The 55,226-nt window shown below is 73.3% G+C and carries 55 protein-coding genes, 1 tRNA gene, 1 other RNA gene and 1 pseudogene (1 of these 58 running past the window's edge); 41 read left to right on the top strand and 17 right to left on the bottom strand.

The window, feature by feature from the left end:
* The 5 genes in view from E6J59_10540 to E6J59_10520 are tightly spaced (each overlapping or abutting the next) and all read left to right on the top strand, a layout consistent with a single transcriptional unit that may run on beyond the window.
* On the top strand, positions 1 to 296 hold the end of the coding sequence (locus E6J59_10540) for a formyltransferase (GenBank protein ID TMB19909.1). The gene continues 661 nt to the left of window position 1, outside the view; 296 of the gene's 957 nt are visible here — the last part of the coding sequence; its start codon lies beyond the left edge, outside the window; its stop codon occupies positions 294 to 296.
* Entirely contained in the window at positions 293 to 1,267 is a 975-nt protein-coding gene (locus E6J59_10535) for an NAD-dependent epimerase/dehydratase family protein (GenBank protein ID TMB19908.1), read from the top strand. Before E6J59_10540 ends, E6J59_10535 begins: the two co-directional genes overlap by 4 nt.
* The gene (locus E6J59_10530; GenBank protein TMB19907.1) at positions 1,267 to 2,190 is read left to right on the top strand and encodes a DUF2334 domain-containing protein; all 924 of its coding nucleotides are present in this window, start codon (positions 1,267 to 1,269) and stop codon (positions 2,188 to 2,190) included. The genes E6J59_10535 and E6J59_10530 overlap by 1 nt, the downstream gene beginning before the upstream one ends.
* A complete protein-coding gene (locus E6J59_10525) occupies positions 2,187 to 3,899 on the top strand; it encodes a hypothetical protein (protein TMB19906.1) in 1,713 nt (570 codons plus the stop codon). The genes E6J59_10530 and E6J59_10525 overlap by 4 nt, the downstream gene beginning before the upstream one ends.
* Entirely contained in the window at positions 3,868 to 4,467 is a 600-nt protein-coding gene (locus tag E6J59_10520) for a hypothetical protein (protein TMB19905.1), read from the top strand. The genes E6J59_10525 and E6J59_10520 overlap by 32 nt, the downstream gene beginning before the upstream one ends.
* 154 nt (positions 4,468 to 4,621) lie before the next feature.
* On the opposite strand, the gene E6J59_10515 is transcribed toward E6J59_10520, so the two are convergent.
* From E6J59_10515 to E6J59_10490, 6 genes are all read right to left on the bottom strand, one after another.
* Positions 4,622 to 5,071, bottom strand: a complete 450-nt coding sequence (locus E6J59_10515; GenBank protein TMB19904.1) for a carboxypeptidase regulatory-like domain-containing protein — start codon at positions 5,069 to 5,071, stop codon at positions 4,622 to 4,624.
* 131 nt (positions 5,072 to 5,202) lie between these two features.
* On the bottom strand, positions 5,203 to 6,075 hold the full coding sequence (locus tag E6J59_10510; GenBank protein ID TMB19903.1) for a M23 family metallopeptidase: 873 nt from the start codon (positions 6,073 to 6,075) through the stop codon (positions 5,203 to 5,205).
* On the bottom strand, positions 6,072 to 6,485 hold the full coding sequence (locus E6J59_10505) for a polymer-forming cytoskeletal protein (protein ID TMB19902.1): 414 nt from the start codon (positions 6,483 to 6,485) through the stop codon (positions 6,072 to 6,074). Before E6J59_10505 ends, E6J59_10510 begins: the two co-directional genes overlap by 4 nt.
* A gap of 309 nt (positions 6,486 to 6,794) precedes the next feature.
* Positions 6,795 to 7,079, bottom strand: a complete 285-nt coding sequence (locus tag E6J59_10500) for a hypothetical protein (protein ID TMB19923.1) — start codon at positions 7,077 to 7,079, stop codon at positions 6,795 to 6,797.
* Between the two features lie 104 nt (positions 7,080 to 7,183).
* Positions 7,184 to 8,356: a hypothetical protein gene (locus E6J59_10495; protein ID TMB19901.1), complete on the bottom strand. Its 1,173-nt coding sequence runs from the start codon at positions 8,354 to 8,356 to the stop codon at positions 7,184 to 7,186.
* A gap of 103 nt (positions 8,357 to 8,459) precedes the next feature.
* Positions 8,460 to 9,953, bottom strand: coding sequence for a beta-lactamase family protein (locus tag E6J59_10490; GenBank protein TMB19900.1), 1,494 nt, complete (start codon positions 9,951 to 9,953; stop codon positions 8,460 to 8,462).
* Here E6J59_10490 and E6J59_10485 point away from each other — a divergent pair.
* The 3 genes and pseudogenes from E6J59_10485 to E6J59_10475 all read left to right on the top strand — a co-directional run bounded on the left by E6J59_10485 (position 9,882) and on the right by E6J59_10475 (position 13,813).
* Positions 9,882 to 11,084: an alpha/beta hydrolase gene (locus E6J59_10485; GenBank protein TMB19899.1), complete on the top strand. Its 1,203-nt coding sequence runs from the start codon at positions 9,882 to 9,884 to the stop codon at positions 11,082 to 11,084. The genes E6J59_10490 and E6J59_10485 overlap by 72 nt on opposite strands.
* 318 nt (positions 11,085 to 11,402) lie before the next feature.
* Positions 11,403 to 13,408: pseudogene (locus E6J59_10480) on the top strand (copper-translocating P-type ATPase).
* 60 nt (positions 13,409 to 13,468) lie between these two features.
* Positions 13,469 to 13,813: a hypothetical protein gene (locus E6J59_10475; GenBank protein TMB19898.1), complete on the top strand. Its 345-nt coding sequence runs from the start codon at positions 13,469 to 13,471 to the stop codon at positions 13,811 to 13,813.
* 285 nt (positions 13,814 to 14,098) lie between these two features.
* Here the strand turns inward: E6J59_10475 and gshB are convergent, their stop codons facing one another.
* The 3 genes from gshB to E6J59_10460 are packed head-to-tail and all read right to left on the bottom strand — an operon-like array spanning position 14,099 to position 16,757.
* On the bottom strand, positions 14,099 to 15,082 hold the full coding sequence (gene gshB, locus E6J59_10470) for a glutathione synthase (protein TMB19897.1): 984 nt from the start codon (positions 15,080 to 15,082) through the stop codon (positions 14,099 to 14,101).
* A gap of 12 nt (positions 15,083 to 15,094) precedes the next feature.
* A complete protein-coding gene (locus E6J59_10465) occupies positions 15,095 to 16,147 on the bottom strand; it encodes a 16S rRNA (uracil(1498)-N(3))-methyltransferase (GenBank protein ID TMB19896.1) in 1,053 nt (350 codons plus the stop codon).
* The gene (locus E6J59_10460) at positions 15,822 to 16,757 is read right to left on the bottom strand and encodes a 50S ribosomal protein L11 methyltransferase (protein TMB19895.1); all 936 of its coding nucleotides are present in this window, start codon (positions 16,755 to 16,757) and stop codon (positions 15,822 to 15,824) included. The genes E6J59_10465 and E6J59_10460 overlap by 326 nt, the downstream gene beginning before the upstream one ends.
* On the opposite strand from E6J59_10460, the gene E6J59_10455 reads away from it, so the two are divergent.
* From E6J59_10455 to E6J59_10340, 24 genes are all read left to right on the top strand, one after another.
* A complete protein-coding gene (locus tag E6J59_10455) occupies positions 16,721 to 17,497 on the top strand; it encodes a glycerophosphodiester phosphodiesterase (GenBank protein TMB19894.1) in 777 nt (258 codons plus the stop codon). The two genes, E6J59_10460 and E6J59_10455, sit on opposite strands and share 37 nt — an antisense overlap.
* A gap of 150 nt (positions 17,498 to 17,647) precedes the next feature.
* Complete coding sequence (locus E6J59_10450) at positions 17,648 to 17,845, top strand: 30S ribosomal protein S21 (GenBank protein ID TMB19893.1); 198 nt, start codon at positions 17,648 to 17,650, stop codon at positions 17,843 to 17,845.
* A 39-nt stretch (positions 17,846 to 17,884) separates the two neighbouring features.
* Positions 17,885 to 18,388 carry a CvpA family protein gene (locus tag E6J59_10445; GenBank protein ID TMB19892.1) on the top strand — a complete coding sequence of 168 codons (504 nt, stop codon included), beginning with the start codon at positions 17,885 to 17,887 and terminating at the stop codon, positions 18,386 to 18,388.
* A complete protein-coding gene (locus E6J59_10440) occupies positions 18,385 to 20,145 on the top strand; it encodes a DNA primase (GenBank protein ID TMB19891.1) in 1,761 nt (586 codons plus the stop codon). The genes E6J59_10445 and E6J59_10440 overlap by 4 nt, the downstream gene beginning before the upstream one ends.
* Positions 20,146 to 20,154: 9 nt before the next feature.
* The gene (rpoD, locus tag E6J59_10435) at positions 20,155 to 21,864 is read left to right on the top strand and encodes an RNA polymerase sigma factor RpoD (protein TMB19890.1); all 1,710 of its coding nucleotides are present in this window, start codon (positions 20,155 to 20,157) and stop codon (positions 21,862 to 21,864) included.
* 47 nt (positions 21,865 to 21,911) lie between these two features.
* Positions 21,912 to 21,988, top strand: a tRNA-Met gene (locus E6J59_10430).
* A gap of 46 nt (positions 21,989 to 22,034) precedes the next feature.
* On the top strand, positions 22,035 to 22,760 hold the full coding sequence (locus E6J59_10425; GenBank protein TMB19889.1) for a hypothetical protein: 726 nt from the start codon (positions 22,035 to 22,037) through the stop codon (positions 22,758 to 22,760).
* Between the two features lie 122 nt (positions 22,761 to 22,882).
* An RNA gene (rnpB, locus tag E6J59_10420) (RNase P RNA component class A) lies at positions 22,883 to 23,272 on the top strand.
* 334 nt (positions 23,273 to 23,606) lie between these two features.
* Positions 23,607 to 24,062 carry a division/cell wall cluster transcriptional repressor MraZ gene (mraZ, locus tag E6J59_10415; GenBank protein ID TMB19888.1) on the top strand — a complete coding sequence of 152 codons (456 nt, stop codon included), beginning with the start codon at positions 23,607 to 23,609 and terminating at the stop codon, positions 24,060 to 24,062.
* 125 nt (positions 24,063 to 24,187) lie between these two features.
* Entirely contained in the window at positions 24,188 to 25,111 is a 924-nt protein-coding gene (gene rsmH, locus E6J59_10410) for a 16S rRNA (cytosine(1402)-N(4))-methyltransferase RsmH (GenBank protein TMB19922.1), read from the top strand.
* Positions 25,108 to 25,470 (top strand): hypothetical protein, encoded by a 363-nt coding sequence (locus E6J59_10405; GenBank protein TMB19887.1) that lies wholly within the window; start codon positions 25,108 to 25,110, stop codon positions 25,468 to 25,470. Before rsmH ends, E6J59_10405 begins: the two co-directional genes overlap by 4 nt.
* The gene (locus E6J59_10400) at positions 25,467 to 27,455 is read left to right on the top strand and encodes a PASTA domain-containing protein (GenBank protein ID TMB19886.1); all 1,989 of its coding nucleotides are present in this window, start codon (positions 25,467 to 25,469) and stop codon (positions 27,453 to 27,455) included. Before E6J59_10405 ends, E6J59_10400 begins: the two co-directional genes overlap by 4 nt.
* 10 nt (positions 27,456 to 27,465) lie before the next feature.
* Positions 27,466 to 28,926, top strand: coding sequence for a UDP-N-acetylmuramoyl-L-alanyl-D-glutamate--2,6-diaminopimelate ligase (locus E6J59_10395; GenBank protein TMB19885.1), 1,461 nt, complete (start codon positions 27,466 to 27,468; stop codon positions 28,924 to 28,926).
* On the top strand, positions 28,923 to 30,362 hold the full coding sequence (locus tag E6J59_10390) for a UDP-N-acetylmuramoyl-tripeptide--D-alanyl-D-alanine ligase (protein TMB19884.1): 1,440 nt from the start codon (positions 28,923 to 28,925) through the stop codon (positions 30,360 to 30,362). The genes E6J59_10395 and E6J59_10390 overlap by 4 nt, the downstream gene beginning before the upstream one ends.
* Complete coding sequence (locus E6J59_10385; protein TMB19883.1) at positions 30,362 to 31,438, top strand: phospho-N-acetylmuramoyl-pentapeptide-transferase; 1,077 nt, start codon at positions 30,362 to 30,364, stop codon at positions 31,436 to 31,438. The genes E6J59_10390 and E6J59_10385 overlap by 1 nt, the downstream gene beginning before the upstream one ends.
* Positions 31,439 to 31,456: 18 nt before the next feature.
* Positions 31,457 to 32,875 carry a UDP-N-acetylmuramoyl-L-alanine--D-glutamate ligase gene (murD, locus tag E6J59_10380; GenBank protein TMB19882.1) on the top strand — a complete coding sequence of 473 codons (1,419 nt, stop codon included), beginning with the start codon at positions 31,457 to 31,459 and terminating at the stop codon, positions 32,873 to 32,875.
* Positions 32,500 to 34,047: a putative lipid II flippase FtsW gene (gene ftsW / locus E6J59_10375; protein TMB19881.1), complete on the top strand. Its 1,548-nt coding sequence runs from the start codon at positions 32,500 to 32,502 to the stop codon at positions 34,045 to 34,047. The genes murD and ftsW overlap by 376 nt, the downstream gene beginning before the upstream one ends.
* A 262-nt stretch (positions 34,048 to 34,309) precedes the next feature.
* A complete protein-coding gene (murG, locus tag E6J59_10370; protein TMB19880.1) occupies positions 34,310 to 35,371 on the top strand; it encodes an undecaprenyldiphospho-muramoylpentapeptide beta-N-acetylglucosaminyltransferase in 1,062 nt (353 codons plus the stop codon).
* A gap of 148 nt (positions 35,372 to 35,519) precedes the next feature.
* Positions 35,520 to 36,920: a UDP-N-acetylmuramate--L-alanine ligase gene (locus E6J59_10365; GenBank protein TMB19921.1), complete on the top strand. Its 1,401-nt coding sequence runs from the start codon at positions 35,520 to 35,522 to the stop codon at positions 36,918 to 36,920.
* Positions 36,921 to 36,938: 18 nt separating this feature from the next.
* The gene (gene murB, locus E6J59_10360; protein TMB19879.1) at positions 36,939 to 38,066 is read left to right on the top strand and encodes a UDP-N-acetylmuramate dehydrogenase; all 1,128 of its coding nucleotides are present in this window, start codon (positions 36,939 to 36,941) and stop codon (positions 38,064 to 38,066) included.
* Complete coding sequence (locus tag E6J59_10355; protein TMB19878.1) at positions 38,027 to 38,887, top strand: FtsQ-type POTRA domain-containing protein; 861 nt, start codon at positions 38,027 to 38,029, stop codon at positions 38,885 to 38,887. The genes murB and E6J59_10355 overlap by 40 nt, the downstream gene beginning before the upstream one ends.
* A 7-nt stretch (positions 38,888 to 38,894) precedes the next feature.
* Positions 38,895 to 40,121, top strand: a complete 1,227-nt coding sequence (gene ftsA, locus E6J59_10350; GenBank protein TMB19877.1) for a cell division protein FtsA — start codon at positions 38,895 to 38,897, stop codon at positions 40,119 to 40,121.
* A 32-nt stretch (positions 40,122 to 40,153) separates the two neighbouring features.
* Entirely contained in the window at positions 40,154 to 41,350 is a 1,197-nt protein-coding gene (gene ftsZ / locus E6J59_10345; GenBank protein ID TMB19876.1) for a cell division protein FtsZ, read from the top strand.
* Between the two features lie 115 nt (positions 41,351 to 41,465).
* The gene (locus tag E6J59_10340; protein ID TMB19875.1) at positions 41,466 to 41,987 is read left to right on the top strand and encodes a GNAT family N-acetyltransferase; all 522 of its coding nucleotides are present in this window, start codon (positions 41,466 to 41,468) and stop codon (positions 41,985 to 41,987) included.
* Between the two features lie 54 nt (positions 41,988 to 42,041).
* Here the strand turns inward: E6J59_10340 and E6J59_10335 are convergent, their stop codons facing one another.
* Together E6J59_10335 and E6J59_10330 are read right to left on the bottom strand one after the other, a co-directional pair.
* Complete coding sequence (locus tag E6J59_10335) at positions 42,042 to 42,500, bottom strand: hypothetical protein (GenBank protein TMB19874.1); 459 nt, start codon at positions 42,498 to 42,500, stop codon at positions 42,042 to 42,044.
* Positions 42,501 to 42,576: 76 nt separating this feature from the next.
* Positions 42,577 to 43,671: a BON domain-containing protein gene (locus tag E6J59_10330; protein ID TMB19873.1), complete on the bottom strand. Its 1,095-nt coding sequence runs from the start codon at positions 43,669 to 43,671 to the stop codon at positions 42,577 to 42,579.
* A gap of 279 nt (positions 43,672 to 43,950) precedes the next feature.
* Between E6J59_10330 and E6J59_10325 the strand changes: the two genes are divergently transcribed.
* Together E6J59_10325 and acpS are read left to right on the top strand one after the other, a co-directional pair.
* Complete coding sequence (locus tag E6J59_10325; GenBank protein TMB19872.1) at positions 43,951 to 45,588, top strand: radical SAM protein; 1,638 nt, start codon at positions 43,951 to 43,953, stop codon at positions 45,586 to 45,588.
* A 7-nt stretch (positions 45,589 to 45,595) separates the two neighbouring features.
* On the top strand, positions 45,596 to 46,066 hold the full coding sequence (acpS, locus tag E6J59_10320) for a holo-[acyl-carrier-protein] synthase (GenBank protein TMB19871.1): 471 nt from the start codon (positions 45,596 to 45,598) through the stop codon (positions 46,064 to 46,066).
* Here the strand turns inward: acpS and E6J59_10315 are convergent.
* Positions 45,981 to 46,241, bottom strand: a complete 261-nt coding sequence (locus E6J59_10315) for a hypothetical protein (GenBank protein ID TMB19870.1) — start codon at positions 46,239 to 46,241, stop codon at positions 45,981 to 45,983. The two genes, acpS and E6J59_10315, sit on opposite strands and share 86 nt — an antisense overlap.
* Before the next feature lie 45 nt (positions 46,242 to 46,286).
* Here E6J59_10315 and E6J59_10310 point away from each other — a divergent pair, with 45 nt between their 5' ends.
* Complete coding sequence (locus E6J59_10310) at positions 46,287 to 46,643, top strand: hypothetical protein (GenBank protein ID TMB19869.1); 357 nt, start codon at positions 46,287 to 46,289, stop codon at positions 46,641 to 46,643.
* Positions 46,644 to 46,649: 6 nt separating this feature from the next.
* Here the strand turns inward: E6J59_10310 and E6J59_10305 are convergent, their stop codons facing one another.
* Together E6J59_10305 and E6J59_10300 are read right to left on the bottom strand one after the other, a co-directional pair.
* Entirely contained in the window at positions 46,650 to 47,780 is a 1,131-nt protein-coding gene (locus E6J59_10305) for an ArsA family ATPase (GenBank protein ID TMB19868.1), read from the bottom strand.
* Positions 47,777 to 48,724, bottom strand: coding sequence for a hypothetical protein (locus E6J59_10300; protein ID TMB19867.1), 948 nt, complete (start codon positions 48,722 to 48,724; stop codon positions 47,777 to 47,779). Before E6J59_10300 ends, E6J59_10305 begins: the two co-directional genes overlap by 4 nt.
* Positions 48,725 to 48,825: 101 nt before the next feature.
* Between E6J59_10300 and E6J59_10295 the strand changes: the two genes are divergently transcribed.
* On the top strand, positions 48,826 to 49,830 hold the full coding sequence (locus E6J59_10295; protein ID TMB19866.1) for a glycerol acyltransferase: 1,005 nt from the start codon (positions 48,826 to 48,828) through the stop codon (positions 49,828 to 49,830).
* A gap of 18 nt (positions 49,831 to 49,848) precedes the next feature.
* A complete protein-coding gene (glpK, locus tag E6J59_10290; GenBank protein TMB19865.1) occupies positions 49,849 to 51,342 on the top strand; it encodes a glycerol kinase GlpK in 1,494 nt (497 codons plus the stop codon).
* Between the two features lie 7 nt (positions 51,343 to 51,349).
* Here glpK and E6J59_10285 read toward each other — a convergent pair whose 3' ends face one another.
* Together E6J59_10285 and E6J59_10280 are read right to left on the bottom strand one after the other, a co-directional pair.
* Positions 51,350 to 51,703: a PIN domain-containing protein gene (locus tag E6J59_10285; protein ID TMB19864.1), complete on the bottom strand. Its 354-nt coding sequence runs from the start codon at positions 51,701 to 51,703 to the stop codon at positions 51,350 to 51,352.
* Positions 51,700 to 51,900, bottom strand: a complete 201-nt coding sequence (locus E6J59_10280) for a type II toxin-antitoxin system VapB family antitoxin (protein ID TMB19863.1) — start codon at positions 51,898 to 51,900, stop codon at positions 51,700 to 51,702. The genes E6J59_10285 and E6J59_10280 overlap by 4 nt, the downstream gene beginning before the upstream one ends.
* A gap of 66 nt (positions 51,901 to 51,966) precedes the next feature.
* Here E6J59_10280 and E6J59_10275 point away from each other — a divergent pair, with 66 nt between their 5' ends.
* Together E6J59_10275 and E6J59_10270 are read left to right on the top strand one after the other, a co-directional pair.
* Complete coding sequence (locus E6J59_10275; GenBank protein TMB19862.1) at positions 51,967 to 52,812, top strand: lysophospholipase; 846 nt, start codon at positions 51,967 to 51,969, stop codon at positions 52,810 to 52,812.
* 271 nt (positions 52,813 to 53,083) lie between these two features.
* Positions 53,084 to 53,635 (top strand): hypothetical protein, encoded by a 552-nt coding sequence (locus tag E6J59_10270; GenBank protein TMB19861.1) that lies wholly within the window; start codon positions 53,084 to 53,086, stop codon positions 53,633 to 53,635.
* Between the two features lie 167 nt (positions 53,636 to 53,802).
* Here the strand turns inward: E6J59_10270 and E6J59_10265 are convergent, their stop codons facing one another.
* Positions 53,803 to 54,381: an Hsp20/alpha crystallin family protein gene (locus tag E6J59_10265; GenBank protein ID TMB19860.1), complete on the bottom strand. Its 579-nt coding sequence runs from the start codon at positions 54,379 to 54,381 to the stop codon at positions 53,803 to 53,805.
* 255 nt (positions 54,382 to 54,636) lie between these two features.
* Here E6J59_10265 and rpmE point away from each other — a divergent pair, with 255 nt between their 5' ends.
* The gene (gene rpmE, locus E6J59_10260) at positions 54,637 to 54,864 is read left to right on the top strand and encodes a 50S ribosomal protein L31 (GenBank protein TMB19859.1); all 228 of its coding nucleotides are present in this window, start codon (positions 54,637 to 54,639) and stop codon (positions 54,862 to 54,864) included.
* 74 nt (positions 54,865 to 54,938) lie between these two features.
* Positions 54,939 to 55,226, top strand: a 288-nt coding sequence (locus tag E6J59_10255) for a PCRF domain-containing protein (protein ID TMB19858.1), incomplete at its 3' end; no start/stop codon positions are given.

Raw genomic sequence — 55,226 nt, 5'->3', positions numbered from 1 at the left:
TCCGGGCGGTCACGGCTCCCTATCCGGGGGCGTTCACGATCTACCGGGGCGCGCGGCTCTTCGTGTGGTGGGCGCGTCCGCTGGACCTCGGTCCTCGCCTCGGTGCCCCAGGGGAAGTGGTGGAGATCCGGCCGGGCGCGGGCGTGGTCGTGGCGACCGGGAGCGGGGCCCTGCTGCTGGGCCGCGTGCAGGTCGCCGGCCGCGACGAGGAGCGCGCGGACGAGCTCGCGGTGCGAACGGGCCTCGTCAGGGGCGAGCGACTCGGCGGCGACGATGCGGCGCGGGAGCGGGCATGAGAGTCCTCATTACGGGTGGCGCAGGCTTCGTGGGCTCACACCTCGCCGATGCCTTCATCGCCCGGGGCGACGAGGTGATCGTCCTCGACTCGGGCTCGCAGGCGAAGATCCGCCCCCTGCTGGGGCACCCGCGCTTTCACCTCGTCGTCGACTCGGTCATGAACCCGGAGATCGTCGATGGGGTGGCGGCGCAGGCCGACGTGATCTACCACCTCGCCGGGGTGGTCGGCGTCGAGCACTACGTCGCGGACCCGTACCACGTGCTCAACGTGAATGTGAACGGCACCCAGAACGTCCTGCGCGCCGCGTACAAGCACGGTCGGCGCATGGTCTTCAGCTCGACCTCCGAGGTCTACGGCCGCAACCCCGCGGTGCCCTGGGCGGAGGACGCCGACCGGGTGCTCGGCCCGACGAGCATCGACCGCTGGTGCTACGCGACGTCCAAGGCGGCCGCCGAGCACTTCTGCCTGGCGTACCGCCGGCTCGGCCTGCCCATCACGATCCTCCGCTATTTCAACGTCTATGGGCCGCGGCTCGATCGCCTGGACGTCGGACGCGTGATCACGATCTTCCTGGGGCAGCTCCTGCGCGGGGAGCCGCTCACCGTGATCGGTGACGGGAGCCAGACCCGCTGCTTCACGTTCATCGACGACGCCGTGCGTGCGACGGTGGCGGCCGGACTGTTGAGCGGCGCAGAGGGACAGCTCATCAACATCGGCACGCAGGAGGAGACGTCGATGGTCCGCCTCGCCGAGATCATGATCGCGCTCGGCGGCGGGACGTCGACGCTCCGGTTCGTGCCCCAGGAGACCGTCTACGGCGAGAGCTACGAGGACGTGCCGCGTCGGGTGCCGGATGTGAGCCGCATGGAGCGCATCCTCGGCGTGCGCGCCACCACGCCCCTCACGGAGGGACTCGTCCGGACGATCGCCTGGTTTCGCGGCGGCAGGGCACGAGCCGCGCAGCCCTAATGAGCGACCGGGGCAACGTCCGCATCGCGCTCAAGGTCGACGTCGACACGCATGACGGCCTTGCCCGAGGGGTGCCCGCGATCGCCGAGCTGCTGGCCAGGTGCGGGGTGCCGGCCTCGTTCTTCGTCGCCTGCGGTCCCGATCGGATGGGTCGGCGTATCGCCCGACTCCTCGACCCGCGCTTCGGCGCCAAGCTCCTGCGCACCCGCGCGCTCGCCGTCTACGGATGGCGGACCCTGCTGTCGGGCACCCTCTTGCCGTCGCGCCCCGTCGCGACGGCATTCCCCGACGCCCTTCGCCGGCTCGCCGCCGCGGGACACGAGGTCGCCGTGCACGGCTTCGATCACGCACGCTGGCAGGATCGGCTCCCTCGGCTGAGCGAAGCGCAGGTGCGCGCCGAGGTCACGCGCGCCGCCACCGTGTTCCGCGGTATCCTCGGCACGGACCCGCGGGGCTTCGCCGCGCCGGGCTGGCGCTGCACCTCGGCCAGCCTGGCCGCGGTCGACGCCGCGGGGTTCGCCTACCGCAGTGACACGCGCGGGTCGTATCCGTACCTGCCCGCCGCAGCGGGACAGGTGTTCCGGACACCCGAGATCCCCACCACGTTGCCGACGCTCGATGAAGTGTACGGCCGCGCGGCGCGGCGCTCTGCCGACCTCGCCGACTACTACGTCGGACTGTTGCGACCGGACGCGTTGAACGTGCACACCATTCACGCCGAGCTCGAGGGAGGTCCATACGTCGGCGTGCTCGACACGCTGCTGGCACGCCTGCGGCACCGGGCCTGCTTCGTTCGCCTGTGTGACGAGGCCGCCTCGCTGGCCACCACGAGACTCCCGATCTGCGCGGTCCGCGAGGGGCGCGTGCCCGGGCGGGCGATGCCGGTCGCGCTGCAGGGCCAGGAATCGCAAGCGCGCGAATGAGTCGCTCGGACCGGCGACTCCTCGCGGTGGCAGCCGCGCTCGCCACGGCTGCCCTTGCGGTCGGGATCGGGCGCACCGACCTCTGGCCGCCCGACGAGACCCGGGTGGCGGAGATCTCGCGCGAGATGCGCGCGGAGCGGACCTGGCTCTTGCCGCGATTGAACGGCACGCCGTTCCTGGAGGAACCTCCGCTGTTCTACTGGCTCCAGGCGGGCGCCTATCGGCTGGCGGGCGGACCCTCGGCAGCCGCGGCGCGATGGCCCGCAACCGTGGCGGCGGTGCTGGGCGTGCTGGTGACGATGGCGCTCGCTCGGGCGGTGGGCGCGAGCGCCGGGATCGCCGCGCTCATCCTCGCCACGGCGCCGGAATACTGGTGGATGGCGCGCTCCGGAACACCCGACACGGCCGCCGCCAGCGCGACCGCCCTCGCGCTGACGCTCTTCTTCCTCGCTTGGCGTTCTGGCCGGCGTTCTCTCCTGGTGGCAGCCGCTGTCACCGCCGGAACAGCCTTCTGGTTGAAGAGCCTTCTCGGAGTCGGGCTGGCGTCGATCACGATCGCCGCTTTCCTGGCGTGGGTCGGAAGGGGCCGGCTTCGGACACGCGATGTCGTCTGGGCAGCGGTCGCGACCGGGTCGGGAGCAGCGCTCTGGCTCGTGCTCCTCTGGCGCGCCGAGGGTGGCGGGGCGGTCGCTTTCTTCGTCCTGAAGAATCACCTCGGTCGACTCGTGGGCGCTCCGGAGGAAGGCCACCTCCGTTCGGCGCTCTATTATGTGCCCAACCTAGCGCTCGACCTCTTCTCGTGGTCGATCGCGCTGCCCGCTGCCGTGGCCTCGGCCTGGCAGGAGCGCGGCGACCCGGCCAGGTTCTTCGTCCTCCTGTGGGCGGGCCTGATGACCCTCGCCCTGACGGCCTCGGCCAGCAAGAGCGCCCACTACCTCCTTCCGGCCTACCCCGCGCTCGCGGTGCTGGTCGCGGGGTGGTGGGTGCGTGCGGGCGAGCGGCTCCTCGATCGCACGACATGGTCGTTGCTCGCCGTCGTGCTGCTCTTGGCATGCCCGGGTCTCGGCCTCGTCCTGCTCTCCCTCGAACCGAACGTCGTCATGCGCATGGTCGAGACCGGGAGCCACCATCCGATGGCGCTCGCGGGGGAGTTGGTCCAGGTGCCGACCGGCGCCGCGTCGTGGGAAGCGGCGCTTCTCCTCGCGCTGCTCGGGTGGGGCTTCTTTGCCGCGCGGCGGGCTCGGAAACCGGCTCAGGCCGCTGTGGCCGCTGCGGCGTGCGCGACCGCACTTCACATCATCATCGTGATTGGGGTGCTCCCCCAGTTCAACCTGTTCTCCAGCACGCGCCCATGGGGTGAAGGACTGGGGCGCGCGGCTCGCAACGGCGTCCGTCTGGTCGCGTTCGGCTTTCCGAAGCCCGAGACCCTGAGCCCGTTCATGTTCTATGCCGGTCAGCGCATCCTCGCGGTGAACCCCGGGCGTGAAGTGGAGGCACTGCTGGCAAAGGGCGCCGTCTGCGTCCTCGTCCGGAGGGACGCCTATGCCCGTCTCGGCCCTTCCGTTCGGGAGTTACCGAGTACGTTCGGCATGGCAGGCGGACTGCGCTTCGTGCTCGTTTCCGCCCGCAGCGGGGAATGTCCGCAGGTCGAGCCCCCAGCCGGAGTGACGCGGCGACATGGATCGCAAGGCGGAACTCCTTCCGCGTAGTGGCATTCGGGCCGGGCGGCAGCCTGCTCCCGATGGGACCGCCGCGCCCGCGCGTCCGACCCGCATCACCCGAACGGCGCTCTCGGGGGCTCACCCCGTTCGGCGCCCCTCCGTTTGCTTTCTTCCCATGCCCCCTCTATCGAGTGGCGATCACCTCGACCCGCAGAGGAGGGACTGTGGAATGGCGACCAAACCGGTGAAGAAGGCAGCTGCACGCTCTGTCTCGAAGCTCGACCTCAAGAGGCCGGTGAAACTCGGCGCGTCAGCCAAGCCTCGCAGCCAGAGCGAGGTCTTACGCACCATCGCCCAGCATGTCGGCATTCATCGTCGCGATGTGGCCGCCGTGTTTCACGTCATGGGTTCTCTGATCAAGGCCGACCTCTCCAGGAGTGGCTCGGGCGTCTTCAAGGTACCCGGCTTGATGCGCATCACGGTCAAGCGGAAGCCGGCCACCAAGGAGCGGCAAGGGATCAACCCCTTCACGAAGGAACCCATGGTCTTCAAGGCCAAGCCAGCCCGGAACGTGGTGCGGGTGCGGCCGCTCCGGGCGCTCAAGGCGATGGTCTGAGCGTCCCGGGTAGATCAGGGCCCCGGCTGTCGTTGCTGGGAACCCTCTCCGGCAGCACCGCGAAGGCGAAGAACGCTCGGCGCCGGAAGTGCCGAGGAGCGACGGGCAGGGCGCGGTTTGTCGGCATTCCGCCGGTATGTAGGCGAGGCGTGGCTCAGAGCCCGAGCCCGTGAAGGAACCGCTGTGCGGCACCGACCGTCCTGCTCACCGGATGTCCTCCGCCGTCCGACACCTGGGCGAGCTCGAACCTCACCTCGGCCGTCGCGCCGCGCTGCACCTGCACGTCGCGCGTCTGCGCGCGGAAGCGTGGTGCGGTCACGCGGACGCGGTACGAACCCTCCGCCAGCGCACGGCGGGCGGAGCCGTCGTCGCTGGCCGTGAGCGTGGCGACCAGGGTATCCTGCGGCGTCAGGACCTCGATCGCGCTGCCGGGGAGCGCCCTGTCGGTCTTCGCGGCGCGGACCACGGCCAAGACCTCGCCGGTAGCCGGCGCAGGCTTGACGAATCGCACGGCGGAGTACAGCGCACCGGTGAGCGACACGAGCCCGACGAGGAAGCTCACAACCGACTGCAGCGAGGCGAGAGACCCTTTCCCCACGACCAACCCCGCTCTCTCGGATACCCGCGGGCGGGCTGTGTCTCAAACAGTCACCGGTGAGGCCCGCCGCGCGCAGGCCCGGGCGGGTGTGGCCTCGCGCCCACGGTCGGGCTGGTAAGTTGTAGGAACGCGAGGGCTCACTGTTCCCAGAGGAACCCCCGGGGGTCGACCCGCTTGCCCTCCACGAGGACCTCGTAGTGGAGGTGGGGCCCCGTGCTCCGGCCGGTGCTCCCGACCAGCCCAATGACCTGCCCCTTCTCGATCCGCTGGCCGAGCTTCACATCGAGCTGCTTCAGGTGGGCGTAGCGCGACTTCACGCCGTTACCGTGGGCCAGCGTGACGTGCTTGCCATAGCCTCCCTGGGAGCTCGCGGCGACGACCCTACCCGGCGCTGGAGACGTGACCGGTGTCCCCCGCGGACTGCCGATGTCGATCCCGGGGTGACGCTCCCACGCGCCATTCCAGGGAGAATGGCGCAGCCCGTACTCCGACTTGACCGGTCCGCGGACCGGCCAGCGTAGCGGGAGGGCGCTCATGAGTCTGCCCGTGCGGCTGATCACGCGCTCCAGCTCCCGCAGCCGCGGCCCTTCCTCGGCGACGCTGGTCGCCAGGAGTTCCAGCTCCGCCTCGACGCTTGCGGTAGGGGCCTCGGCATCGGGGGTGCCCCCGCCCACCCCGGTTCCCGTCTGCTCGGGGCCCGGTTCGGGACCCAACGCCTCCCACATCTGGGAGTGCAGTGCCTTCCACACCATGATCTCGCTGCGGACCGCGGTGACCTGCGTCTGGAACGAATCGATGAGCTCACGCTGATCGTCCACGCGCCGGCGAAGCGCCACCATCTGGCCGTCCTCCTGCCTGAGGAACGCGTAGTAGCCCGAGACGCCGACCGCGGCAGCAACCACCGCCGCGACCGATCCAAGGGTCCCGTAGGTGATCCAGCGCGGGACGCAGAAGCGCAGCACGCGCGAGCCACCGCCGTTGACGAGGACGATGCTGAACGCAGGCTTCATCCCTTGAGCGGGATGACCACGGCGAGGGGAGCGTCGGCCTTGGGCTTTGCCATCCGGCAATGGCCCTCGAGCACCGCGCCCGCTTCCACGCTGATGACGGGTGCCTCGACGTCCCCGGTGACCCGCGCGCTACCCTTCAGCTCCACGCGCTCGCTTGCCGTCACGTTGCCGACCACTTCGCCGTGCACCACTACGGTTGCCGCCTGCACGGTCGCGTGGACGACACCCCGGTCCCCGATGATGAGGGTGTCCTTGGCCGTGATCTCACCGCGGAGCTTCGCGTCCAGCATCACGGTCCCGGTGCACGTGTACTTTCCCTCGATCTCCGAGCCCTCGTCCAGAAAGGCGCCGAGACGACCGCGCCTGCCTCGCGCCCTGCCCTTGCGATTTCCCCACATGATCCAGTCCACCTCCAGCCAGGAACCTGCGGTTTGCCTGGAGGGGCACAGCAAGGGCGATACCAACGCCCCGTCACGCGCCTTGCGGTCGGCCGAGACCCCCCTACATTCAGGGGGTTAGCGATTGGCGGGGGGCTCCGGGGGGACACGGGCGGTGCCGGGGCCGTCCATGCGGTGACGGTCGGTGACCATGGAGGTGCAGTTCCGAGATTCGGGGGGTCGGCGCAGACCCGAGGTGAGTGGCGGCGGTCGTCGCCTGGCATCGCGGAAGCGGTCGACCACGAGCCGCATCGCGCAGCGTGAGACCGGGTGATCTCGAGCTTACTTCTTCTTCGACGGCGACTTCGTGCCCTTCGTGCCCGCCGGCTTCACGTCGATCTGCGTGGCGATGATCCGGTACTGCACGGTCACCTTCTCGCCGACCCTGAGATCGCCCGCCACCTTGGTGCCGCCGTCGCGGCCGATCTCCCAGAGGTCCTTGCCCTTCTGCACCGTGATGGTGTCGTTGGTGAGCGCCGTGACGGGCCCCGTCACCTGGTAGGTCCTGGCCTGCGCGCCATGGACGATGCCCGCGAGGGCCACGAGAGCGAGCGGAGTCAGCGCCAGCGCCTTCAGCGTGAGCATATCGTCCTCCTCCGGCGAGCGAGGCGCGCCCCGTCTAGTGCAACTCCGAGACGAGCGTCAACCCGGGGAGGCGCCCGTCCGGCCCGCTACTCGACGGGCAGGGCGAGCGCCGCCGCGGGCTCGTCGAGGTGATCGACGCGCGGTCCGGCCGCGAGCCACGCGCCGGCGGCGCGCCGGCCCGCGTCGTACAACGCGCCGAGGATGCGGCGCTCGAAGTAGAGGTAGGAGCCGGCGTTGAAGAAGGCCGCGCGCACCGGGCGCACCGCCTCGTAGAGGATCACCTCGCGGTAGCGGCCGCGCTGGAGGCGCGTCACCCGGTTGCGCTCGAGGAGGAGCTTACGATCGATGTTGTAGGCGTTCTCGAGGAAGCTGTCGACGGTGCGCTCGACGGCGCGACCGAAGTGCGCGAACGGCCCGGGATGGGGCTCGGCCGGCTCGGTCACGAGCACGGTCACGATCTCCTCCGCGCCGAGCGCGACCGCGGGCGCGAGCGGCGTGTTGACGAGCAGCCCGCCGTCCCACAGGAGGTGGTGCCCGATGCGCACGGGCGGGAAGAGGAGCGGGATGCTCGCGCTCGCGAGCACCATGTCGACGGTGATGGCGTCCACCACCACGTAGTCGCCCGAGCGCGTGACCGGCGCGGGCGCGGTCACGAAGCGCACCACGCGCCCGGAGTGGGCATCGACCGTGTTGAGCGCGAGGCGGACGCCGCGGTTCGGCACCCGCTCGCCTCCGAAGGTGTCGATCAGGCGCGCGCGCAGCGGCGCCGTGTCGACCACGAACGGCTCGCGGATGCCCTCGAGAAAGCGGCTCACCAGCTCGAAGCGCGCGGTCAGCAGGAACTCGACCCACAGCGCGAGCACGCTCCCCGGACGGAGCGAACGGTGGTTCTGCAGGCGGTGGAGGAAGCCGCGCAGCGGCTGCGTCGTGCCGATCCAGCGCACGGCCTCCTCGAGCGAGAGCCGCGCGAGCGTGCGTAACGCGCCCGAGCAGAAGGCGGCGCTGGTGGTGACGGGCGGATCGTCGGCGATGCTCTTCCAGAACTGGAGCATCTCGCGCGGCGACTTGCCGGCGGCTATGAGGGCGGCGTTGATGCCGCCGGCCGAGGTGCCGGACAGTACCGCGGGCCCGGTTGCGAAGCGCGGGTCCTCGAGCAGGCGCTCGTAGGCGCCGACCTGGAACGCGCCGCGCGCGCCCCCGCCCGAGAGCACGAGCCCCAGCGTGCGCGGTCCCCGCCGTCTCCCTCCTCGCCGCATCATCCTCCCCCCTCCCCGACGGACCCGGACGTGCGCGTCTAGCACGACGGGAGCCAGGGAGCCAGGGGCGCCGCTCCGACAGGGGCGCCGCTACTCGGACAGCCTCCTACGACACCGAGCGCTGCGCCGCCAGCGCGGCCGCAGCCGGGCGCGGCCGCGCCCCGGCCTTCGGGCAGGCGAGGCCGATCTGCCGCGCCATGTCCCACAGGTAGTACAGCTCCGGATAGACGAGCGGCTTCCCGCTGGTGAGGAGCGCCGCCGTCACCTGCCGCTCGGGGTCGGCCCAGGTGAGGACGTTCGTGAAGCCGATGTGGCCGAACGCGTACTGCGTGTCGGGCCCATAGGGGCTGAACCGCTCCCCGCCCAGCATGAAGCCCATCCCGTAGCGGAAGGGGAGGAGGAGCGTGAAGTCGAACTCGAGGTACGACTGCTCCGAGGTGGCGCGCCGGATCGTGCGCGGGTCGAAGACACGCACGCCGTCGAGCTCGCCGCCCTGGAGGAGGAGCTGGTAGAAGCGGCTCATCTCGTTCGCCGTCGCCACCAGGTTGGCCGAGGGCACGATGGCCGCGAGGAAGCGGGGCTCGTTCGACATCGCGATCGCCCGGCGGAACTCGACGCCGAGGGCGCGGCCGAAGACCGTGGAGAGTGGCGGCAGGGGCGGGGGCCCGGTGAAGTAGTTGACGGCCACCTGGCCGACGTCGGCGGGCGGGACGCCGTAGGAGAGCCAGCGGAAGCCGAGCGGGCGGCGGATCTCCTCGTCGAGGACAGTCCGGATCGTCTTGCCGGTCACCCGGCGCACGACCTCGCCGAGGATGAAGCCGCCGGTCACCGCGTGGTAGGCGAGCTGCCGCCCGGGCCGCCCGGTGAGCTTCATCTCGCTCAGGATGCGGACGATGCCCTCGGGGTCGTCGAGGCGGGCCAGGTCCATCGCCTCGGGCGGCGGGTTGGGGAGGCCGGCGCGGTGGATCAGCACGTGCCGGATGGTGATCCACTGCTTGGGACGCACCGCGAACTCGGGGATGTACTCGCACACCGGGTCGTCGAGGCGGATCACGTCGCCCTGGTCGAGGAGGTGGATCACCATCGCGGTCACCGCCTTGGCGGCGGAGAAGATGTTGAATGGCGTGGCGGGCGTGGCGCGCACCTTCGGGGCGTCGGGCGGATCGTCGGGACCGTTGCCGCGCGCGTGGCCGATGGCACGGTCGATCAGGACCTGCCCGTGCCGTCGGACGCAGAGCTGGATCGCAGGGTGGAGGCCGCTTGCGTAGAGGCGCCGGGCGGCGTCCCAGGTCCGCGCCACGGCTTCCGGGGCCACGCCGAGCTCGCGGGGCGCCACCTCCGCGCCGACCGCGGTCACCTCCTCGAGCGAGGGCGGCACGCGGCAGCGGGTGAACCATGGACAGCGCACCGCGCCGATCGTACAGTGCACCCTCGTGAGAGGAAAGGCGTGAGCGAGCGCGCGCTTGCGTGGCTCTTCCTCGGCGCGAGCCTGTGGGGTGCGTGGTTCACCTGGAACGCGCTCCGACCGATGGCTGCCGCGTCGCGACGCGGGGTGGTGAGCTTCTTCGCGGGATGGCTCACGGGCGAGCTCGCGCTCCATCACCTCGCCTGGCAGCTCGTCATGACGGTCGTGTTCGCCTGGGCAGGCGCGCTCCGCGCCTGGCCCGGGTGGATGGGGTTGGCGGTCACGCTCCTCTCCTGGTCGGGCCTCGTGCGCTGCCTCGTCGTGGCAGGGTGTGCCGAGGCGGTCGTCGAGCAGGCGCTGGTCGCAGGGCTCGGCCCGCGCTACGCGGAGGAGATCCGAACCGAGCCCCGCGGACCGCTCGCCCCCGCGATCGACTGGCGCCGCGTCCTGGTGCCCTTCCCCATCCGGCATCCCGAGGTCGAGCGCGTGCGCGACATCGTCTACGCACGGGTGGCCGGGCGGGTGCTCAGGCTCGACGTCTACCGCCACCGCGACCATCCGACCGGCTGCCCGACGCTGCTCCAGATCCACGGCGGCGCGTGGGTCCTCGGCAGCAAGAACGAGCAGGGCCTCCCGCTCATGTACCATCTCGCCGCACGCGGCTGGGTGTGCGTCGCCGCCGACTACCGGCTGAGTCCGCGCGCCACGTTCCCGGATCACCTGATCGATCTGAAGCGTGCCCTCGCCTGGATCCGCGCGCACGGCACGCTCTACGGCGCCGCCCCCGACTTCCTGGTCGTCACCGGCGGCTCGGCGGGCGGGCACCTGGCCGCGCTCGTCGCCCTCACGCCGAACGCCCCCGAGTACCAGCCCGGCTTCGAAGGCGTCGACACGGCGGTCGACGGCTGCGTGGCGTTCTACGGCGTCTACGACTTCACCGACCGCCACGGCCTCTGGCGCGACGACGGGCTGCGCCGGCTCCTCGAGCGCCGGGTACTGAAGGTGCCCTTCGCGCGCGCGCCCGAGGCGTACGAGAAGGCGTCACCGCTCTCCCGCCTCCGGCCCGACGCGCCGCCCTTCCTCGTCCTGCACGGGACTCACGACACGCTCGTGCCGGTCGAGAGCGCGCGCCGCTTCGCGGCCGCCTTCCGCAGCGTGGCGCGCGCGCCGCTCGTCTACGCGGAGCTCCCGGGCGCGCAGCACGCCTTCGAGATCTTCCCCTCGGTGCGTAGCACACTGGTGATCCAGGGCGTGGAACGGTTCCTCGCCTGGGTCTACAGCGGCCGTCTCCGCGCGGCGCGTGACGCAGCATCCGGCGCGGTGTAGCGTCGGGCACGTATCGTGACCGGTGAGCGCCTGGGAGGCTGTCCGAGTAGTCATGGCGGCTGCGGCGAACGATCCGGGGGCTGCGAGCGGCGTGCTCGCTCCTCCCTCCTGCGGCGTGCCTTCAGGCACGCCTCGTCGGTCGTTGCTGCGCTAGCCGCTCTCGCTCTCCGGCTCGTTCGCCTCGCTCACCATGACTACTCGGACAGACTCCTAGCGGGCGGCAGTGCCCGGCGGGAGCGGTTTCGTGCCGAGCCCGCACGCTGCGCGGGACCGCGCGCCGAGCCGTCGGCGCCGCCCGGGACCGAGTACACCTGTCCGATGCACCCGGAGGTCGTCCGCTCCGAGCCGGGTGCCTGCCCCCTCTGCGGCATGGCGCTCGAGCCGCGCGCCCCAACCGCCGCGGAGGAGGCGAGCCCCGAGCTCGTCGACATGAGCCGGCGCTTCTGGCTGAGCCTCGTCCTCACCCTGCCGCTCTTCCTGGCCGCCATGGCGGAGATGCTGCCCGGCGAGCCGCTGCGGCAGGCGCTCGCGGGCCGCGCGCTCGCCTGGGTGGAGCTCGCGCTCGCGACGCCCGTCGTCGCCTGGGGTGGATGGCCGCTCCTCCAGCGCGGCGCGGCCTCGGTCGTGGCGGCGCGTCCCAACATGTTCACGCTGATCGCGATGGGGATCGGCACCGCCTATGCCTACAGCGTGGTGGCCGCGTTGGCCCCGGCGATCTTCCCGCCCTCCTTCCGCGGCCACAGCGGCGAGGTGGCGCTCTACTTCGAGGCGGCGGCGGTCATCACGACGCTGGTCCTCCTGGGACAGGTGCTCGAGCTTCGCGCCCGCCACCGGACGGGCGATGCGATCCGCGCCCTCCTCGGGCTCGCGCCGAAAACCGCACGCCGCATCGGGCCCGACGGGCGCGAGGAGGACGTGCCGCTCGCGCACGTGCACGTGGGCGACCGCCTGCGCGTGCGGCCGGGCGAGAAGGTGCCGGTCGACGGCGTCGTCGTCGAGGGCCGGAGCGCCGTCGACGAGTCGATGCTGACCGGCGAGCCCATCCCGGCCGAGAAGACGGCGGGGGCGCGGGTGACGGGCGGCACACTCAACACGACCGGCAGCTTCGTCATGCGGGCGGAGCGGGTGGGGAGTGAGACCCTGCTCGCGCAGATCGTCCGCATGGTGGGCGAGGCGCAGCGGAGCCGCGCGCCCATCCAGCGCCTCGCCGACGTCGTCTCCGCGTACTTCGTTCCCGCCGTGCTCGTGGTGGCGGCCGTCACCTTCGTCGCGTGGCTCGCGCTATGTCGATCATGGTGGGCGTGGGGCGAGGCGCGAGCGCGGGCGTGCTGGTGAAGCAGGCCGAGGCGCTCGAGGTGCTCGAGCGGGTCGACACGCTGGTGGTCGACAAGACGGGCACGCTCACCGAGGGCAAGCCGCGGCTGGTGTCGCTGGAGGTGGTCGCGGGGCTCGACGAGCACCAGGTGCTCGCCCTCGCCGCCGGCCTCGAGCAGGCGAGCGAGCATCCGCTCGCCGCGGCGATCGTCGAGGGCGCGCGGGCGCGCGGCATCGCGCCGGCGGGCGCCACGGAGTTCCGCGCCCGGCCCGGGAAGGGGGTGACGGGCACCGTCGGCGGGCGCGCGGTCGCACTCGGCAACCGGGCGCTGCTGGCCGAGCTCGGGATCGACGCGGGCGCGCTCGGCGCGCGCGCCGAGGTGCTCGGCGCCGACGGAGAGACGGTGATGCTGCTCGCCGTCGACGGGCGAGCGGCGGGTCTCGTCGGCGTGGCGGATCCGGTGAAGCCGTCCACCCCGGGCGCCCTCCGGGCGCTCCGCGACGACGGCGTCCGCGTCGTCATGCTGACCGGAGACAGTCGCACCACCGCCGCCGCCGTCGCGCGCCGGCTCGGCATCGACGAGGTGCACGCCGAGGTGCTGCCCGAGGAGAAGGGCGAGGTGGTGCGGCGCCTCGCGGCCGCCGGGCGCGTGGTCGCGATGGCGGGCGACGGCGTGAACGACGCCCCCGCGCTCGCCGCGGCGCACGTCGGGATCGCGATGGGCACGGGCGCCGACGTGGCGCTCGAGGCGGCGGGCGTGACCCTCGTGCGCGGCGACCTGCAGGCGATCGTGCGCGCACGGCGACTCAGCCGGGCCACGATGCGCAACATCCGCGAGAACCTCTTCTTCGCCTTCGTCTACAACGCGCTCGGCGTGCCGGTCGCGGCGGGCGTCCTCTACCCGGCCTGCGAGCTCCTCCTCTCCCCGATGATCGCGAGCGCCGCCATGAGCCTCAGCTCGGTGTCGGTGATCGGCAACGCGCTCCGGCTCCGGCGGCTTGCGCTCTGAGACCCCGCGAGCGCTGGACCGCGCGCGCGGCGCGTGATAGCGGGCGCGCCGGAGGTCGAGATGGGGGAAGGACGACGCAAGCCACGCCCTCGCCGCCGCCGCGCGCCGCGGCCGGCGCCGATCGCCCTCGAGCCGGTCGACCTGCTCGCCGGGCTCGCGCCCGGCGTCGTGCTCCGCGCCGATGACCTGCCGCCCGGCATCGATGCGGAGAGCTCCGCACGCACGCCGCAATCAGCCACCCTGACCGTCGCCGAGGCGGGCCGACTCATCCGCTCGGGCGACGGCACGATCCGCCGCCTCATCCGGACGACGGTGCTCGGTCCCGAGAAACGCCCGGCGCGTGAGGGCGCCGACACCGATCGCGCCGGCGTCCCGCCCCGCACGGCGCGGAAGCCCGGCGAGTAGCGCCTCCCCCCGGCTGCGCAGCGTTGTACGGCACGCGAACGGATCCGTTCGCGCGTGTGCGGCCCCAGTCGCCTCCGGCGGCCAGAAAGCTCGCAACCGCGGGGCTTCCGCGCCCGTCCCGCCCGCGGCACGGATATCGCTCCCGGTGCCCCCGGGGAGGGCATGCGATGACACGGACGAACACGACCCGCCGCGAGAAGACGCCGCCACGCCGGCGCGTGGTCGCAGTCGGTAAGCGCGTGGACGGCCGCTGGCAGGTGCGGACGAGCCTCTGGCGCTACCTCGCTACGACCGCCCTGTCGCAGCAGTAGGGCGCTCGAGGCGCACGGCGCGCGCCTCGACCCAGTCGAGCACGCGCGCCTCGAGGCAGGTGCCGTCCAGGCGATCGATCTCCTGCACGCCGGTCGGGCTCGTGACGTTCACCTCGGTCACCAGCCCGCCGATGACATCGAGGCCGACGAAGTAGAGCCCGTCGGCCTCCAGGCGCGGCGCCATGCGCCGGCAGATCTCCCGGTCGCGCGCGTCCACCGCCGCGCGCTCGACCCGCCCGCCGACGTGGATGTTGCCGCGCGTCTCGTCCTCCCGCGGCACGCGCCGGATGGCGCCGAGGGGCTCGCCCGCGAGCACGATGAGCCGCTTGTCGCCCTCGCTGCGGACGGCGGGCAGGTAGCGCTGCGCCATCACCATGCGGGTGCCGTTCAGGGTCGAGAGCTCGAGGATCGCGTTCAGGTTGCGGTCGCCGCGGTGGAGGTGGAACACGCCCGCCCCGCCGCAGCCGTCGAGCGGCTTCACGATCATCTCGCCGCCGAGCCCGTCCATGAAGGCCTTCAGACGGGCCGGGTCGGCGCTCACCAGGCTCTCGGGGATGAGATCCGGGAAGTGGAGCGCGTAGAGCTTCTCGTTCGCCTCGCGCAGCCCGCGCGGGTCGTTCACCACCAGCGTGGCCGCGGGGTCGGCCAGCCCGAGGACCTGGGTCGCGAAGTAGTAGGCCAGGTCGAAGGGCGGATCCTTGCGCATGAAGACCACGTCGAAGGCGGTGAGCGGCAGGGCGCGCTCGTCGCCGAGCCGGTAGTGGACCGCGGCGCGGTGGACGTGCACGCGCCGCGCGCGCGCGTGCGGCACGCTCTGCTCGATGAATAGATCCTCGACGCCGCACTGCTGCTGCTCGTGCCCGCGCCGCTCGCCCTCGAGGAGGAAGGCGAAGGTGGTGTCCTTGTCGACCAGGACGCGGGCGAGCGGGTCCATCACGTAGAGGAGGCGGAGCGGCATCGGTCCCGAATGCTAGCGCACCGCGGGCGCAGTTGACAGGTCGCCCCAGCGGTGCTGGCAGAGCGCCGCGGCGGCGATGGCGGCGGTCTCGGCGCGGAGCACGCGGGGGGCGAGTCGCACGCTCCGAAAGCCGTGTGCGCGCGCCGCCGCGACCTCCTCCGCGGCGAAGCCGCCCTCGGGGCCGATCAGGATCACGACGGCGTCGGTCCGGGCCGGCAGCGCGGCGAGCGGCACGTCGCGCTCGCCCTCCCATGCGATCAGCCTGAGCCCGGACCACGGCGCGCGGACCAGCTCGGCCAGCGGGAGCGGCGCGTCGACCGGCGGCACGCTCGTGCGCCCGCACTGCTCGGCGGCCGCGACGGCGATGCGCCGCCAGCGCTCGAGCCGCACTCCCAGGCCGACGGCATGGCGCGACACGACCGGCGCGACGCGGCGGACGCCCAGCTCGATCGCCTTCTCGATCACCAGGTCCATCTTCGCGCCCTTGAGCAGCGCGGGCGCGAGCACGAGGTCGAGCGGCGACTCGCGCAGGGGGCGGTGCGTGGCGAGGATCGTCGCCTCGGCCAGGCGCCCGCCCAGGCGTTCCAGGCGCGCCTCGTGCTCCGCGCCCCTGTCGTCGAAGACGAGGAAACGCTCGCCTGGACACACTCGGTGCGCGCGCAGATGGCGCAGGTGGGTGCCGGTCAAGCGGAGCCGAGGCCCCTCGGCCCCGGCGCCGGGCACGAAGAGACGGAGCACCTCAAGGCTCCCAAACCAGGGTGAGCGTGCGCCAGCCGGCCCCGGCGCGCGTCTCGGCGACGCGCCACCCGGGAAAAGCAGCGGCCACGGCGGGGAGCTGCTGGGCGAGGAGCCCCGAGACGACGAGCCGCCCGTGCGCGCCGACCGCGCCCGCGAGCGCGCCCGCCTCGGCCACGATGGTCTCGGCGAGCAGGTTCGCCACCACCAGGTCGAAGCGCCCGCGCACGGCGGCGAGGGGTCCGGCGAGGAGAGCCACGCGTCCGGCTCCGTTGCGCGCGAGGTTCGCCCGCGCGAGCGGCACGACGACCGGATCGGTGTCGAGCGCAACCACGCGCCCCACCCCGAGGCGCGCGAGCGCCAGCGCCAGCACGCCCGAGCCGGTGCCGACGTCGAGCGCGGAGCGGACCTCGCCCGTCTCGACCGCGCCCTCGATCGCCTCCAGGCAGGCGCGCGTGGTCGCGTGCTGCCCGGTGCCGAACGCCATGCCCGGCTCGATGACGAGCACCTCGCGGCCCGCCGCGTGCGGCACGTCCCACGGGGGGGCCACGAGGAGCCGGCGGCCGACCGCCACCGGCCGGTGATGCCGCCGCCAGAGCGCGTCCCAGTCGGTCTCGGGAACCGGCACTGCGGCGAGCGTCGCCCCGCGCGCGGCGGGCGCGATCTCGCCGAGGCTCGCGAGATAGCGCTCCACCGCCGCGACGACCTGCCCCTCGGCCGCGGCAGGGACGGGCGCCTCCAGACGGGTGCGCGCCGCGTCCGCGCCGTCTGCTTCGGTGAGCACCCCCGGGGTCCCCGCCTCGAGGAGGAAGTTCGCGACCGCATCGGCGACCTCGGGCGCGACCTCGACGCGGATGGTGACCCAGGCGGGCGACGGCGCCGGCACGGGCACGGTGTCGGAGTTTGCAGCTTCGCTGTCAACTCGCCTTGACCCAAGAATGCGGCGGGCCTAAGGCGGTCCCCGTGCCGCCGCTCATCATCGCGCACCGCGGCGCCAGCGGGACGTGCCCGGAGAACACGCTCGTCGCGTTCGCGCGGGCGGCCGCGCTCGGCGCGCACATGGTCGAGCTCGACGCGCAGCTCACGCGCGACGGCGAGGTGGTGGTCATGCACGACTGGACGCTCGAGCGGACGACCGACGGGGCGGGCAGGGTCTGCGAGCGCCCCCTCGGGGAGATCCGCCGGCTCGACGCGGGCGCCTGGTTCGGCCCCGCCTTCCGCGGGACGCGGGTGCCGACTCTCGCCGAGGTGCTGGCCGCCGTCGGTCTGCCGGTCAATGTCGAGCTGAAGCCGGTCGGCGACGACGGGCTCGAGGCGCGGGCGCTCGCCGTGGTCGAGTCGGCGGGAGCGCTCGCGCGCGTCGTCTTCTCTTCGTTCGACGCGGGCGCCCTCGAGCGGCTGCGCGCGCGCGCGGCGGACGCGTCGCTCGCCGTTCTGTGGGACAGCGGCCCCGTGGCGGATGCCGTGGCGCGTGCAGAGCGCGTCGCTGCGAGAGCCTTGCACCTCCGCAAGGATTACGTCACCCCCGGCGCGCTCGCCGCGGCGGCCGCCGCCCGCCTCCCCGTGCGGGCCTGGACCGTGAATGAGCGCGGGGAAATCGACCGGCTCGTGGCCGCGGGCGTGGAAGGCATCTTCACCGACTTCCCGGAGCGATTCTTGCAGTCTCCGGGCGGCCAGTGAGGGGCGGCGCATGCCGCGTGTTTCACGCCCGGGGGAATTCCGCAGCTTCACCTTGACTGCCTACCACTTTTGTCTAATGGTGCCACGGTTCGAGCGACGGGACCGAGACGCGAGCGCTCGGCTCGCCCAGGGAGGGGGTGAATCCACCGCATGGCTGGGGTTCGGGTCAAGGAGAACGAGCCCATCGAGAGCGCGATCCGCCGCTTCAAGAAGCAGTGCGAGAAAGCCGGCATCCTGGCTGAGCTGCGCAAGCGCGAGCACTACGAGAAGCCGAGCGTGCGACGGAAGAAGAAGGCGATGGCCGCGCGCAAGCGTGCGCTGCGTCGCGCGTCCCGCACCACCGTCTAGCCCGCCCACTGCTGGCCGGGCGGCGCCCGGGGGCAGCGCATGAACCAGCTCGACGCGCTGCTCCTCGTCCTCTTGGTGCCGTTCGCCTTCCGCGGCTACACGCGCGGCCTCTGCCGCGAGACCTTCGGGCTCGCGGGGGCCATCGCCGGCGTGCTCGCGGCGGGCGCGAGGGGTCAGGCGGTGGCGCAAGTCCTGCTCGAGCAGCACCTCGTGCGGCCGGCGCTTGCGCCGGTAGTCGGCTGGGCCGCGGTCTTCGTCGCGATCTGGGTGGTCGCGGCCCTCCTCGGCCGAATCGCCGAGCGGCTCGCGCGCGCGCTCCTGCTGGGCGGTCTCAACCGCGTCGCGGGCATCCTCTTCGGCTCCGCGAAGGGTGCGGCGCTCCTGGGCTTCACGCTCCTCTTGATCGAGCAGACGGCCCCCGCGTCCAGGCTCAGCCGGATGATCGCCGAGTCCGAGCTCGGGCGCCCGCTCGAGCACATGGCAGGGACGGTCGCCGAGACCGGGCGCGAGCTGGGCATCGCGCCGGGGGCGCGGCGCACGTGACGGGCCGCATCCGCGACGAGGCGATCCGCGCCGTCCGCGAGCGCGCCAGCCTGAGCGAGGTGGTCTCCGACGTGGTCGCGCTCCGTCGCCGCGGCCGCAGCGCGGTCGGCCTGTGCCCGTTCCACTCCGAGAAGACGCCCTCCTTCACGGTGAGCGAGGAGCGCGGGTTCTTTCACTGCTTCGGCTGCGGCGAGCACGGCGACGTGTTCGCCTTCGTGATGAAGACCCAGGCGCTCACCTTCCCCGAGGCGGTGCGGCGGGTCGCCGAGCGCTTCGGCGTGCCGCTGCCGGAGGAGGCGGGAGTGCCCGCTCAGCGCCGCGAGCCGCTCGCCGCGGTGAACGCGGTGGCGGCGGCGTTCTTCCAGGGCGAGCTCGGGGGACCCGGCGGCGGCCGCGCGCGCGCCTACCTCCGCGAGCGCGGCCTCTCCGAGGAGATGATCGAGCGCTTCGGCCTCGGCTGGGCGCCGGGCGCGGGCGAAGCGCTCGCGCGCCATCTGCGCACCAGAGGCCTGCCGCTCGAGGACGCGCTCGCCGCCGGGCTCGTCATGCGGCGCGATCGGCCCGACGGCCGCGCCGGGGTGCTCGACCGCTTCCGCGAGCGGGTGATGTTCCCGATCACGGACTGGAGCGGTCGGGTGATCGCCTTCGGCGGCCGCATCCTACCCGAGCGATCGGCGAGCGGCGATCCGCCGCCCAAGTATCTCAACTCCGCCGAGTCGCCCGTCTTCCGCAAGGGCCACACGCTCTACGGCCTCGCGCTCGCGCGCGACGCGATCCGCAGGGCCGACCGCGCCGTCGTGGTCGAGGGTTACCTCGACGTGATCGCACTCGCACAGGCCGGGATCGGTGAGGTCGTGGCCCCGCTCGGCACGGCTCTCGGCGCCGAGCAGCTGCGCCTGCTCCGGCGCTTCACGGAGACCGTGATCGCCTGCTTCGACGGGGACCTGGCTGGGCGCCGGGCCGCGGCGCGCAGCTTCCCCGTCTTCCTCGAGGCCGGGCTCTGGGGCCGCGGGGCCTTCCTTCCCGCTGGCGAGGATCCCGACACGTTCGTGCGCGCGCGCGGGCGCGCGGCGCTGGAGGGCCTCCTCGCGGCCGCGGAGCCGCTGGTGGAGCCCTTCCTCGGCGAGCTGGCCGGTCCCAAGCGCGACGCCGTCGGGCGCCACGCGGAGGCGGCCCGCGAGGTGGCACGTCTCTTGAGAAGGGTGCGGGAGCCCCATGAGTTCGACGTCCTCGTGCGGCTCGCCGCCCAGCGGCTCGGCGTGCGCGAGGAGACGCTGCGCAGCGAGGGGGCCCCGGGGACGGCGCCCGTTGCAGCGCCGGATGAGGCGCACGCGCCGGGCGCGGAGGCGATGCTCGTCGAGCTCATGGCGGAGGACGCGACGCTGGCCGAGCGCGTGGCCGCGTGCGGCATCATCGCCGAGTTCCAGCACCCCGAATGGCGCCGGACCGCCGAGGCGCTGGCGCGCGGTGAGGAAGAGGACCGCGTGGCCGTCGTACGATCTCTGCCGCGCGACATGCGCGACCGGGTGGCGCGCCGCCTCCTCGAGGAGGGGCCGGACGCGGCCGCGGCGCGCCAGCGCGCGTTCGCCGACTGCATCGCCCGCATCCGCCAGCGGAGCCAGCGCGGGCTCGTACGCCTCGCGCAAGAGGAGCTGCGCGCCGCCGAGGCGCGCGGCGATGCGGAGGCGGTGGAAGCCGCCATGCGCCGCCTACAACAGCTCATGGAGGAGACTCGCACGGAGAAAGCTCGCACATAGGAGTCCACCATGAGCATGAACCCAGCCATCAGAGAGTCGAAGGATCGGGGGGCCGCCGTCGCGCGGCCCGACCGGGCGCCCGCGGCGGGCGAGCTGCCGGTCGAGGTCGACGACGAGGAGCTCGACGATGCGGAGCCGACGGCTGTGGAGGACGGCGACGGCACCCCGACGCCGGAGTCCGCCGAGGAGAACGGGGGCCCCCCACGTACCACCGACCCGGTGCGCCTCTATCTCCGCGAGGCGGGGGCGATCCAGCTCCTCACGCGCGAAGGCGAGGTGGAGATCGCCAAGCGCATAGAGGAGAGCAACCGCCTGCTCGTGCGCGCCGTGCTGGGAACGCCACACGCGCTCCGCTACGTGCTCGCGCTCGCCGAGCCGCTGCGGGCGGGCGAGTTCCGGGTCCGCGACCTCGTCGCCGACGAGGGCGAGGAGGACGCGGAGACGGAACCGGGCGCCGAGGACGTCCGCCTGCGGCGGCGCTTCCTGGCGCAGCTCGGGCGGGTGCGGCGGCTCGTCGCGGCGCGCGACGCGCTGGCGCGCGGGCTCGTGGATCGGCGCCGCGAGCACGCGCGGCTCGCTCAGGGTCGCGCCCGCCTCGAGGCGCGACTCCTCGGCGCGCTCTGCGGGCTCGGGCTCTCGCGGCGGCAGATCGAGCGAGTGGCGAGCGGGCTCTATGCCGGCGTCGAGCGCGTGGGGAGGCGCCGGGCGCAGCTGCAGGCGGTGGAACGCCGTACGGGCCGCTCGGCGGCCGAGCTCCTCCGCATGACGCGCGGCCTCGCGCGCGGCGGCGAGAGCGGCGAGCCGTCCCGCCCCGAGCGGGCCGCGCTGGAGCAAGCATGCCAAGAGCTCCGCGTGCCGCACGAGACGCTCGTCTCGCTGGCCGAGGAGATCCGGGGCACCCGGCGCGAGCTCGCCGAGCTGGAGCGAGAGTTCGGCATGCCGGTCGCCGCCCTCGAGCGCGCCGTCCGGGACATCCGTGCCGCCGAGCTCCGCGCGCGCGCCACCAAGCAGGAGCTGATCCAGGCCAATCTCCGCCTGGTCGTGTCGATCGCCAAGAGATACATGAACCGCGGCCTCCAGTTCCTCGACCTGATCCAGGAGGGCAACATCGGCCTCATGCGCGCGGTCGACAAGTTCGAGTACCGGCGCGGCTACAAGTTCTCGACCTACGCCACGTGGTGGATCCGGCAGGCGATCACCCGCGCGATCGCCGATCAGGCGCGCACGATCCGTATCCCCGTGCACATGGTGGAGACCATCAACAAGCTGATCCGCACCGCGCGCTACCTGGTGCAGGAGATGGGCCGCGAGCCGACGCCGGAGGAGATCGCCGAGCGCATGGACATCCCCGCCGACAAGGTGCGCCGGGTCATGAAGATCGCCAAGGAGCCGATCTCGCTCGAGACGCCGATCGGCGAGGAGGAGGACTCGAGCGTCGGCGACTTCATCGAGGACCGGGCGACGCTCCCGCCCGTCGAGGTGGTGATGAGTCTGCACCTCCAGGAGCAGACGCGGAAGGTGCTCGCCACGCTCACGCCGCGCGAGGAGCAGATACTGCGGCTACGCTTCGGCATCGGGGAACGCTCGGACCATACGCTCGAAGAGGTCGGGACGCGCTTCGCGGTGACGCGCGAGCGCATCCGCCAGATCGAGGCGAAGGCGCTGCGCAAGCTCCGCCATCCGACCCGCGCACGCCGCCTGCGCGCCTTCGCCGACTGAGCGACTCTTGCAGCGGGCGCGGTTCGGTGCTTGACTCGGCGCCGAGCGGGCCCATAGCTCAGGCGGTCAGAGCTGCCGGCTCATAACCGGTCGGTCGTGTGTTCGAGTCACACTGGGCCCACCACCGCCGGTCGGACAGCGGACCGCCAGTCCGGCACGACGGAGGGATATTGCCGACGCAGATCGAAGTCCTCGCGACCCTGCAGTTGGTGGATCAGAGCCTGCTCACCAAGACCCGCGCCGTCGCCGAGGGCGAGGGGCGGGTCGCCGCGCTCGAGGAGGCCTTGCAGGCCCAGGCGGCCGCTGCGAGCACCGCGCGCGAGGAGCTGGCGGCGCTCGGCCCCCGCCAGCGTGACCTCGAGGGCCGTCTCGCGGTCGCCGAAGCCAAGATGAAGGACCGCCGGATGCGGATCACCCGCATCCGCAATGACAAGGAGCTCGGCCTGGCCAGGCGCGAGGTGGAGTTGCTCAAGGAGGAGACCGGCGCGCTCGAGACGGAGCTGGTCGCCGTGATGGAGCAGGTGGAGGTGGCGGCGGCGAAGCTCCAGGGCCTCGACGCCGAGTTGGCGCGGCTCACGGCGGAGCGCGACCGCGAGGCGGGCGAGCTGCGCGAGACGCTCGCACGCCTCTCCGGCGAGATCGAGCGCGAACGCGCCACGCGCTCGGAGCTGGTACAGACGATCGACGGTGATCTCAGGCGCAAGTACGAGATGATCCTCTCGCGCCGCGGCGGTCTCGCCGTGGTCGAGGTGCGCAGCGGCATCTGTCAGGGCTGCCGCATGCGCGTGCCGCCCCAGCTCTTCAACCAGATCCAGCGCAACGAAGAGGTGATCCTCTGCCCGAGCTGCCAGCGCATGCTCTTCTGGCGCGCCGAGGGCGAGGAGGCCAATGGCTAACGTGGGAGGCCGAGCGCGAGAGCGCTCACGCAGCGCGCGGCGGGAGCCGCGCGGATGTTAGTCCGGAGCGCGGCGCAGCCGCGCGAGCACTGGACGGGCCCCCAGGAGATTCAGCTTCCGCCGGAGGAGGTCGAGCAGTCGCTCGCCGCCCCGCGCGGTGGGAGGAAAGTCCGGACTCCACAGGGCAGGGTGGCCGCTAGCGGCGGCCCCGAGCGATCGGGGGAAAGTGCCACAGAAAGGAGACAGCCCCGCGCCGCGAGGCGCGGAGCAACGGTGAAACGGTGAGGTAAGAGCTCACCAGGCCCGCTCGTGAGGGCGGGCACTCGGTAAACCCCACCCGGAGCAAGACCGAGTAGGAGGGAGGCCCGGCCGCGAGGCCGGACGCGGGCTGCCCGTCCGTTCCCTCGGGTCGGTCGCTCGATCCCTTGGGCAACCGGGGGACCAGATGAATGGCTGCTGCTCCCGCCTCTTGAGCGGGAGGACAGAACCCGGCTTACAGACCTCCTCCGGCGGATTCGTTGCCGAGCGCCGATCTCATGCCGCGCCGCGGCGTCACCGGGTTCTTCGGGGCGGCCGCCGGGGTAGACCGGGGCGGGTGCGGCTCGTTCGCCTCGCTCCCATGGCTGCCCCGACGGCCTCCAAGCTGGCGCGAAACGGCAGTCGGGACCCGGCGCCGGCGGGCGAAGCGTGGGCGAAAGACGGGGGTCGCCATCTTTTTCCTTGACACCTGCACCGAGCTGGTCTACAAACCGGAGCGCGGTGGGGATTCATGGTGGGAAGTGGTGGTTTGTGAGGAAATGGGGCCTTGGGGTGGTGGTTGGGTAGGGATGCACCGCAGGGCAGGGAATGTTCCGCGGTACCCATCAGTACTTGGTGGACGACAAGGGGCGGGTGGCTATCCCGGCTCGCTTCCGCGAGGTGCTCTCCGGGCTCCAGGACGAGCGCCTCGTCGTCACCAAGTTCCGGCGCCGCGGCCGTCCGTGCCTCGACGTCCACCCGCTCTCGACGTGGCAGCGGCTCGAGGAGAAGATCGCCACCGAGAAGCGCTTCAACCGCAAGCTGGCCACGTTCGAGGCGTACTACGTTGGCTCCGCCCAGGACGTGCAGCTCGACGCGCAGGGGCGCCTGCTGATCCCGCCCACGCTGCGCGAGTACGCGGACATTGGCCGCGAGGTGATGTTCGTCGGCGCGATCGACAAGTTCCGCATCTGGGCCAAGGACGTCTATCATCTGGTCGACCGCGACGACGAGAAGGAGATCTTCGAAGACAATCCGGACCTGTTGGACGATCTCGGGCTGTAGCGCAAATGATCGGGTGAGCATGAGCCGCCGGCGGGTGCGGGCGGGAGTGGAGGCGAACGGTGGGGGCGGCGAGCGCTTGGGGAGGCGAGGCGCCGCCAGTGACGACGCGGACGGACATCGGGCCGGTGGGCGCTGCCCACGTTCCGGTGCTGGTGGGGGAGGTGGTGGAGTGGCTGCGCCCCCGGCCGGGTGCCTGTCTCGTCGACGCGACCGTGGGTCTCGGCGGCCACGCGGCGGCTCTGCTGGCCGCCGCCCCGGGGGCGCGGCTCCTCGGGCTCGATCGCGATCGCGCCGCCCTCGCGCGCGCGGCTGAGCGGCTGCCGGGCGAGCGAGTCGTCCTCCGTCACGCCTGCTTCAGCCTGCTCGCCACCGTCCTCGCCGAGCTCGGCTGGGACGGGGCGGACGCGGTGCTGCTCGACCTGGGCGTCAGCTCGGCCCAGCTCGACGATCCGGCGCGTGGCTTCGGCTTCCAGGCCGACGGGCCGCTCGACATGCGCATGGACGAGGGCAGCGGCCCGAGCGCCGCGGAGCTCGTGAACCACTGGCCCGAGCGTGAGATCGCCCGCATCCTGGCCGAGTACGGCGAGGAGCCGCGCGCCCGCGCGCTGGCGCGCGCCATCGTGCGCGCGCGTCCGCTGCGCTCGACCGGCGAGCTCGCGCGCGTGGTCGGCGGCGTCCTCGGACGGGGACGGCCCGGGCGCCATCCCGGCACCCGCACCTTCCAGGCGCTCCGCATCGCCGTGAACGACGAGCTGGGCGAGCTGGAGCGCTTCCTCGCCGACGGCTACCGCGTGCTCCGTCCGCGCGGCCGGCTCGCCGTGCTCGCCTACCACTCGCTCGAGGATCGGCGCGTGAAGGACGCCTTCCGCCGCTGGGCGGCCGACTGCCTCTGTCCGCCGCGCACGCCGCGCTGCGTGTGCGGCTGGAGCGCCAAGGTCCGCGGGCTCACCCGCCGCCCGCTGCGTCCCTCGCCGCTCGAGGTCGCACGCAACCCCCGCGCCCGCAGCGCCCGCCTCCGGGTCGTCGAGCGGCTTGAGGAGCGCGCGTGAGCCGTTCCGCCGGCGGCGCGGCCCGCGTCCTCGTGGTCCGGCGGCCGCTCGCACGGCCGCCGACGCACCCCGGCCGCATGCTGCGCGCCATGCGCGGCTGGCTCGTGCGCCGCGCGCTCGTGCTGGGCGCCGTGCTCGTGGCCCTCTGCATGCTGCAGGTCTGGCTCCGGCTCCAAGTGACGCATCTCGGCTACGAGCTCTCCGCGGCGCGCGACATGCAGCTCCGCCTCGAGCACGAGCAGCGCGAGCTCGAGGTCGAGCTGGCGACGCTGCGCGACCCGGGCCGTCTCGGCGACCTCGCCCGCCACCGGCTCGGGATGAAGGAGCCCGGCAAGGGACAGGTGGTGGTCCTGCGGTGACCCGCTCGCGGCCGCCTCAGGCGCGCATGCTCGCGGTGGCGGGCGTGTTCGCCGGTCTGCTCGTGCTGATCGTGCTGCGCGCCGTGGACCTGACCGTGCTCCGCGGTCCCGAGCTGGCGCGGCTCGCCGCCATGCAGCACCGGGCCCGGATCGAGCTCACGCCGCACCGCGGCCCGATCGTCGACCGGCACGGCGAGGCGCTGGCCCTCTCGCTCGACGTGCCCTCGGTCTACGTGCGGCCGCGCGAGTTCGGCGGGCAGGACGCGCGCCTCGCCGCGCTGGCGGCGGCACTCCATCTTCCGCTCCCTGCCGTGCGCGCCAGGACGGCCAGCGCCGAGCGCTTCGTGTGGCTCGAGCGGCAGGTGCCGCCGCACCAGGCCGAGGCCGTCGAGCGGCTCGGCCTGAGGGGCGTCTACACGGTGCAGGAGGGCCGCCGCTTCTACCCGCACGCGAGCCTCGCGGCCCACGTGCTCGGCTTCGTCGGCGTGGACTCGCAGGGGCTCGAGGGGCTCGAGCGCCGCCTGGACACCGTGATCCGCGGGGAGCCGCGCGACATCGAGGCGGACCGGGACGGGCGCCGGCAGGTGATCTTCACCGCCGGGGTGCCGGCGCCGCCCGCGCAGGGGAGCCGCGTCGAGCTCACCATCGACGCCAGCATCCAGGACGTCACCGAGCGCGAGCTCGCGGCCGGCGTGGCAGCGGCGAAGGCCGCCGGCGGGGCGGCGGTGGTGCTCGACCCGTCGACCGGCGAGGTGCTGGCGCTCGCCAACCTACCCACCTTCAACCCGAACCAGCCCGGCCGGCGCCGCGACCACGGCTGGCACGACCGTGTGCGCAACCGCGCCATCACCGATCCCTACGAGCCCGGCTCCACCTTCAAGGCGATCCTCGCCGCCGCCGCGATCGAAGAGCGCGTGGTCGGGCCGACGGACATGTTCTTCTGCGAGAACGGTCGCTACCGGATCGGCAAGTGGCGCATCCACGACGCGCACCGGCACGGCTGGCTCAGCTTCGCGCAGGTGATCCAGTACTCGAGCAACATCGGCGCGACCAAGGTGGCGGACCGCCTCGGGGCCGCGCGCTACTACCGCTACGTGCGGGCGTTCGGCTTCGGCACCCGCACCGGCATCGAGCTGCCGGGCGAGACGCGGGGCATCGTGCGCCCGGTCGAGCGCTGGGCGCGGATCGACCTCGCCACGCTGAGCTTCGGGCAGGGGGTGTCGGTGACGCCGCTCCAGATGGCGGCCGCCTTCGGCGCGATCGCCAACGGTGGCGCCCTCCTGCGCCCCTTCCTCGTGCGCCGCGTGCTCACCCCCGACGGCCAGGTCGTGCTCGAGAACGAGCCCGCCGTCGTGCGGCGCGTGGTGAGCGCGCGAACCGCCCGGACGGTGACCGCGCTCCTCCGCCGCGTGGTCGAGGAGAAGGGGGGGACGGGCGAGAAGGCCCGCCTCGACGACTTTCCCGTGGCCGGCAAAACGGGTACTGCGCAGAAGGTGAACCTACACACCGGCGCCTACTCGTCCAAGCGCATCGGCTCCTTCGTCGGCTTCGTACCCGCCGACAGCCCGCGCATCGTCATCCTCGTGCTGATCGACGAGCCCGGCGGCTCGAGCTACGGCGGTGTGGTGGCCGCGCCGGTCTTCCGGGCCATCGCGATGACGGTCCTCGAGCGCCTCGGGGTCGAGAGCCCGGCGCCGCCGCTCCAGATGGCCTCGGCGCGGACCGCCCCGAAAGCGAAGAAGAGCAAGCCGGCCCCTGCGCGGGGCGCGCGCGTCGTGATGGCCCCGGCCGAGCCCTCGACGCCGAGCTTCCTCGGGCTCTCGCGGCGCGAGGCGCTCGCCCGCGCGCACGCGGCGGGCTGGGACGTGCAGGCGAGCGGCATCGGCTACGTGAGCGAGCAGTCCCCGCCCCCGGGAGCGCCGCTCGCGCGCGAGCGGCGCCTGGCGCTCCGGCTCGTGCCGGGTCCGGTGACGGTCGCACCGTGAAGACGCGTCGATGCGGCTGAGCGAGCTCTTGCAGGCGCTGGGGGTGGAGGTGGACGTTGACGTTGAGGTCGGCGGCCTCGCGGCCGACTCGCGCCAGGTCCGGCCGGGCGATGTGTTCTTCGCGCTGCCGGGCGCCCACACCGATGGCCGGCGGCACGTCGCGGAAGCGCTCGGGCGCGGGGCCCGCGCGGTGATCACGACGGGGGAGGTGGACGCCGGACGCACTCCGGTCGTGCGGGTGGCGGCGCCGCGCCGCCTGCTCGCCCGCGCGGCCGCCCACGTCGCAGGCGACCCGAGCGCCGCGCTCACGCTGGTCGGCGTGACGGGGACGAACGGCAAGACCACCACCACCTACCTGCTCGAGGCGATCTGGCGCGCGGCGGGACGCCGCCCGGGCGTGGTGGGGACCATCGCCTATCGCTTCGACGGGGCGAGCCGGCCGGCCCCGCTCACCACGCCCGATCCGATCGCGCTCCAGGCGCTGCTCGCCGAGATGCGCGCGGCGGGCACCACGCACGTCGCGATGGAGGTCTCCTCCCACGCGCTCGTGCAGGAGCGCGTCGCGGGCTGCCGCTTCGACGCCGCCGTGTTCACCAACCTGACGCGGGACCACCTCGACTTCCACGGCGACCTCGAGCGCTACTACGCCGCCAAGGCGCGGCTCTTCCTCGACGAGCTGCCCGGGGGCGGGAAGCGCGACCCGGTGGCGGTCGTGAACATCGACGATCCGGCGGGCGCGCGCCTGGCGGCGAGCGTTCGCACCCGGTGCGTGCGGGTCGGCCGCGGGGCGCGTGCCGACGTCCGCCCGCTCGAGGTCGAGACCTCCCTCACAGGGACGCGTGGCACGCTCGCCCTGGGCGCCGAGCGCCTGGCGTTCGAGTGTCGACTCGTGGGCGCGCCACACCTCGAGAACATCCTGGGCGCCGCGGCCGCGGCCTGGGCGCTCGGGACGCCGCCGGGGGCGATCTCCCGCGGCCTTGCCGCGGCGGAGGCGCCGCCCGGGCGCCTCGAGCAGATCCCCGGCCCGGGCTTCATGGTCGTGGTCGACTACGCGCACTCGCCGGACGCGCTCGCGCGCGCCCTCGACGCGCTCCGCCCGCTCACGCGCGGGCGGCTCATCACCGTTTTCGGCTGCGGCGGCGATCGCGACCGGGGCAAGCGGCCGATCATGGGCGAGACCGCCGCACGGCGGAGCGACGTCGTCGTCCTCACCTCCGACAATCCGCGCACCGAGGACCCGCTCGCCATCCTCGCCGACATCGAGGCGGGAGTGCGGGCGACGGGCATGACCGGCCACGTCGTCGAGCCGGACCGGTGTGCGGCAATCGCGCTCGGCGTTCGCCTCGCGCGCCCGGGCGACCTCGTCCTGGTTGCCGGCAAGGGGCACGAGAACTACCAGATCGTCGGCACCGTGAAGCGCCATCTCGACGACCGCGAGGAGGTGCGGCGCGCCCTCGGGAGACTCGCATGAACGAGCCCATCGAGGGAGCGCCGGCGGCGTTTGCGCTCGAGGAGATCCTCGCCGCCACCGGCGGCGAGCTCGTCCGGCTGGGCGCCCGCACCCGCTTCCCGGGGGTCACGACCGACAGCCGGAGTCTCCGGCCGGGCGAGCTCTTCGTCGCCATCCGCGGCGAGGCCCACGACGGGCACGAGTTCCTGCCGGAGGCGGCCGGGCGCGGCGCGGGCGCCGTGATGGTCGAGCGGGCGCACGCCGAGCGGCCCCTCGGCTGTGGCGTCATCGCCGTGCGCGACACGCTCGCCGCTCTCGGCGACCTGGCCGCCTTCCATCGCCGACGCTGCCGCCCGCGCATCGTCGCCGTGACCGGCAGCAACGGCAAGACGACCACCAAGGAGATGCTAGCCGCGATCCTGGCGCGTGCCCTCGGCCCGGAGCGGGTGCTGCGCACGACCGGCACGCAGAACAACCTGGTCGGTCTCCCGCTCACGCTGCTACGCCTGGCGGGCACGGAGGCGGCGGCGATCGTCGAGCTCGGCATGAACGGGCCGGGCGAGATCTGGCGCCTGGCGCAGATCGCGGAGCCGGACGTGGGGGTCATCACCTGCGTCGCGCCGGCGCACCTCGAGGGCCTGGGCTCGATCCACGGCGTCGCCGAGGCGAAGGCCGAGCTCTACCGCCGGCTGCGGCCGTCGGCGACCGCGGTCGTGAACGCGGACGACCCGCTGGTCAGCGCGTCGGCGCGGGCCTTCCCGGGACGTAAGGTGCCGTTCGGGACGGAGGCGGCGGCCGGCGTGACGGTCGGCGCGCAGGGGATAGTCGACCACGGTCTCGAGGGCACCGAGTTCCGCCTCGTCGTCGAGCGGCAGGAGGCCGCGATCCGGCTCGCGGTTCCCGGGCGCCACAACGTGACCAACGCGCTCGCCGCCGCTGCGGCCGCGCACGCCCTCGGGGTCGACATCGGCGCGATGCAGGCCGGGCTCGAGGCCTTCCAGCCCCCCGGCATGCGCATGGAGGTGACGCAGCTCCCGACCGGCGTCACGGTGCTGAACGACGCCTACAACGCCAACCCCGCCTCGATGGCGGCGGCGCTGAGCACGCTGGCCGCCAGCCGCGGCCGGCGGCGCGTGGCGGCGCTCGGCGAGATGCGCGAGCTGGGCGAGGAGGCGCCACGCGCGCATCGCGCGCTCGGCGCCGCCGCGGCGGCGGCGCGTGTCGACGCGCTCTTCCTCCTCGGTCCGCTCGCCGCCGAGGTGCGCGCTGGCGCGGAGGCGGCCGGGCTCCCGTCCGAGCGGATCACGATCGCGGCCAGCCACGCCGAGCTGGCCGCGCGGCTCGCCGCGTCCTGCCGGGCGGGCGACCTCGTCCTGCTCAAGGGCTCGCGCGGGGCGGCGATGGAGGAGGTGCTCCGGCGCCTCACCGCCGAGGCGGGCGGGGAGCGGCAGCCGTGATGCTCTACCTGCTCCTCTACCCGCTGCACGTGTCCTACCCGCCCCTGAACGTCTTCAAGTACATCACCTTCCGCACGCTGCTGGCGGGGCTCTGCGCGCTCACGCTCTCGCTCGTGCTCGGCCCGATGCTGATCCGGCGCCTCTCGGCGCTGCAGATCGGACAGGCGATCCGCAGCGACGGCCCCGCCAATCACGCGAGCAAGGCCGGCACACCCACCATGGGCGGCACGCTCATCATCTTCTCCCTCCTGCTCGCCACCCTGATGCTCGCCGACCTGAGCGTCCGCTACGTGTGGATCGCCGTGCTCGTGACTCTGGGACACGGTCTCGTCGGCTTCCTCGACGACTACGCCAAGGTGCAGCGGCGGAGCTCGGCGGGCATCCCGGGCCGGGTCCGCCTGGCCGTCGAGTTCGCGATCGCGGGCGCCGCCGCGCTCGCCATCTACCTGCGGCCCGAGCATGGCGGCCAGCTCACCATGCCGTTCCTGAAGGACGTCCAGCCCGACCTGGGCCTCTGGTACGTGCCCTTCGGGGCGCTCGTCGTGGTGGGCGCCGCGAACGCCGTCAACCTGACCGACGGGCTCGACGGCCTCGCCATCGGCCCGGTCATGATCGCGGGCGGCACGTACGCCGTCTTCGCCTACACCGCCGGACACGCGAAGATCGCCGAGTACCTCCAGATCCCCTTCGTCCCCGGGGCGGGCGAGCTGGCGGTGTTCTGCGGCGCGCTCGCGGCCGCCGGCCTGGGCTTCCTCTGGTTCAACGCCTACCCGGCGCAGATGTTCATGGGCGACGTGGGCTCGCTCGCGCTCGGCTCGGCGCTCGGCGTCGTGGCGCTCATCACCCGCCAGGAGCTGGTGCTCGTCCTGGTAGGCGGGGTGTTCGTCGTCGAGGCGCTGTCGGTGATCGGGCAGGTGATCTCCTTCAAGCTCCGCCGCAAGCGCATTTTCCGCATGGCGCCCATCCATCACCACTTCGAGCTCCTCGGCTGGCCCGAGCCGCAGATCATCGTCCGCTTCTGGATCGTGTCGGTGGTGTGCGCGCTGCTCGCGCTCTCGACCCTCAAGCTCCGCTAGGAGGATGTCCGGGCAACCATGGACGAGCCGGGGAGCGAGAGCGGGAAGCGCAGCGACGACCGACCAGGTGCGGCGCACGGGACGCGCGCCGGGACAGCCTCCTACATGCCCCTCCCGCGCCGCGTCCTCGTGCTCGGCTTCCGCCGCACCGGGCAGGCGGTGGCCGCGGCGCTCGCGGCGCGCGGCGTGACCGTGCGCGTCGCCGACGCCCGCCCCGCGGCGGCGCTCGGTGTCACGGGCGCCCCCCCGGGGGTCGAGCTGCGCCTGGGCGAGGACGGGCCGCCGCTGCTCTCCGGCGTCGAGCTCGTGGTTCCGAGCCCGGGCGTGCCGCGTGACGCGCCGGTGCTGGCGGCTGCCGTACGCCGCGGCCTCCCCGTCTGGAGCGAGATCGAGCTGGCCTTCCGCCTTCTCTCCTGTCCGCTGGTCGCGATCACCGGCACGAACGGCAAGAGCACGACGACCAGCCTGGTCGGCCTGGCCCTCGCGCGCGCGGGGCGCCGGACCTTCACTGGCGGCAACCTGGGAACGCCGCTCATCACCGCCGCCGACCAGGCGCCGGAGATCGCCGTGGCCGAGGTCTCGAGCTTCCAGCTCGAGTGGGTGGAGCGCCTGCGGCCGCGCGTCGGCTGCCTCCTGAACCTCACCCCCGATCACCTCGACCGCCACGCGAGCTTCGCCGAGTACCGCGAGACGAAGGCACGCCTCTTCGCAGCGCAGGAGGCGCACGACTTCGCGGTCGTGAATCGCGACGATGCCGCGGCGTGGGGCGCCGCTGCCGGCGTGCGGGCACGTCTCGTGTCGTTCGGCGCGAGCGCGGTGGCCTGCGGCGCCTTCGCGGGCGAGGGCTTCGTCGCGCTCCGTCTGCCCGACGCGGCGGAGGAGCGCTACGGGCTCGGCCGCACCCGGCTCGCCGGCGCGCACAACGTGGAGAACATCCTCGCGGCCGTCACCGTCGCGCGCCTCGCCGGCGCGCCGCCCGCGGCCGTCCAGGCGGCGATCGACGAGATCGAGCCGCTGCCCCACCGGCTCGCGTGCGTCGCCGAGCGCGGCGGGATCGCGTGGTGGGACGACTCGAAGGCTACCAACGTGGGTGCCGCGGCGCGGAGCCTCGACGCCTTCGCGGGCCCGGTCGTCCTCCTGGCCGGCGGCGTCGACAAGGGAGGCGCCTACGACGCGCTCGCGGCGCGCGCCAGGGGCAAGGTCCGCCTGGCGCTCGTCTTCGGCGAGGCGGCCGACCGCATCGGCGCCGCCCTTGCCGCGGTCGGCGTCGCGGTCGAGCGGGTCCGGACGCTCGAGCAGGCGGTCGCCCGTGCGGCGGCGGTCGCGGCCCCCGGGGACACGGCGCTGCTCGCCCCCGCCTGCGCGAGCTTCGACATGTTCGCCGACTACGCGGCGCGCGGCCGGGCCTTTCGCGCCGCGGTCGAGGCGCTGCCGTGATCGGCGCCCACGCGCTCGGCCGGGGCACGGCGGCCCCGCCGGCCTTCCGGGGTCCGCTCGCGGGGCAACGCCCGCGCTCGCGGGCCGCCCTCGGCGGCGATCCGTGGCTCGTGCTCGCAGCGGCGGCTCTCGTCGGGTTGAGCGTCGTCATGGTCTTCAACGTGAGCTACTTCTACGGCCAGGCGCACTTCGGCGACTCGCTCCACTTCTTCCGGAGGCACCTGCTCTCGATCGGGCTCGGCACGGCGGTCGCCGTCGTCGCCTCCCGCCTGTCGTCGGACACCTATCGCCGGACGGCCTATCCGCTGCTCATCGTCGTCCTGGTGACCCTCGTGGTGGTCCTCGTCCCGGGCATCGGGGTGGCGCGCGGCGGCGCGCGGCGCTGGCTCCACCTGGGCCCGCTCAGCATGCAACCCTCCGAGCTCGCGAAGTTCGCGCTCGTGCTCTACCTCGCGCGCTCGCTCGCGAAGAAGGGCGAGCGCCTCGCCACCGTCAAGTTCGGCATCGTGCCGCACTACCTGGTGGTGGGGCTGATCGCCGGGCTCGTGCTCCTCGAGCCCGACTTCGGGACGGCCGCCCTCGCCGTGGGCCTGCTCGTGTTCATGCTCTTCGCGGGCGGGGTCCCGGCTCGGCTGATGGCGGTCCCGGCGGCAGCGGCGCTCCCGGCGCTCGCCGCCGTGGCGTGGAAGGCGCCCTATCGCTGGGTGCGCATCGTCGCCTTCCTCTACCCGGACCGGGATCCGCTCGGCGTCAACTTCCAGCTGAAGCAGTCGTTCATCGCCTTCGGTTCGGGGGGGCTGTGGGGCGTCGGGTTGGGCGAGAGCCAGCAGAAGATGTTCTACCTCCCCGAGGCCCACACCGACTTCCTCTTCTCGGTGATCGGCGAGGAGCTCGGGCTGGCAGGGGCCCTGCTCGTCCTCGCGCTCTTCGCGGTGGTGGCGGCGCGGGGCTTCCGCATCGCGGTCCGGCATCAGGACCCGTTCGCGAGCCTGCTCGCCTTCGGGGTGACACTCGCGCTCGTCCTCCAGGGCACGGTGAACGCGGGTGTCGTGCTCGGCTGTCTCCCGACCAAGGGGCTGGCGCTGCCATTCCTCTCCTACGGCGGCTCGGCCATGATCGCCGCGCTCGGCCAGATCGGCGTCCTGCTCGCCCTGGCCCGCGAGACGGAATGAGGGGACCAGCGGCGATGCTCGGTCGCGCGAGCATGCAACGTCCAAGCAACGTCGGAGGCCGAGCGCGAGAGCGCTCAGGCCGGCCGACGGGGTCTGGGGGCATCGGAAGCGCGGAAGGCGCGGAGCGGGCCAGCACGGCGCCGCCAAACGGCGGGGGAGGCCGAGCGCGAGAGCGCTCGAGTCGGCCGACGGGGTCTGGGGGCATCGGAAGCGCGCAGCCCGCGAAGCGGGCGAGCACTGGACGGGCCCCCAGGCGAGTTAGATGACCATTCTCATCGCCGGCGGCGGTACGGGCGGGCACCTCTTCCCCGGCCTGGCGCTCGCCGATGCGCTCGTCGCCCGCGGCGGGAGCGTCACCTTCGTCGGGACGGCGGCGGGCATCGAGGCGCGCGCGGTGCCCGCCGCCGGCTACCCCCTCCGGCTGCTCCCCGGCCGTCAGCTCCGCGGCGGCGGCCTGGCACGGGCCGTGGCCGGGCTCGCGAGCGCAGCTGGAGGGACCCTGTGTGCCCTCGCGCTGCTCGGCGAGCTCCGGCCGGGGCTCGTCGTGGGCGTGGGCGGCTACGCCTCGGTCGCGGTCGTGTTCGCCGCCTGGTTGCGCCGCATCCCGACCGTGCTCCTCGAGCAGAACGTGGTGCCCGGGGCCGCGACCAGGGTTCTCGCGCGCCTCGCCCGGCGCATCTGCGTCGGGTTCGCGGAGTCCCTGGCGTACCTGCCGCGCACCCGGGCCGTCCACACCGGGAACCCGGTGCGCGCCGACCTGCTCCGCCCCCGCCCCCCCCGCGACCGGCCAGGCCTCCTCGTCTTCGGCGGCAGCGCCGGGGCGCACCGCTTGAACCAGGCGATGCTGGACGCGCTCGGCCACCTGGGCCCGACCCTCGCCGCTCTCGACCTGACCCACCAGACGGGCGAGGCCGACCTGGACATGGTGCGTGCGGCCTATGCCGCTCGGGGGCTCGCCGCGCGCATCGAGCCCTTCATCCGGGACATGGGTGCGGCCTATGCGGCGGCCGACCTGGTGGTCGCTCGCGCGGGCGCCACGACCTGCGCCGAGCTGACGGCGGTCGGCCTGCCCGCGATCCTGGTCCCCTACCCGTACGCGGCCGACGACCACCAGCGGCGAAACGCCGAGGTGCTGGTGCGGGCCGGCGCCGCGGACATGATCCTCGATGCCGAGCTCGACGGCGCGCGTCTGGCCACGACGCTCCGGGCGCTCCTCGAAGACACCGCGAGCCGGGCGGCGATGGCGGCACGCGCCCGAACCCTCGGCCGCCCCGACGCCGCCGAGCGCGTCGCGGACGAGTGCCTCCAGCTCGCCTCGGCGTGAGCCGCACCCACGAAAATCGCGCCCGTGGGGCCCGCCCCTTGAAGAGCGCAGCGCGGTTCTCTAATAGGGTGCGAGCGTGGTCGGGTTGCAGGGCGGGGTCGCGGACTGGGGCGGGTGGCTCGGGCTCTCCCGCCTGCGGAGCGCGGCGGTGAACGGGCGGAAGCGCCGGGTCCACTTCGTCGGCATCGGCGGCATCGGCATGAGCGGCATCGCGGAGGTGCTGCTCACGCTCGGCTACGTCGTCTCCGGCTCCGACCTGGTGGAGAGCGAGACGACCCGGCGGCTCGAACGGCTCGGCGCGCGCGTGCATCTCGGCGCGCACGAGGCCGCGCTCGTGAGCGAGGACATCGACGTGCTCGTCATCTCCTCCGCGGTCACCTACGCCAACCCCGAGGTGTCGCGCGCCCGCGAGCTCAAGATCCCCGTCATCCCGCGGGCGGAGATGCTGGCCGAGCTGATGCGCATGAAGTACGGCGTGGCCGTTGCTGGCAGCCACGGGAAGACCACCACCACCTCGCTGGTCGCGGCGGTGCTGCGCGAGGCGGGGCGCGACCCGACCATGGTCGTCGGCGGCAAGCTGCGCGCGCTCGGCACCAACGCGCGCCTGGGGCAGGGCGAGTTCCTGGTCGCCGAGGCGGACGAGAGCGACGGCACCTTCCTCCTCCTCTCGCCCATCATCGCGGTCGTGACCAACATCGATCGCGAGCACCTCGACTACTACGGCGAGATGGAGCGGCTGCGCGACGCGTACCTCCAGTTCATCCAGCGCGTGCCGTTCTACGGCCTCGCCGTGCTCTGCATCGACAACGTGAACGTGCGCGCCCTCCTGCCGCAGGTGCGCAAGCGCTTCGTGACGTACGGCACCGCGCCCGACGCCGACTGGCAGGCGCGCGACCTGCAGGTCACCGGCCTCGAGACCGTCTTCGAGGTGTGGCGCGGCGAGCGCCGGCTCGGCCCGGTGCGCCTCCACATGCCCGGCCGCCACCACGCGCTCAACGCGCTCGCGGCGCTCGCGGTCGCCGAGGACCTGGAGATCCCCTTCCGCATCGCCGTGCACGCGCTCGAGGAGTTCGGGGGCATTCACCGCCGCTTCGAGGTCAAGGGCGAGGAGCAGGACGTGCTGGTGGTCGACGACTACGGCCACCACCCGGAGGAGATCCGCGCCACGCTGCGCGCCGCGCGCGAGGGCTTCCCGCGCCGGCTGGTCGTCGCCTTCCAGCCCCACCGCTACACGCGCACGCGTGATCTCTTCAACGAGTTCCTGGAGGCGTTCGACGACGCCGATGCGCTCGTGCTGACGGACATTTATCCGGGCGGCGAGGAGCGCATCGAGGGCGTGTCGGCCGAGGCCGTCTACCAGGCGCTCAAGCGGCGCGGGCATCTCGACGTGAGCCACGTCCCCGCGCGCGAGCGTGTCGCGGCGGCGCTGGCCGAGATGCTGCGTCCGGGCGACCTCGTGCTGACGCTCGGGGCGGGCGACATCCACCGCACCGGCGACGAACTCCTGGGCCTGCTGCGTTCGGGGGTCGCGGTCCCCGCCATCCACTAGGAGGCTGTCCGGGCAACCATGGCGGCTGCGGCGAACGATCAGGGGGCTGCGAGCGGCGTGCCCGCTCCCAGGCCCGTGCGCCTCGCTCACCATGATTACCCGGACGGACTCCTGATGTCCCACACGCTCCCGGCCGCCCTCATCGACACTCTCCGCGCGCGGCTCGGCGACCGGGCGCGGCCGGGAGAGTCGTTGGCGCGCTACACCTCGTTCCGCATCGGCGGCCCTGCGGACGTCCTCGTGCTGCCCGACACGCGCGAGGAGCTGGCCCACGCGCTCGCGACCGCGGCGGCCTTCGGCGTGCACGTGACGCTGCTCGGCGGCGGCTCCAACGTGCTGGTCGGCGACGCTGGCATGCGCGGCGTGGTCGTGAAGCTCGGCCGCGGCTTCGCCCGCATCGACTGGAATCACGCACCCGAGGCCGCGCGCGGGAGCGCTCGAGCAGGCCGACGGGGTCTGGGTGCATCGGAGGAGCGGAGCGCGGCGCCAGCCGCGCGAGCACCGGACGGGCCCCCAGATGAGTCGATCTCGATCCAGGCGGGGGCCGCCGCCCAGCTCGGGCGGCTCGCGCGTGCGGCGGTGGCCCACGGCCTGGCCGGCCTCGAGTACGCCGAGGGCATCCCCGGCACGGTGGGCGGTGCGCTCTTCATGAATGCGGGCGCCTACGGCGGCGAGGTGGCGCACGCGGTCGAGTCGGTGGAGGGCCTCGAGCGCGACGGCCGGGCGCTCGACCTCCCTGGCCACGCGCTCGCCTTCGGCTATCGGCGCTCGGCGCTGCCGCCCGGGTTCGTCGTGAGCGCGGTGCGCTTTCGCCTGCGCAGGGCCGAGCCCGGCCAGGTACGCAGCCGAATGGACGAGGCGCGCGCGCGGCGTACGGCCGCCCAGCCGCACGGCAGGGCGAACGCGGGCTCGATCTTCAAGAACCCGAACGGCGATCACGCAGGGCGCCTGATCGAGGTCGCCGGGTTGAAGGGCGCGCGTGCCGGGCGGGCCCGCATCTCGGAGCGGCACGCGAACTTCATTGTGAACGAGGGCGGGGCACGCGCCGCGGACGTGAAGGTGCTGATGGACGTGGCCCAGCGGGTGGTGTGGGAGCGGAGCGGGGTATGGCTGGAGCCAGAGGTCCAGCTCGTCGGGAGCTGGTAGCGAGGCTCCTCGGGCCGCGGCGAAACCGTCGCCGCGGCGCCGGGCTCGGCCGGCGCGCGCTCCGGCGCGCGCTCTCGGTCGCGCTGTCGGCCGTGGCCGGGATCGGGCTCGTCGCGGTCGCCGCGCCGCCGGTGCGGGACGCGGCCCGCCGGCATCCCTACTTCGCCGTGCAGGAGGTGGTGGTGCGGGACCACCATCGCCTTCCCGCCGACGAGGTGCGCGCCGCGGCGGGCGTCACGCCGGGCATGAGCATCTGGGACGTCGACGCGGCCGCGGCGGCGGCGCGCCTCGCCACGCATCGCTGGATCCGCGCCGCGCGCGTGCGCCGCGAGCTGCCGTCCCGGGTGGTGATCGAAGTGCGCGAGGAGCGCCCACTCGCGATCGTCGCGCTCGAGGATGGCCAGGGCGAGTACTACGTCTCCCCGCACGGCCGCCTCTTCGCTCCGGTGGGGGCGAACGACGCGCGTGACTTCCCGTATCTCACCGGCCTCACCCGGGCCGACTTGAGGGACGGCGAGCGCTTCGGCCCGCGCGCCCTGCACCGGGCGCTGGCCCTCGTCCGCCAGAGCGGGGGCCTCACGGTCTCCGAGGTGCATCTGGACCGCGCGCGGGGTCTGACGCTCCTCCCCCTGCGGCCGTCCGTGCCGATCGAGCTCGGGTGGGGCGGCTTCGCCGCGAAGCTCGCCCGCCTGCCCCGCGTGCTCGGCCTGTGGGCCGGGCGCGAGACGGAGATCGCCGAGGTGAACCTCCAGTTCGACGACGAGGTGATCGTGCGCACGCAACCGGCGAGGCCGGCCGCGGCGGCGCGGCGCACGATCTGAAGGACCCATGGTCAGGAAGAACTCGCTCGTGATCGGCCTCGACGTCGGCACCTACAAGATCGGTGTGATCGTCGCCGAGGTGGCGGAGAGCGGCGTCGAGATCGTCGGCATCGGCACGGCAGCGTCACGCGGGCTCCGCAAGGGCGTGGTCAACAACATCGAAAAGACGGTGGAGGCGATCCGGAGGGCGGTCGAGGAAGCCGAGCTGATGGCCGCCTGCGAGATTCGCAGCGTGATCGCCGGCTCGGCCGGGAGCCACATCAAGGGCTTCAACAGCCACGGCGTGGTCGCAGTGCGCAATCGCGAGGTGGCCCCGGGCGACGTCGAGCGGGTCGTGGACGCGGCCCGCGCCGTCGCCCTCCCCACCGACCAGGAAGTCCTCCACGTCCTGCCGCAGGATTTCATCGTCGACGACCAGGACGGCATCCGCGAGCCGGTCGGCATGGCCGGCGTGCGCCTCGAGGCGCGCGTCCACATCGTCACCGGCGCGGTGAGCGCGGGGCAGAACCTCATCAAGTGCTGCAATCGCGCCGGGCTCCACGTGCGCGACCTGCTCGCCGGCCCGCTCGCCGCCGCCGAGGCGGTGCTCACCCCCGAGGAGCGCGAGCTGGGCGTCGCCCTGGTCGACGTGGGCGGCGGGACGATCGACGTGGTCGTCTACCAGGCCGGCACCATCCGCCACACGGCGGTGCTCCCGGTGGGCGGCGGGCACGTGACGGGCGATCTCGCGGCCGCGCTCTGCACCCCCCCCGCCGAGGCCGAGCGCCTGAAACAGCGCCACGGGAGCGCGCTCGCCGCGCTCACGCCCCCCGAGCAGACGATCGAGGTGCCGGGGCTCGGCGGACGTGCGCCGCACTACCTCTCGCGGCGCGCCCTGGCCGAGGTGATCGAGCCGCGCGCCGAGGAGATGCTGACGCTCGCCAAGAGCGAGATCGAGCGCGCGGGCTGCTACCAGGCGCTCGCCTCGGGGGTCGTGCTGACCGGGGGGGGCGCGGTGCTCGAGCACATGACGGCCCTCGCCGAGCGCGTCTTCAGGTTGCCCGTGCGGCTCGGGGCGCCCCTTCATTTGAGCGGTTTGGTTGACGCCGTCGCGAGTCCCATGTATTCGACGGCAGTCGGTCTCGTGCTCCACGGGCTCAGGCAGCAGGGTCACGGGCGCCGGGGCGAGGGCGTGCTCGGTCAGATCGGAGTGGTGGGTGAGCGGATGATGGGGTGGCTCCGGGAGTTCTTCTAGGACGCGGGGCGGAAGCGGGGGAGGGTGCGGCAATGATCGAGTTCGCGGATGCCAGCGGCGCGGCCCGGATCAAGGTGGTGGGTGTCGGGGGCGGGGGCGGCAACGCGGTGAACACCATGATCGCCGCCGGCCTGCCCGGCGTCGACTTCATCGCCGCCAACACCGACTCGCAGGCCCTCAAGGCCAACCTCTCGCCGATCAAGATGCAGCTCGGCGAGCAGCTGACCCGCGGTCTAGGGGCGGGCGGCAACCCCGAGATCGGCAGGCGCGCCGCCCAGGAGGACGTCGAGCGCCTCAAGGAGTACCTCGCCGAGGCCGACATGATCTTCATCACCTGCGGCATGGGCGGCGGCACCGGGACCGGGGCCGCGCCCGTCATCGCCAAGGTCTCGAAGGAGCTCGGCTCGCTCACCGTGGGGGTGGTGACCAAGCCGTTCAGCTTCGAGGGCAAGCGGCGGTTGAAGCAGGCCGAGGAGGGGATGAAGGAGCTGAAGGCCAGCGTCGACACCCTGATCGCCATCCCGAACCAGCGCCTCCTCTCCGTCGCCGGCCGCAACTCCTCCATGCTCGAGAGCTTCAAGAAGGCCGACGACGTGCTCCTCCAGGCGGTGCGCGGCATCTCGGACCTGATCACCGTGCACGGCCTCATCAACCTCGATTTTGCCGACGTGCGCACCATCATGTCCGAGATGGGCATGGCGATGATGGGAGCGGCCGTGGCGCAGGGCGAGAACCGCGCCGTCGAGGCCGCGCAGAAGGCGATCTCGAGCCCGCTCCTCGAGGACCTCTCGATCCAGGGCGCGCTCGGCGTCCTCATCAACATCACGGGCCCCCCGGACCTGAGCCTCCACGAGGTGAACGAGGCGGCGACCCTCATCCAGGAGGAGGCGGAAGACGACGCCAACATCATCTTCGGCGCGGTGATCGACGAGTCGATGGGCGACGAGGTGCGCATCACGGTGATCGCGACGGGCTTCGGCGCGCGCGCGGAGGCGGGCGAGAAGCCCCGGTCGGGCGCGCGCGACGCGCGCCCGACCGGGGCCGGCGCAGCGAAGAAGGTCGGCCTCCTCGCCGAGGACGAGCTCGACGTGCCGACGTGGCAGCGCCGGCGCCACGAGCCGCCGGTGGCGGCGGCACGCGGGGCGCAGCGCGCGGCGCCGAAGGCGGGAAGCGAGGAGCCCGCCCAGGACTTCGACCTCCCGACGTTCCTCCGCCGCGGGGCGGAGTGAGCCGAGCGTTTGCGAGCGGCGGGCACGGTCGCGTAACAGGTTGGTCGCTCGGCACTCGCCCGTGGTAGCTTCGGGGCGTGCCGTACCAGCAGGGCGGGCCGAGGCTCGGCGGCGGATGAACCTCGACTGGCCCACGCTCCAGACCGAGCGCTTGCTCCTCAGACCGTGGAAGCCCGAGGACTTCGAGCCGTACGCGCGCTTCTCGGCCGACGAGGAGTCGATGCGCTATCTGGGCCGTGACGGCAGGCCGACGGCCGCGGCCGAGACCTGGCGGACGATCTGCCTCTTCATCGGCCACTGGTACCTGCGCGGCTACACGCTCTGGGCCGTCGAGGAGAAGGCGACCGGCGAGTTCGTCGGCCGCGTCGGCCCGTGGAAGCCAGAAGGGTGGCCGGACCTCGAGATCGGCTGGGCCATCGAGCGCTCGCGCTGGGGGCGCGGTTACGCGCCCGAGGCGGCGCGTGCCGCCGCCGACTGGGTGCACCGGACGCTCGGGGCCGACCACGTCGTGCACTTCATTCAGGAGCGGAACGTCCGCTCGATCCGCGTCGCCGAGAAGCTCGGCGCGAAGCTCGACGGGACCTTCGAGCTCTTCGGGGTCGACGTGCTCGTCTACCGGACCCAGCTGCCGATCTGACGGAAGCGGCGTGGTCTCGGTCCGGGTCGGATCACCCCCGACCGAGGAGGCACGTCACCGCGGTCTGGAGCTCAGCTCGTCCGGGGCCTGGCCTTCGGAGCGCGTCTGGGGGGCCGGCGCACCGCCCGCACGTGCCGGCGCAGCGGGACCGCTCACGTCCGCCTCGTAGGACACGTTGGCGGGGCACCAGTGCCAGATGCCGAGCGTGAGCAGGCGCGTGATCGCGGTCGGGATGCACATCACGCGATCCACCTCGACCCGGCGGTTGGTCAAGCGGTCCGGTGGGCCGCAGCGGCTGAGGACGTCGTCCGTCTTGATCTCGTTGATCTGCTGGGTCGGCGACGCGTAGCCGATGATGGGAAGCGGCACCACGGCGATCATGGAGTTGTCGGTCCACTCGCTGCCCGCGCAGTGGGTGGCCACCGCTGGCCGTGGCCGGCCGGTCTCGTCGACCAGGACATCGGTGGTGAGGGCGGTGCAACCAGTCAGCAGGAGGACCGCCGCCGTGGTCATCCGCGGTCGGAACCACGAGAGAACCCTGTATGCACCTCGCATCAGCAACCTCCTTGGCTTGCCACCCGGACACCATTCACCGTGCTTCACCATCCGGCACGGGGGCGAGCGGGCGAGAGTCCGAGCGGGTGCTCACCCGCAGATCGTCCCGCACCCACTTGACACCCACCGCCGAACGGGCGGTGAACGCGGCCGCGAGGCGCTCCTCCTGGCTCGGCACGGTCCCGCTCAGGCGCGCCACCCCGTTCTTCACCTCGACGGCGATGCGGGAGTCGCTCAGGTCCGGGCGAGTCGCGAGCGCGGCCTTGATGTCGCGCTCGAGGGCCTGATCACTTGCCTTCACCGCTTCCTGCTTCGCGGTATGCACCACTTGGAGCATGTTGATGACACGCTTCACGCCGCTCACCCGTCGCGCATCCTCCTCGGCCGCCGCCTTCGCGTCGTTCGACGGCACCATGCCGAAGAGGGTCAGGTCGCCGTCGACCGTGTCGACGTTGATGTCGAGCGCTGGCGTGCGGCGGTCGGCCAGCAGGCGTAGCTTCGCGGCCGACGTGATCAACAGGTCTCGCGCCGCATCGGTCATGCCGCGGTCCTCCCGGGCGAGCGGCACGCTGGCTCGCCCGATCTCCTCGTCGGTCAGCTCGTTCGGGCTCCCGATCTCGCTGGCGACCCGGCGCACACCCGTGACCCGGGCGGCGTCGCCCATGGCGCGCAGGTGCTCGCTCATGGTGGTCGCCCTGCCGGCGAGGAGAACCACGCCGTCGTTCACCGACCGCACGGCGATGCGGCTGCCGGCGAGCGCCCTGTCGGTCCCGAGCGCCTTCTCGACCTCGTCTCGGATCTCGGCGTCGGCTCGCCTCACCAGCCTCTCGCGGTAGCCGCCGACCACCTGGAGGATGTTGCGGACGTCCTTCACGCCGTCGACCGTCCTGACGGCGTCCTCCGCCCTGGCCTTCTCGTCCGCGCTGCGCACCCTGCCGTGCAGGGTGATGCGGCCGTTCACCGTGTCGACGTTGATGGTCCCCCCGTGGAGGCCCTCGGTCGCGAGCAGGGCCATCTTGGCCCTGGTCGTGATCCAGGTATCGCTTGGGCTCGCCAGGGCCGCCCAGGAACCCGTCAGCACCAGGACCGCCGCGAGCGCAGTCCCGCCGATGCATGTCGTTGCTCGCATCGCCCTCTCCCTCCCGGCACGGGTCGCGCGTCTCGCGCTCGAGTCGGGAACGGGGACCGTCCCCGGGACTCGGCGCCCAGGCCGCGCTGAAAGCTATAGGAGCACGTATCGGGCCACGCCGCAAGGGCGCGTTCTCGGCGCGGACCCCACGACCGCCCGGCGGGTTGAGACCGGTGGAGGTGCGGAGTATGAGATGCGGCCACGGGAACGCCTCATCCAGCCGATCGTCGCGCCGCCGAGCGGCGTCTCTTCCGCGCCGGCCCCAATGGCCCGCTCTCCGTGTGCCTCGTCTACCCGAACACGTACGCCGTCGGGATGGCGAACCTGGGCTTCCAGGCGGTGCTCCGCCTCCTGGCCGAGGACCCGCGCGTCACCGCCGACCGCGCCTTCCTCCCCGACGGCCCCCGCGCGGAGTGGCCGCGCACGCTGCGTTCCCTCGAGCAGGACCGCCCGCTCGGCGACTTCGACGTGGTCGCGTTCTCCCTTTCGTTCGAGGCGGACTACGTGCACGTGCTCGACTGCCTGGCGCTGGCCGGCATCCCGCTCTGGCGCCGGGAGCGCGGCGTGGACGCGCCGCTCGTGCTCGCCGGCGGCCCGGCCACCTTTCTCAACCCCGAGCCGATCGCCGAGTTCGTCGACCTCTTCCTGATCGGCGAGGCGGAGGAGATGCTGGGCGAGTTCCTCGCCCGCGCGACGACGGGGCCCCTCGGCCGCGACGGCATCCTGGAGCGCAGCGAGGAGGTGCGTGGCGCCTACCGGCCCGACCGCTACACGCCCGAGTACGACGGCGCGCGTGACCTGGTTGCCTTTCACCACCACGGCCCGGGCAGCGGGCGCGTCGAGCGCCGCTTCGTCGCGGATCTGGACGGGTTCGACACCAACTCCGAGGTGCTCACGCGCGAGTCGGTGTTCGGCAACATGTACCTGGTCGAGGCGAGCCGCGGCTGCGAGTGGGGCTGTCGCTTCTGCGCCGCCGGCTTCATGTACCGCCCGGTGCGCTACCGGAGCCCCGACGTGCTGCGCGCCTCGATCGCGCGCGGCCTCGCCGAGCGCGACACGATCGGGCTCGTCGGCGCCGAGATGGCGAGCCTGCCCGGCGTGGCGGCGCTGTGCGAGGAGGTGGCCGCGCGCGGCGGTCGTGCCTCGCCCTCGTCGCTCAAGGCCGACCTGATCACGCCCGGACTGGCGCGGGCGCTGGGTGCGGGGGGCAACCGATCCGTCACGGTGGCGCCGGAAGCCGGCTCGGAGCGCATGCGGCGGGTCATCAACAAGAACCTGAGCGAGGCCGAGATCCTGCGCGCCGCCGAGTGGCTCGTGGGCGGCGGGGTCGACGCGCTCAAGCTCTACGTAATGGTCGGGCTCCCGACCGAGACGGACGAGGACGTGGAGGCGATCGTGGATCTCACCCGCAAGGTCCGCGCGCGGCTCGCCGGCAGCGGGCAGCCGCGGCTCGGCCGCATCCTGGTCTCGATCAACCCCTTCGTACCGAAACCGTGGACGCCGTTTCAGTGGGAGCCGATGGAGGCCATCCCGTCGCTGCGGCGCAAGCTCGCCCACCTCCGCCGGGCGCTCGGCGCCATTCCCGCCGTCGAGACCGAGACCGAGAGCCCACGCGAGGCGTACCTGCAGACGCTCCTCTCGCGCGGCGACCGGCGCACGGCGGCGATCCTCGCGCGCCTGCACGAGCGCCCCGACGCCTGGTGGCCAACGCTCAAATCCCTCCGGGGTGGGGCAGAGGGCGTCGACCCCGACCGCTTCGTCCACCGCTCCTACCCCCTCGACGCTTTGCTACCCTGGGATTTCGTCGAGCACTCCGTCGACAAGCGCTATCTTCTCGCGGAACGCCGGAAGGCGTTCGGCGAGATCCAGACGCCGCCCTGCGACACCGCCACCTGCCACACCTGCGGCGCGTGCTGAGGCCGCGATGATCGTCGGCCTGGGGGTCGACGTATGCGACGTCGCGCGCATCCGCCGCGCGCTCGCCGGGCGGGCCGGCGCCCGCTTCCAGGCGCGCGTCTTCACCCCCGCGGAGCAGGCGTACTGCGAGGCCCGCCGCCGCGGCCGCTTCGCGAGCTACGCGGTCCGCTTCGCTGCCAAGGAGGCGGCCATGAAGGCCCTCGGGACCGGCTGGGCGGGGGGCGTGGGCTGGCGCGACTTCGAGGTGGTGCGCGCGCGTGGTGCGCCGCCTCGCCTCGTCCTCCACGGCCGCGCCGCGGCGCTCGCCCGCGGGCGTGGTATGGTGCGCTGGCTCCTCGCCCTCACGCACACGGCCGAGAGCGCGCTCGCCTCGGTGGTGGTCGAGGATGGAGTCAGCGGAGCGCCCGGGGCGGCGCGGGGGGCGCGCCGCGGCGGGGGAGGAGGATCAGGACGGCGACGGCCCAGAGGCCGGCGATGAAGCCGGCGAGCGTCCAGAGGTTCTTCGGGTATCCGTTGTTGTGCGCGAAGAGCCGGCAGAGGATCGCGTCGCAGACGTGGAGGGCGAGCGCCGTGCCGAGGAGTGCGGGCACGGGAAGATCGGGCGCCACGAAGACGAGCCCCGAGAGGTAGGCGATGACGAGCGGGAGCGTCATCCGATTGACCGTGCGTGCGGCGCTTCTCTATAGTGCCGCAGCCGCGTGGAGACCAACGACACGCACATCCTGAAGCGCCTGTACGCTCTCGGCGAGGAGGGGCTTGGCCGGCTCGCCGAGGACCTGCTCTCGAATCCGCGCGTGGCGGAGACCTTCTCGCATGCGCTGCAGCGGGCGTTCGAGGCCAAGGGCCGCGTCGACCGGAACATGCAGACGGTGCTCGGCCTCCTGAACCTCCCCTCGCGCGCCGACCTGAACCGCCTGGTCAGCAAGCTCGAGGCCATCCAGGGGAGCCTCGTCAACCTGAATCTCAAGATGGACCGCCTCCTTACGCCCCGCCCGGCGCGGCGCCGCACGAGTCGCAAGGGGTCCGGCGCTGCCCGCGACCGCGCGGGCGAGTAGCGGGGCTCACACACCGACGGCGGCCGCGCGGCCCGGGTCCGGGAAGAGGTGGCGGGCGATCGCCGCCAGGCCCGCGAGCGAGCCCGGATCGGCGGCGAGGAGCGGCACCTCGGCGAGCAGCGGCGCGCGCGCCGTGTCGACCAGCGGGGCGAGCGTCGCCTCCTGCCGCGCGCCGAGCGCGCGCAGCTCGGCGTAGCTCTCGGCGAGGCGCGCCCCGAGCATTCCGGAGACGCCATCGGGCAGGCCCGGGTCGGGCGCCCGGCGGCCGAACGTCCCGCGCGCGAGCGCGCGATTCACGACGATGCCGTGGATCGAGAGCCCGATCGCACCGAGCCCGCGCACCAGCGCCTCGGTCTCGGCGACCAGGCGCGGCTCGGGCGCGGTCACGAGGAGCGGCATCGTCCCGTCGCTCGTGAGGAGAGCCCCCACCGCGCGCACGCGCTCGCGCAGCGCGCCCGTGAGCGCCTCGATCACGCCCACGAACTCGCCCACCTCGCGTACCAGGCCGATGCCGGTGAAGCGCTCGAGGCCGCGCAGCACCGCGGCGAGGATCAGGTGCGCCAGGCGCGAGCCGGCGCCGGGGAGGATGCTGGTCGGATCCTTCAGGATGGCGAAGGCGCGCGAGTCGAGGAGGTTCGCGAGCCGGCGCGGCGCGTCCAGGAAATCGACCGCGTGGCGCGCGGGCGGCGTGTCGACCACGAGGAGGTCGTAGCCGCCCTCGGCCGCCAGCCGGTACACCTGCTCGACCGCCATGTACTCGGCCGTGCCGGCGAGCGTGCCCGAGAGGTTCTGGTAGAGCCGGTTCTCGAGCACGGCGCGCGCCTGCTCGGGGGTGGCGGCGAGCGCGTGCACCAGCTCGTCGAAGGTGCGCTTCACGTCGAGGAGGAGTGCGTCCAGGTGGGCGCCGCGCGCGCCGATCCGGGCGAGCGAGACGCGGCTCGGGCGGCCGGCGAGCGACGAGAGGCCGAGCGCGTCCTTCAAGCGGTGCGACGGGTCGACGGTCAGCACGGCCGTCCGCCGCCCCCGGCGCGCCGCCTCGACCGCGAGCGCGGCGGCCGTCGTCGTCTTGCCGACCCCGCCGCTCCCCACGCAGAGGATGACGCGCCGGCTCTCGAGCGCGTCGGCGAGCGCAGTCATGCGGCGACACCGGCCGCCCGGCCGAGTGCGGCCGCGAGCACGGCCAGGCCGGCGGGCGCGTCCGGCGCCTCGAAGAGGAAGGGAAGGCGCACCGGCGCCGCGCCGACCGCCCGGCGAAGCGCGGTGAGCTGGGCGTCGGCCTGCCGGCGGCGCTCGAGCTGGAAGCGCGCCGCGTCGAGGTAGGCGTGCGGGCCGCTCGCCGCCTCCAGGTGATCGAGCGCCGCCACGTCGCCCGCGGTGAAGCGCCGGGGCGGCAACGCGTTCACGATGGGCGGGGCGACGGCGAGCCCGAGGCGCTCGCCGAGCTCGCGGTGGAGCTCGACCGTCTCGCGCACCGCGAGCTCCTCGGGCGTCGTCACCACGCACACGAGCGTCGCGCGCGGGTCGGCGATGAGCCGCTCGATGCGAGCGAGCAGGTCGGCCACGGGACCAAGGCGGGCGAGCGCGCCCAGCGTGTGCGGGGCGGCCAGGAGGGGGAGGGAGTGACCCGAGGCCGGCGCGTCGACGATGACGAGGTCGCGCACCGGACGGCCACGCCGCCGTGGCTCGACCCAGCCGAGCAGCCGGTGCAGGACCAGGAACTCGCCCAGCCCCGGCGCCGCCGCGGCCAGCACCTGGAACGACGTGCTCTCGAGCAGCCGTCGCGCGAGCACGCGGAAGCGAAGCACGCCCTCGACGAAGTCGCCGAGCAGGGCCTCGGGCTCGAGGCTGGCGGCCGCGAGCCCGGCCCCGACGCGGATCGGCTCGGCGCCGAGGCGCGGCACGCCGAGCAGCGCGCCGAGCGGCCCGCGGCCGACCTCGACCGCGAGCACATGCCGTCCGCCCGCCGCGGCGGCGTGCGCCAGCGCCGCCGTGACGGTCGTCTTCCCCACACCGCCCTTGCCCGTGACGACGACCAATCGCTGCGAGACGAGAGGGAGCCGGGGCGGCACGCCGGGCGTCATATCCGCGCGCTGCGCGCAGTGTCAATTTGCGCGCGGCGTTCGCGCCCGCGGAATTGACATGCGTGCGGGCGTTCCCTAGCCTCCGCGCGGCGGAAGGCCGCATGTCGGAAGCCGATCGACCCGGGGGCGACGAGGGGAGCAGGGCGCGGCTGCGCGTGTTCCGCGGCGGGCGCGCGCGCGGGGGGCGTGCACGGCCCGCGTCCCCGCGCGACGTGGTGCGGCGCCTCTCCGCCCTCGAGCGGCGGGTCGAGCAGGCGCTCGGGAGCGGCGACCAGCGGGCCGCGCGCGACCGGCTGCGCGCCGCCCTCGACCAGGCTCTCGCGGCCGTCGCGCGCCTGCGGCGCTCGACGCCGCGCGACCTCGCGGAACTGGCGGACGTGCTCCGCGCGGACGCGACCGAGTCGCTCCTCGCTGCGCTCTACCGCTGGTGGTGGCGGGTCGAGACGGTCGGGCTCGAGCGCGTGCCGGCGAGCGGGCGCGTCATGCTGGTCGCCAACCGAGGCGGCGCCCTCGTGCCCTACGAGGCGCTCATGATCCGGGAGGCGGTGCGGCGGGCCCACCCGCTCCTCGACGACTGGATGGCCACCGCACCGCTCCTCGGCGCTGCACTCGCGCGCGCGGGCGCGGTGCGCGCGGCGCCGGCGACGGTTCGGCGGCTCCTCGGTCGCGGCGAGGCCGTGATCGTCTGTCCCGAGGGCAATCACCCGAAGCCCTTCCGCGACCGCTACCGGCTCGGGCGCTTCGGCCGCGGGGCGTTCGCGCGCCTCGCGATCGAGACCGCCACACCGATCGTGCCCGTCGCGGTCATCGGTGCCGAGGAGGTGCATCCGGTGCTCGCCCGGCTCGATCTGCCCGGGCGGCTCCTCGGTCTCCCGGCGCTGCCGATCACGCTCACCTTTCCCTGGCTCGGCCTCTGGGGGCTCGTGCCGCTCCCCACCAAATGGGCGCTCCTCTTCGGCGACCCCCTCGACGTGGCGGTGCGGCACCGACCGGGCGACGCCTCCGATCCCGCGCTCGTCGGCCGGCTCCGCGACCAGGTGCGCGAGCGGCTCCAGGCGCTCGTCCTCGAGGGCCTGCGGCGCCGGCGCTCGCTCTTCCTGGGCTAGTGTGAGGCCGTCGCACACCTGATGCCCGTCGTCGTCGCGGTCGATCAGGGGACCACGGGCACGACCGTGCTCGTGTTCGACCGGCAGGGGCGCGTCGTCGGCCGCGCCTACTCGGAGTTCACCCAGCATTACCCGAAGCCGGGCTGGGTCGAGCACGATCCCGAGGAGATCTGGCGCGTCACGCTGCGTGTGCTCCGCCAGGCGTGCCGGCGCGCGCGGGTGCGCGCGCGCGACGTGGCGGCGCTCGGTATCACGAACCAGCGCGAGACGACCGTCCTCTGGGACCGGCGGAGCGGCCGGCCGGTCTACCGCGCCATCGTGTGGCAGGACCGGCGCACCGCCCCTCTCTGCGAGGAGCTGCGCGCGCGCGGCCTCGCGGACGTCTTCCGGAAGAAGACCGGCCTCGTCCTCGATCCGTACTTCTCGGGCACCAAGCTGCGCTGGCTCCTCGAGCACGTGCCGCGCGCCGCGGAGCGGGCGCGCACGGGCGAGATCGCCTTCGGCACCATGGACTCCTGGCTCATGTGGAAGCTCAGCGGCGGTGCGGTGCACGCGACCGACCCGACCAACGCCTCGCGCACGCTCCTCTTCGACATCCACACGGGCGCATGGGACGCGGAGCTGTGTGCGCACCTCGGGGTGCCGGCCGGGATGCTGCCCGCGGTCAAGCCGTCGAGCGGCGAGTTCGGCGCGACGGAGCCGTCGGTCCTGGGCGCGCCGGTGGCGATCGCGGGTGTGGCCGGCGACCAGCAGGCGGCGCTCTTCGGGCAGGGCTGCGTCGAGCCCGGGACGGCGAAGAACACCTACGGTACGGGCTGCTTCCTCCTCATGAACACCGGCGCGCAGCCGGTCGCGTCGCGGCACGGGCTCGTCACCACCGCCGCGTGCGACGCGCGCGGCGGGCGGGCGTACGCGCTCGAGGGCTCGGTGTTCATCGCCGGGGCGGCGATCCAGTGGCTGCGCGACGGGCTCGGGCTCGTGAAGAAGGCCGCCGAGTCGGAACGGCTCGCCCGGAGCGTCGACTCGACCCTCGGCGTCTACCTCGTGCCCGCCTTCGTGGGGCTCGGCGCCCCGCACTGGGACGCCGAGGCGCGCGGCGCGCTGGTCGGCTTGACGCGCGGGGTGACGCGCGCCCACGTGGTGCGCGCGGCCCTCGAGGCGCTCGCCTTCCAGACGCGCGACGTGGCCGACGCGATGGCGGCCGACGCCGGCTCCCGGCTGAGCACGCTCCGAGTGGACGGCGGCGCCGCGGCGAACGACTTCCTGATGCAGTTCCAGGCCGACGTGCTGGGCGTGCCGGTCGACCGCCCGCGCGTGGTCGAGACGACGGCCATGGGGGCGGCGTTCCTCGCCGGGCTCGCCGTGGGGCTCTGGAAGTCCCAGGCCGAGCTCGAGCGCGCGCGGCGCATCGGCCGGCGCTTCCAGCCGAGGATGAAGCCCGAGGTGCGCGACGCGCTCTACCGCGGGTGGCAGGAGGCGGTGCGGCGGGTGAGGAGCGGGCCGGGGCGCTGATGGCTCCCTACGAGAGCCCGAGCCTCCTGGCTGCCGTCACGAGCCGTCGGTCGAGGCTCCAGACCGAGGCCGCCGAGAGGGTCGCTGACGCGAGAAGGTTGGCGTCCACCCAGCCGAGGCCGGCGCCCATGAGGCGGTGCATCTCGACGAAGGCGAGCGCTTCCTGATGCTCGACGCTGCGTGCCTGCGGGAGGGCCTGGAGCCGCGCGAGAATCTCCGCACGGTCGGTCAACCGCCCACAGGCCAGCTCGCCCACGACGAACGGATGACACAGGACCTGTTCGTCGACGAGGAGCCTTCCGAGGTCGTCGTTGCCTCGGCGCAGGTGATCCACCCACACCGAGGTGTCGACCAGAATCATCCCCGCTTCGCGCTCCGGCGCCTGGGAATGGGCCTCAGGTACTTCTGCGTGCCTCCGAGAGCGGCCAGGCGCTGCGCGCTGGCACGGGCGATCAACGCCTCCAGGCCCGCGTGCAGGAGCGCCGTCTTCTCCTTGATGCCGGTTAGCTTGCTCGCGCGCTCCAGCAAGGCGTCGTCGAGGTTCAGCGTCGTCCGCATATGCATCGATATGCATAGATTGTGCAGCCACGTCAAGCCGCGCCGAGCCGGGCATCCGGGGCATGCATGCTGACGGCCGAGGGCACCTTCGCCGGCGCCGGCGGCGTCCCCATCCACTGGGAGCGCTCGGCGCCGCCGGCCGGCGCCCCGCGCGGCGTCGTGCTCCTCGCGCACGGCTATGCGGAGCACGTCGGCCGCTACCGCGACTTCATCGCGCACTTGACCGCGCGCGGGCTCGCTGTCGCGGCCCTCGATCACCGCGGCCATGGCCGCTCGGGCGGGCCGCGCGGGCATTGCCGCGACTTCGCGGAGTTCATCGCCGACTTGCACACGCTCGCCGGCATGGCGGAGGAGTGGTGGCCGGGCGTGCCGCGCCTCCTCTTCGGACACAGCATGGGTGGCTTGCTCGCCTTCCTCTATCTGCTCCGCCACCCCGACATGGTGCGTGCCGGCGCGCTCTCGGCGCCAGCTTTCGAGGTCGCCGACTCGGCGCCGCGAATCCTCCAGGCCGTGGCGCTCCTCCTGGCGCGCGTCGCGCCCGGGGTGACGTTCCGCTCGAACCTCGATCCGGGCGCGCTGTCGCGCGATCCCGCGGTGGGAGCCGCGTACGTCGCCGACCCGCTCGTGCATCGCGCGGCGAGCGCGGGGTTCGTGCGCGCCATCCGCGCGGCGCAGGCGGCGGCGATGGAGGAGGCGCCGCGTCTCCGCGTTCCGCTCCTGATCCTGCAGGGCGACGCGGACCGGCTCGTCCGCCCGTCGGGCGCGACGGAGATCGCGGCGCGTCTCTCGTGCCCCCACGAGCTCGTCCTGCTGCCCGGCTTCTACCACGAGCTGCTGAACGAGCCGGCGAGCGAGCGCGGCCGGGTGCTCGAGGCGCTCGATCGCTGGTTCGACCGCTGGCTGGCGGAATAGACAGGCGCAGCGCCCAGCTCCGGGTCTGCCGGCTCCTCGAATCCGCGTCGCTGACGGCGTAACGGACCACGTCCGATGGCGACCATCTCGGAGCCGTCGGCGCGGGTTCCTGGTCCTTCTTTTTCCTTGACATGCAGGTGATGCTGTTCTATCCCCCCTCGGCGCAGCGCGCCCGCCACACGGGTCCCCGTGCTGCCCCTGGCTCGAATCAGACTGGTGCGGAGGGACGCATGAGACGTGGGGGGTACTTCTTGCGCTGACGCTCGGAGCGGTGCTTCTTTCCGAGTCGACTGGGGCGGCGAAGCCGGGGTTCGGAATCTTCGCCACGATCAACGGGAAGAAATTCAGGGCCGCCGATACCGGCAAGCCAGATGACCGGTGCGTGAACGGAACCTACGTAGCCAGCGGCGGTGTCGTCTTCGGTGCCATCGAGTGTCACGGGCGTGGGAGCGGAAGAAGGACGCGCAGGAACCCCAAGGTGCTGTCGTTCGCTTGCGGCGTCGTCGACCCAAACCAGCCCCCGCCGACACCTCCCTTCGAGGCCCCGTGCCTGGCTGCGGGATACACCGAATTTCGGACCCGGCGTGGCATCCCCGTTTCCATGAAGGAGTGGTTGTCGTCTGTAAGCCTCGAGCCGGGTCCTGACGGAACCGTCACCGAACGCAGCAGCGTGAGCATCAGGATCGACTCGTTCGACGGCACGTACGTGCGGGGCGCGTTCTTCGGCGTCTTCGACATGCCCCAGCAGCCAGGGACCCCCACGCAGGCGCCCATCAGCGGCGAGGGGCGGTTCTACTTCCCGGTCAGAGAAGTCGCGCAATAGCGGGTTGAAGCGCGGTCCGCGAAGGTGATCGAGAGCAAGCGCCCCCGTCAGGCGAGACGCCCCGCGCGGCCTGTAGTCCCGCGAGCTCGAGCCGCTTGCACAGGGAGGGGAGCGAACCGTGAGCGCAGCCGTCGAAGCGGCAGCCAGGTGAGCGCCTGCGCGGCCGCCTACTCGATCGGCACTCGCCGGCCCTTCGCTGCTCGCGGCGGCGCCGGCATCGTCACCTCGAGCACACCGTTCTTGAAGGACGCCCTTACCTGCTCGGGGTCGATGCCCTCGGGCAGCGGGACCTCGCGGCAGAAACGGCCATAGGTTCGCTCGCTGCGGTAGAGCCCCTTCCGCTTCTCCTCGCGCTCTTGGCGCCGCTCACCCTCGATGCAGAGGACGTCATCGCGCACCTGGACCTTCACGTCGTCCTTCGTAACGCCGGGTACGTCGGCGCGGACGACGAGCTTGCCGCCACGCTCGGCGACTTCCAGGCTCGGCAGCCACCCGCCCTCGCTACTCTTCCACGGCAGCTCGAACCGCGGCAGCAGGGACAACGCGCCGAAGCGGAAATCCCCGAAGAGACGGTCCATCTCCTCCGCAAACCGGCGCATCAACGCGACGGGGCTCAGCGGTGACCCCACTGGCGTCCACCGTTCCCGGGGGACGAGAGCAGTGGTGCGCTGCGCCTTCTGCTCCGGCTCGATCGCCTTCGTATCCTTCTGCTTGCGCCCACGCACCTTTCCGACCCGTTTCGCCATGGTCCTTCCCCCCTGATGGCGCGCCCTAACGGCGGTCGGTAGCACGAGGACGGCCGTCGATCCATCCGGGGGCCAGCCCGCCGATCGCCGGGTCGGAGCCGCACCTGGTTCCCCGGACCATCCGAAGGGCGGCGCGCGGGCGCGTGGTTCGAGCGCCGGCTCGGGGATATGGCCGCTCCGGTGGGGCCTCCTCCACGCCCGTCGCCAGCGCCGCGTTGCACCCCCCCGACCCCGATGTTAAGGTAGTCGCCTCTCATGAAGGAAGGCATTCATCCGCGGTACGAGAAGGCGTCCATCATCTGTGCCTGCGGCAACGTCATCGAGACCCGTTCCACCGTGCCGACGATCCACGTCGAGATCTGCTCGGCGTGCCATCCGTTCTTCACCGGCAAGCAGAAGCTGGTCGACACGGCCGGCCGGGTCGAGCGCTTCCAGCGCAAGTACGGCCTCAAGCGTAGCGGCTCCGGCTCGACGCCGGCCTGACGTGGCCGCGGGTCGCCCGCGCGCCGGATGCGAGGGGTGGGGGATGCGCTTCCGCCCCTGTGTTGGGTGAGCGCATGCTCGACCGCCTCACCGAGATCGAGCGGCGCTACGAGGAGCTGGAGCGCCTGGTCGCGGACCCGGCCATCATCGCCAACCGGCGCGAGTTCGCGAAGCTCGCCAAGGAGCGCGCCCAGCTCGAGGAGACGGTCGTCCGCTGGCGCGAGCGCCAGCGCGTGGCGCGCGACCTCGACGAGCATCGTGAGGTCCTGCGCGAGAGAGACGCCGAGCTGCGCGAGCTGGCGCGCAGCGAGCTGCCCGCGCTCGAGGCGCGCCTGGCCGCACTCGACGCGACGCTCAAGCAC

It is taken from the genome of Deltaproteobacteria bacterium (genome assembly GCA_005879795.1).
GTDB lineage: Bacteria > Desulfobacterota > Binatia > DP-6 > DP-6 > DP-6.
The sequence above is the reverse complement of the archived record's forward strand: the minus strand, read 5'-3'. Positions and strand labels throughout refer to the sequence as shown.

What these genes read in the sequence shown, in the direction of transcription:
- E6J59_10340 (TMB19875.1), top strand. Translation starts at nt 41,466, where the DNA reads ATGAACCTCGACTGGCCCACGCTCCAGACCGAGCGCTTGCTCCTCAGA.
- E6J59_10335 (TMB19874.1), bottom strand. Translation starts at nt 42,500, where the DNA reads ATGACCACGGCGGCGGTCCTCCTGCTGACTGGTTGCACCGCCCTCACC.
- E6J59_10530 (TMB19907.1), top strand. Translation starts at nt 1,267, where the DNA reads ATGAGCGACCGGGGCAACGTCCGCATCGCGCTCAAGGTCGACGTCGAC.
- E6J59_10450 (TMB19893.1), top strand. Translation starts at nt 17,648, where the DNA reads ATGGCTGGGGTTCGGGTCAAGGAGAACGAGCCCATCGAGAGCGCGATC.
- E6J59_10265 (TMB19860.1), bottom strand. Translation starts at nt 54,381, where the DNA reads ATGGCGAAACGGGTCGGAAAGGTGCGTGGGCGCAAGCAGAAGGATACG.
- E6J59_10295 (TMB19866.1), top strand. Translation starts at nt 48,826, where the DNA reads ATGTCGGAAGCCGATCGACCCGGGGGCGACGAGGGGAGCAGGGCGCGG.
- E6J59_10275 (TMB19862.1), top strand. Translation starts at nt 51,967, where the DNA reads ATGCTGACGGCCGAGGGCACCTTCGCCGGCGCCGGCGGCGTCCCCATC.
- gshB (TMB19897.1), bottom strand. Translation starts at nt 15,082, where the DNA reads ATGCCGCTCCGCCTCCTCTACGTGATGGACCCGCTCGCCCGCGTCCTG.
- murG (TMB19880.1), top strand. Translation starts at nt 34,310, where the DNA reads ATGACCATTCTCATCGCCGGCGGCGGTACGGGCGGGCACCTCTTCCCC.
- murB (TMB19879.1), top strand. Translation starts at nt 36,939, where the DNA reads ATGGCGGCTGCGGCGAACGATCAGGGGGCTGCGAGCGGCGTGCCCGCT.
- E6J59_10490 (TMB19900.1), bottom strand. Translation starts at nt 9,953, where the DNA reads ATGGAGCGCGAGCTCGCCCGTGAGCCATCCCGCGAAGAAGCTCACCAC.
- E6J59_10535 (TMB19908.1), top strand. Translation starts at nt 293, where the DNA reads ATGAGAGTCCTCATTACGGGTGGCGCAGGCTTCGTGGGCTCACACCTC.
- murD (TMB19882.1), top strand. Translation starts at nt 31,457, where the DNA reads ATGGACGAGCCGGGGAGCGAGAGCGGGAAGCGCAGCGACGACCGACCA.
- E6J59_10280 (TMB19863.1), bottom strand. Translation starts at nt 51,900, where the DNA reads ATGCGGACGACGCTGAACCTCGACGACGCCTTGCTGGAGCGCGCGAGC.
- E6J59_10485 (TMB19899.1), top strand. Translation starts at nt 9,882, where the DNA reads ATGGCTGCCGCGTCGCGACGCGGGGTGGTGAGCTTCTTCGCGGGATGG.
- E6J59_10385 (TMB19883.1), top strand. Translation starts at nt 30,362, where the DNA reads ATGCTCTACCTGCTCCTCTACCCGCTGCACGTGTCCTACCCGCCCCTG.
- E6J59_10445 (TMB19892.1), top strand. Translation starts at nt 17,885, where the DNA reads ATGAACCAGCTCGACGCGCTGCTCCTCGTCCTCTTGGTGCCGTTCGCC.
- acpS (TMB19871.1), top strand. Translation starts at nt 45,596, where the DNA reads ATGATCGTCGGCCTGGGGGTCGACGTATGCGACGTCGCGCGCATCCGC.
- rpmE (TMB19859.1), top strand. Translation starts at nt 54,637, where the DNA reads ATGAAGGAAGGCATTCATCCGCGGTACGAGAAGGCGTCCATCATCTGT.
- E6J59_10305 (TMB19868.1), bottom strand. Translation starts at nt 47,780, where the DNA reads ATGACTGCGCTCGCCGACGCGCTCGAGAGCCGGCGCGTCATCCTCTGC.
- E6J59_10475 (TMB19898.1), top strand. Translation starts at nt 13,469, where the DNA reads ATGGGGGAAGGACGACGCAAGCCACGCCCTCGCCGCCGCCGCGCGCCG.
- E6J59_10495 (TMB19901.1), bottom strand. Translation starts at nt 8,356, where the DNA reads ATGATGCGGCGAGGAGGGAGACGGCGGGGACCGCGCACGCTGGGGCTC.
- E6J59_10395 (TMB19885.1), top strand. Translation starts at nt 27,466, where the DNA reads ATGCGGCTGAGCGAGCTCTTGCAGGCGCTGGGGGTGGAGGTGGACGTT.
- E6J59_10510 (TMB19903.1), bottom strand. Translation starts at nt 6,075, where the DNA reads ATGAAGCCTGCGTTCAGCATCGTCCTCGTCAACGGCGGTGGCTCGCGC.
- E6J59_10390 (TMB19884.1), top strand. Translation starts at nt 28,923, where the DNA reads ATGAACGAGCCCATCGAGGGAGCGCCGGCGGCGTTTGCGCTCGAGGAG.
- E6J59_10300 (TMB19867.1), bottom strand. Translation starts at nt 48,724, where the DNA reads ATGACGCCCGGCGTGCCGCCCCGGCTCCCTCTCGTCTCGCAGCGATTG.
- E6J59_10285 (TMB19864.1), bottom strand. Translation starts at nt 51,703, where the DNA reads ATGATTCTGGTCGACACCTCGGTGTGGGTGGATCACCTGCGCCGAGGC.
- E6J59_10525 (TMB19906.1), top strand. Translation starts at nt 2,187, where the DNA reads ATGAGTCGCTCGGACCGGCGACTCCTCGCGGTGGCAGCCGCGCTCGCC.
- rpoD (TMB19890.1), top strand. Translation starts at nt 20,155, where the DNA reads ATGAGCATGAACCCAGCCATCAGAGAGTCGAAGGATCGGGGGGCCGCC.
- E6J59_10520 (TMB19905.1), top strand. Translation starts at nt 3,868, where the DNA reads ATGGATCGCAAGGCGGAACTCCTTCCGCGTAGTGGCATTCGGGCCGGG.
- ftsA (TMB19877.1), top strand. Translation starts at nt 38,895, where the DNA reads ATGGTCAGGAAGAACTCGCTCGTGATCGGCCTCGACGTCGGCACCTAC.
- E6J59_10330 (TMB19873.1), bottom strand. Translation starts at nt 43,671, where the DNA reads ATGCGAGCAACGACATGCATCGGCGGGACTGCGCTCGCGGCGGTCCTG.
- E6J59_10315 (TMB19870.1), bottom strand. Translation starts at nt 46,241, where the DNA reads ATGACGCTCCCGCTCGTCATCGCCTACCTCTCGGGGCTCGTCTTCGTG.
- mraZ (TMB19888.1), top strand. Translation starts at nt 23,607, where the DNA reads ATGTTCCGCGGTACCCATCAGTACTTGGTGGACGACAAGGGGCGGGTG.
- E6J59_10355 (TMB19878.1), top strand. Translation starts at nt 38,027, where the DNA reads ATGGCTGGAGCCAGAGGTCCAGCTCGTCGGGAGCTGGTAGCGAGGCTC.
- ftsZ (TMB19876.1), top strand. Translation starts at nt 40,154, where the DNA reads ATGATCGAGTTCGCGGATGCCAGCGGCGCGGCCCGGATCAAGGTGGTG.